Below are 54,177 nucleotides of genomic sequence, written 5' to 3' on the forward strand. Positions count from 1 at the left end.
TGCCGGGCGACAACGTGTCGGTTGACGTCGAGCTGATCGTGCCGATCGCCATGGAAGAAGGCCTGCGCTTCGCTATCCGCGAAGGTGGCCGCACCGTCGGTGCAGGCGTCGTCGCTTCCATCATCGAGTAATTGACGGCAAGGCCTGTCGCTTCTTTTGAAACGCCGGCAGGCCCGCCTGTCTTATCGGGAAACCAAAAATGAACGGTCAGAATATCCGGATCCGCCTCAAGGCATTTGACCACCGTATTCTCGACGCCTCCACCAAGGAGATCGTCAATACGGCAAAGCGGACCGGTGCGCAGGTGCGGGGACCCGTGCCGCTGCCGACGCGGATCGAGAAGTACACAGTGCTTCGCGGCCCGCACATCGATAAGAAAAGCCGCGATCAGTTCGAGATGCGCACGCATAAGCGCCTGCTCGACATCGTTGATCCGACGCCCCAGACGGTTGACGCTCTTATGAAGCTCGATCTGGCCGCTGGTGTCGACGTCGAGATCAAGCTCTGAGGCGGATCGAAGGGGACACGTCAATGCGTTCTGGAGTGATCGCTCAGAAAGTGGGCATGACCCGTATCTACAACGATGCGGGAGAACATGTGCCGGTGACAGTACTTAAACTGGACGGCTGCCAGGTGGTTGCCCACCGGACTGAAGAAAAGAACGGCTATACCGCGCTGCAGGTCGGTGCAGGTATCGCCAAGGTAAAGAACACGCCGAAGGCGATGCGTGGCCACTTTGCGGTTGCAAAGGTCGAGCCGAAGCGCACGCTCGTCGAGTTCCGGGTGTCGTCTGACAACCTCATCGACGTTGGCGCGGAAATCACCGCCGACCATTACGTCGAAGGCCAGTTCGTCGACGTGACCGGCACCTCGATCGGTAAGGGTTTTGCCGGTGTGATGAAGCGCCACAACTTCGGTGGTGGACGCGCATCCCACGGTAACTCGATCTCGCACCGTTCCCACGGTTCGACCGGTCAGTGTCAGGACCCGGGTCGCGTGTTCAAGGGCAAGAAGATGGCCGGTCACATGGGCGATGTTCGTGTGACCACGCAGAACCTGAAGGTTGTGCGTACTGATGTTGAACGCGGCCTGATCATGGTCGAGGGCTCTGTTCCGGGCGCCAAGGGCGGCTGGATCCTGGTTCGCGATGCGATCAAGAAGGCGCTGCCTGATGGGGTTCCGATGCCGGGTGCATTCCGGGCTCCCGAGGCTGCTGTCGCCGCCGGGAAGGAGAGTGAGTGATGGAACTCCAGGTCAAGACCCTCGAAGGCGGGGCGGCCGGTTCGATCACGGTGTCTGACGAGATCTTCGGTCTCGAGCCGCGCACCGATCTGATCCACCGTGTGGTGCGTTGGCAGCTTGCCAAGCGCCAGGCCGGTACCCACAAGACGCTGGGCCGTTCGGAAGTTTCCGGCACGACGAAGAAGTTCGTCCGTCAGAAAGGCTCCGGCGGCGCCCGTCACGGCAACAAGAAGGCCCCGCAGTTCCGCGGCGGCGGTAGGGCATTCGGCCCGGTCGTTCGCGACCATGGCCATGACCTGCCTAAGAAGGTGCGCGCCCTCGGGCTGAAGCACGTTCTGTCCGCCAAGGCAAAGGCCGACAGCCTGATCGTCGTCGAAGACGCAAAGGCAGCCGAAGCCAAGACCAAGGCGCTCAAGGCCCAGTTCTCCAAGCTGGGTCTGTCGAACGCCCTGATCGTGGACGGTGCCGAGCTCGACCGGAACTTTGCTCTCGCATCGCGCAACATTCCGCATGTGGATGTGCTGCCGGTTCAGGGCATCAACGTTTACGACATCATGCGCGCCGGCACCCTGGTGCTGACGAAGGCTGCGGTGTCCGCACTTGAGGAGCGCTTCAAATGAGCAAACTTCCTCACTACGACAAGATCGTCGGCCCGGTGATTACCGAGAAGGCGACCATGGCTTCCGAAGAGAACAAGGTTGTCTTCAAGGTCGCGAATGACGCGACGAAGCCGGAAATCAAGGCAGCGGTGGAAGCACTGTTCGGCGTCAAGGTCGCAGCCGTCAACACCCTCGTCCGCAAGGGCAAGGTGAAGCGGTTCAAGGGTCGTATCGGCCGTCAGTCCGACTTCAAGAAGGCCGTCGTAACGCTTCAGGAAGGTCACGCCATCGACGTGACCACCGGGCTCTAAGGCGGGGACGATAGAAAATGGCACTTAAGACATTCAATCCGACCTCGCCGGGCCGCCGCCAGCTGGTCCAGGTTGATCGGTCCGATCTGTGGAAAGGCAAGCCGGTCAAGACTCTGACCGAAGGTCTGTCCAAGACCGGTGGCCGCAACAACATGGGTCGCCTGACGTCTCGCAACGTCGGTGGCGGTCACAAGCGCTCCTACCGCCTGGTTGACTTCAAGCGTCGCAAGTTCGACGTACCGGCCAAGGTCGAGCGCCTGGAATACGATCCGAACCGGACCGCATTCATCGCGCTGATCCGCTATGAAGACGGTGAGCTGAGCTACATCCTGGCGCCGCAGCGTCTGGCAGTTGGCGACACCGTCGTCTCCGGTCAGTCGGTCGACGTGAAGCCGGGTAACGCAATGCCGCTGGCTTCCATTCCGGTCGGCACGATCGTTCACAACATTGAATTGAAGCCGGGCAAGGGTGCGCAGATCGCTCGCTCCGCCGGTGCTTTCGTTCAGGTCGTTGGCCGTGACCAGGGTTACACCACCCTGCGTCTGATGTCAGGCGAGCAGCGCCGTGTTCTCGGCACCTGCATGGCTTCCATCGGCGCAGTGTCCAACCCGGATCACAGCAACATCAATTACGGCAAGGCCGGCCGTTCCCGCTGGCTGGGCATCCGCCCGCACACCCGCGGTGTTGTCATGAACCCGGTCGACCACCCGCACGGCGGTGGTGAAGGCCGGACTTCCGGTGGCCGTCATCCGGTTACCCCTTGGGGTAAGCCGACCAAAGGTAAGCGCACGCGGCGTAACAAGTCGACGGACAAGTACATTGTCCGTAGCCGTCACGCGCGCAAGAAGTAAAGGACAAGGATCGTGGCACGTTCGATCTGGAAAGGTCCGTTTGTTGACGGGTATCTGCTGAAGAAAGCGGACAAGGTTCGTGAATCCGGCCGCAACGAGGTCATCAAGACCTGGAGCCGCCGCTCGACGATCCTGCCGCAGTTCGTCGGTCTCACCTTCGGTGTCTACAACGGTCAGAAGCACGTTCCGGTGCTGGTGTCTGAAGAGATGATTGGTCACAAGTTCGGCGAGTTCTCGCCGTCGCGGACCTACTACGGACACGGCGCCGACAAGAAGGCGAAGAGGAAGTAACGATGGGCAAGCCGAAGCGTGAGCGGACGCTCGCTGACAACGAGGCCCGGGCAATGACCCGCATGCTGCGCATTTCTCCGCGCAAGCTGAACCTCGTTGCGGCTGCTATCCGCGGCAAGAAGGTCGGAACCGCAATCGCGGACCTGACGTTCTCCCGCAAGCGTATCGCACAGGACGTCAAGAAGACCCTGATGTCCGCGATTGCGAATGCGGAAAACAACCACGATCTGGATATCGACAACCTGGTGGTTGCCGAAGCTCATGTTGGCAAGGCTTTTGTCATCAAGCGTTTCCAGCCCCGTGCACGCGGTCGTGTTGGCCGGATCGAGAAGCCGTTCTCGAACCTGACCATCGTTGTCCGTGAAGTCGAGGAGAGTGCCTGATGGGACACAAAGTCAACCCGATCGGCATGCGCCTCGGGATCAACCGCACCTGGGATTCGCGTTGGTACGCCAACAAGGGTGAATACGGCGATCTTCTGCATGAAGATTTCCGCATCCGCGAGTTTCTGCTCAACGAACTGAAGCAGGCAGCTGTTTCCAAGGTCGTTATCGAGCGCCCGCACCGCAAGTGCCGCGTTACCATCCACTCCGGTCGTCCGGGTGTGGTCATCGGCAAGAAGGGTGCGGACATCGAGCGTCTTCGCAAGAAGATCGCAGAGATCACCAATTCGGAAGTGCACATCAACATCGTTGAAGTGCGCAAGCCGGAAATCGACGCGACGCTGGTCGCCGCTTCGATCGCACAGCAGCTGGAACGCCGTGTTGCCTTCCGCCGCGCCATGAAGCGGGCCGTTCAGTCGGCCATGCGTCTGGGCGCTCAGGGCATCCGGATCAACTGCGGTGGCCGTCTCGGTGGCGCTGAAATCGCGCGTATCGAATGGTACCGCGAAGGCCGCGTGCCGCTGCACACCCTGCGCGCCGACATCGACTACGGTGTCGCATCCGCTCACACTGCTTATGGTGTCTGCGGCGTGAAGGTGTGGATCTTCAAGGGTGAGATCCTCGAGCACGACCCGATGGCGTCTGAACGCCGTGCGACGTCCGGCTCGGATTCAAACCAGGGTGATCGCGGCGGACGCCGGGATCGTGGTCGCGAGCGCGCAGCTTAATTTGAGCTGCACGACGCTCGTCAAACACTAGGAACGAGAGAAGAACGATGCTGCAACCGAAGCGAACGAAGTTCCGCAAGCAGCACAAGGGCCGCATCCATGGTCTGTCGAAGGGAGGCACCGACCTCAACTTCGGCAACTACGGTCTGAAGGCGTTGGAGCCGGAGCGGGTGACCGCTCGTCAGATCGAGGCAGCCCGTCGTGCCATGACCCGTCACATGAAGCGTGCGGGCCGTGTCTGGATCCGCATCTTCCCGGATGTGCCGGTCTCCACCAAGCCGGCTGAAGTCCGCATGGGTAAGGGTAAGGGGTCTCCGGATTACTGGGCCTGCCGTGTCAAGCCCGGCCGGGTGATGTTCGAGATCGATGGTGTGCCGGAAGATGTTGCGCGTGAAGCAATGCGTCTTGCCGCTGCCAAGCTGCCGATCAAGTGCCGGTTCATTCAGCGTATCGGCGAATAAGGCAGTCGAGGAGTTAGTGCCATGAAGGCGACAGACGTAAGGGCAAAGACCCTGGACGAGCTCCGCACGGAACTCGAAGGCCTGAAGAAAGAGCAGTTCAACCTGCGCTTCCAGAAGGCGACCGGTCAGCTCGAAAACACAGGGCGCGTTCGGCAGGTTCGCCGGCAGATCGCGCAGATTCAGACGATCATGCGCGAAAAGCGCGTGACGGCAAGCGCGTAAGGAGACGGATATGCCGAAGCGCATTTTGCAGGGCACCGTTGTCAGCAACGCGAATGACAAGTCGGTGACGGTGAAGGTGGAGCGTCGCTTCACACACCCGCTGCTCAAGAAGACCGTGCGCCGGTCCAAGAAATACCGCGCGCATGACGAAGCAAACAAGTACCAGGTTGGCGACATTGTTCAGATCGAAGAATGCGCGCCGATCTCCAAAAACAAGCGTTGGACCGTGGTCAACTGACCACGCTCTAAAGGTTGAGCATCAGGCGCCCGTGGCAGGTGCGCCGGACAGAGAACAAGGCAGCCAGTCATGATTCAGATGCAAACAAACCTCGACGTGGCCGACAATTCCGGCGCCCGTCGTGTCATGTGCATCAAAGTGCTCGGCGGCTCAAAGCGCAAATATGCCCAGGTTGGCGACATCATCGTCGTCAGCGTCAAAGAGGCTATTCCGCGGGGCCGCGTTAAGAAGGGCGACGTGATGAAGGCTGTCGTCGTGCGCACGGCGAAGGATATTCGCCGCCCCGACGGCAGCGTGATCCGGTTCGACCGCAATGCGGCCGTCCTGGTGAACAACAACAAGGAACCGGTCGGCACCCGTATCTTCGGTCCGGTGCCGCGCGAGCTCCGTGCAAAGAACCATATGAAAATCATCTCGCTCGCGCCGGAGGTGCTCTGATGGCTGCGAAAATTAAATCAGGCGACACGGTAATCGTGCTGACGGGTCGCGACAAGGGCAAGACCGGCGAAGTCATCAAGATCATGCCGGACGACAACAAGGCCCTGGTTCGCGGCGTAAACATGGTGCGTCGTCACCAGCGCCAGACCCAGACGCAGGAAGGCGGGATCATCGCTAAGGAAGCGCCGATCCACCTGTCGAACATCGCGATTGCCGATCCGAAGGACGGCAAGGCAACGCGGGTCGGTTTCAAGGTGCAGGAAGACGGCACCAAGGTCCGTGTGGCCAAGCGTTCGGGAGATCTGATCGATGGCTGAGACCAACACCATGCCGCGTCTGCGTCAGCAGTATGACAGCGTCATCCGGCAGCAGCTGCAGGAAAAGTTCAATTACAAGAACCCCATGCAGGTGCCGGCTCTGGAAAAAATCGTCTTGAACATCGGTGTCGGCGAAGCCGTTGCCGATTCCAAGAAAGCACGTATCGCTGCTGAGGATCTGGCCCTGATCGCAGGTCAGAAGCCGGTCATCACCAAGGCGAAAAAGTCGATCGCGACCTTCAAGGTCCGCGAAGACATGCCGCTGGGTGCGAAGGTGACCCTTCGTCGCCAGCAGATGTACGAATTTCTGGACCGCCTGATCACCATCGCGCTGCCGCGCGTTCGTGACTTCCGCGGTTTGAACCCGAAATCCTTCGACGGCCGCGGCAACTATGCCATGGGCATCAAGGAACATATCGTGTTCCCGGAAATCGAGTACGACAAGGTCGACCAGATCTGGGGTATGGACGTGATTGTCTGCACCACGGCTCCCAATGATGACGAAGCGCGCGAGCTTCTGCGCGCGTTCAACTTCCCGTTCAGCAAGTAAGCGGCGCGGGAAAGGAACGAGGAACGACGATGGCGAAGAAGAGCGCGGTCGAAAAGAACAAGCGTCGCGAGAAGCTTGTCGAGAAATACGCTGAGAAGCGCGCTGCCCTCAAGGCGATGGCCAAGGATGAAAGCCTGTCCCTTGAAGAGCGGTTCAATGCACGTCTCAAGCTGGCGAAACTGCCGCGGAATTCCGCGCCGAACCGGGTTCGCAACCGTTGCGAAGTCTCGGGCCGGCCGCGCGGCTACTATCGCAAGCTGAAGATGTCGCGTATCGCGCTTCGTGAACTGGGTTCCCTGGGCAAGATCCCGGGCCTGGTCAAGTCCAGCTGGTAAGGAGAAACTCCGATGGCAATTTCCGATCCGTTGGGGGATATGCTGACCCGGATCCGCAACGCGCAGATGCGTCGCAAGGGCAAGGTCAGCTCACCAAGTTCCAAATTGCGCGCACATGTGCTTGATGTGCTCGCAAAGGAAGGCTACATCCGTGGCTACACGACGGTTGAATACGAGGGCGGCAAGTCCGAGTTGGAAATCGAACTGAAGTATTTCGATGGCGAACCGGTCATCCGCACGATTGAGCGGGTCTCCAAGCCGGGCCGCCGGGTTTATTCTTCGGTAAAGAACATCCCGCATGTCTCCAATGGCCTGGGCGTGTCGATCCTTTCGACTCCGCGCGGCGTCATGAGCGACCATCAGGCGCGGGACGAAAACGTAGGCGGCGAGGTTCTGTGCCGCGTCTTCTGACGCGGTGCACTCGCCTTAACTGAAACGACAAGGTTGGTCAGATGTCTCGAATTGGCAAAAAGCCAGTCCCCGTGCCGAGCGGGGTAACGGCAACGATCAACGGCCAGACGGTTGCAGTCAAAGGGCCGAAGGGGGAACTCTCCTTCATGCTCAATGACAACGTGCTGGCCGAAATGACGGACGGCGGGATCAAGGTTGATCCGCGCGGTAACTCCAAGACGGCTCGCTCCATGTGGGGCATGAGCCGGACCATGGTGCAGAATATTGTCACGGGCGTGAGCGACGGCTTCGAGCGGAAGCTGGAAATCACCGGTGTCGGTTATCGTGCACAGGTCCAGGGTTCGAACCTTCAGCTGGCGTTGGGTTTCTCGCACGATGTCCTCTATCCGATTCCGGAAGGGATCGACATCAAGTGCCCGAAGCCGACGGAGATCGTGATCTCCGGCATCGATAAGCAGACAGTAGGCCAGGTTGCGGCCGAAATCCGCAAATTCCGCCCGCCGGAGCCCTACAAGGGCAAGGGCGTACGCTTTGCTGGCGAGTTCATCGTCCGCAAAGAAGGCAAGAAGAAGTAACGGACCCAGATCATGGCGAACAGCAAAATTGCTTTCGAACGCCGCCGCGATCGCGTGCGCCGTTCTATCAAGAAGGTGGCGAACGGACGTCCGCGGCTTTCTATCTTCCGCTCGTCGAAGCAGATCTACGCTCAGATCATCGACGACGGCAAGGGACAGACCATTGCCTCTGCCTCGACGATCGAAAAGGATCTGAAGGGCAACCTGAAGACGGGCGCCGATACCGCTGCTGCCGCAGCCGTCGGCAAGCTTGTCGCCGAGCGCGCTCTGGCTGCCGGTGTCAAGCAGGTCGTGTTCGACCGGGGCGGATACATGTATCACGGGCGCATCAAGGCGCTTGCCGATGCAGCCCGCGAAGGCGGACTGGAATTCTGACCAGCGCCCGTTGGCGCTCCTAAGAACGGAAGACGTAAAAAATGGCGAGACAGGATAATCGCGATCGCGAAGAGCGAGACAGCGAATTCGTCGACAAGCTGGTCCACATCAACCGCGTCGCCAAGGTGGTCAAGGGTGGCCGCCGTTTCGGCTTCGCAGCGCTGGTCGTCGTCGGCGATCAGAAGGGCCGTGTCGGCTTCGGTCATGGCAAGGCACGTGAAGTGCCGGAAGCCATCCGCAAGGCAACGGAAGCTGCCAAGCGCACCATGATCCGCGTTCCCCTTCGGGAAGGCCGGACCCTCCATCACGATGTGGAAGGCCGTCACGGTGCCGGCAAGGTTCTGCTGCGTGCGGCTCCGGCCGGTACCGGTATCATTGCCGGTGGTCCGATGCGTGCGGTTTTCGAAACGCTCGGCGTGCAGGACGTGGTGGCGAAGTCCCTGGGGACCTCCAACCCCTACAACATGGTCCGCGCTACCTTTGCAGCGCTGACCAAGGAAGACAGCCCGCGTTCGGTGGCGGCACGTCGTGGCCTCAAGGTCTCGGTGTTGCAATCGCGCCGTCGTGATAAAGATGATGCGGCTCCGGCAGCTGCCGAGGCTTGACCTCGGCCGCTCCGGTACCCAGCTGAATAAGGGTTAGTTCCATGGCGAACACCGAAAACACTGTCACGGTCGAACAGATCGGCAGCCCGCTGCGCCGTCCCAAGGACCAGCGCGCGACGCTCATCGGTCTGGGCCTGAACAAGATGCACCGCCGTTCCACACTGAAGGACACTCCGGAAGTGCGCGGCATGATCAATAAGGTCCAGCATCTCGTTCGCGTCGTCGAAGACGCGTAACCGGGATCGGGAGATAATAAGATGAAGCTCAACGAACTCAGGGACAATCCCGGTTCTAATTCGAGCCGCACCCGCGTCGGACGCGGTATCGGTTCGGGCAAGGGCAAGACCGGTGGCCGCGGCGTCAAGGGGCAGAAGTCCCGTTCGGGCGTTGCGATCAAGGGCTTTGAAGGCGGTCAGATGCCGCTTCACCGCCGTCTGCCGAAGCGCGGCTTTACGAACATTTTCGCCAAGGAATTCAACGTTGTTTCCCTTGGTCGTGTTCAGCAGGCGATCGACGCCGGCAAGCTCGATGCTTCTGCGGCCGTTACGGTCGAGGCACTCAAGGCCGCCGGTATCGTCAAGCGCGTCAAGGACGGTGTCCGTCTTGTAAGCGATGGCGAACTGAAGGCTGCTGTCACCTTTGAAATCGCCGGCGCCTCCAAGGCTGCCGCTGAAGCGGTTGAAAAGGCTGGCGGCAAGGTTGTCGTTTTGGGAGCTCAGGCCTAACAGGCCTGGGCTTTTCCCGTTTGTCGGCACAAAACTGACCGGAGTAGGGCATGGCATCCGCCGCCGAACAACTGGCGTCAAATCTCAATTTCTCAGCTTTCGCCAAGGCTGAAGAACTCAAGAAGCGCATCTGGTTCACGCTGGGGGCGCTTTTGGTTTATCGACTGGGGACTTACATCCCGCTTCCGGGTATCAATCCGGAAGCCTTCGCGAACGCCTTCAACCAGGCGCAGTCCGGCATCATCGGCATGTTCAACATGTTCTCCGGTGGCGCCGTGCAGCGTATGGCGATCTTCGCGCTCGGCATCATGCCGTATATCTCCGCCTCCATCATCATGCAGCTGATGACGACCGTCGTGCCGTCGCTGGAGCAGATGAAGAAGGAAGGGGAGCAGGGACGTAAGGTCATCAACCAGTATACCCGCTACGGCACGGTGATCCTGGCCGCATTCCAGGCCTACGGCATCGCGGTCGGGCTTGAGGGTGCTGCCAATGTTGTTTCCGATCCCGGCTGGTTCTTCCGTGCTTCCACGGTGATTACGCTCGTCGGCGGCACCATGTTCCTGATGTGGCTGGGTGAGCAGATCACCTCGCGCGGCATCGGTAACGGCATTTCGCTGATCATCTTCGCCGGTATCGTTGCCGGTCTGCCGTCTGCGGTCGTTTCGACCCTGGAGCTCGGCCGACAGGGCGCGCTGGCAACCTGGATCATCCTGATGGTGATTGTGGTGGCCATTGCGGTGATCGGCGTAATCGTTTTCATGGAACGGGCGCAGCGGCGCCTTCTGATCCAGTATCCGAAGCGCCAGATGGGCAACCGGATGTTCGAGGGCAATACGTCGTTCCTGCCGTTGAAACTAAACACCGCCGGTGTGATTCCGCCGATCTTCGCGTCTTCGCTGCTGCTCGTACCGGCAACCATCTCCGGGTTCGCAGGCCAGGGCGGGACGAACGAATGGGTGACCACCATCACGGCTCTGCTGGGCCACGGACAGCCGCTCTACATGGTCTTCTATGCGACCATGATCATATTCTTCTGTTTCTTCTACACGGCGATCGTGTTCAATCCGAGCGATACGGCCGATAACCTGAAGAAGCACGGGGGCTTCATTCCGGGCATTCGTCCCGGCGAGCGGACGGCGCAGTACATCGATTACGTGCTGACTCGTATCACCGTGGTGGGTGCAATCTACATCACCCTCGTTTGTCTATTACCCGAATTCCTCATATCGGCGACCGGCGTTCCGTTCTATTTCGGGGGAACCTCGCTGTTGATTGTGGTCAGCGTGACCATGGATACTGTATCCCAGATCCAGGGCCATCTGCTCGCTCATCAGTACGAGGGCCTTGTAAAGAAAGCGAAACTTAGGGGGAGACGCCGATGAGGCTCATACTGGTCGGACCGCCGGGGGCGGGGAAGGGAACACAGGCAGCGCGCCTGGTCGCCAAATATGGCATTCCCCAACTCTCGACGGGCGACATGCTTCGGGCAGCCGTTGCCGCGAAGACGCCGATCGGCCTGAAGGCCAAGGAAGTCATGGATGCCGGTGGCCTGGTGTCCGACGAGATCGTCGTCGGAATCATCCGGGACAGGATCGGCGAAGAGGATGCGCAAAAAGGGTTCATCCTCGACGGCTTTCCGCGCACGCTCGCGCAGGCAGAAGCCCTGGACGAGATGCTGAACGAGAAGGGCATCAAGCTCGACTGCGTTCTGGAACTGCGGGTCGATCAGGAAAAACTCGTCGGACGAATCATCAACCGTGCCGAGGAAGCCAAGGCGCGGGGCGAAGCGGTCCGCAAGGACGACGATCCGGAAGTCTTCAAGCAGAGGCTTGAAGCCTATAACCGGGACACCGCGGTGGTCGTGCCTTTTTACGACAAGAACGGCCTATTGACCGTTGTTGACGGCATGCAGTCGATCGACGAGGTGACGGCGGCGATCGAAGCCGTGCTGTCCGGCCTTGACGAAAACGTTTAGAGCCGTTAAAGGACGCGCTCAATCTGAAATGAGTGGTGTCGCTCCCGTCTTGTGCGGGACCGGCACATTCTGTGCTTGGTGAACCTGATTCCGTCGGGAGACCCTGCAAAAACAAGCGCTCCGCAAGGGCCGGCCTCCACCGGACGCGGGGAATAATAGTGGACGCGGCCGTTTTAGTGGCTGCCAGAAATGGAGACGAACGTGGCACGTATTGCTGGCGTTAACATCCCGACGAACAAGCGCGTCGTTATCGCGCTTCAGTACATTCACGGCATTGGCCCGAAGCTGGCGCAGGAAATCACCGAAAAGGTGAGCATTGCTCCGGAACGCCGCGTGAATGAGCTTTCCGACTCAGAGGTTCTGCAGATCCGCGAAACCATCGACCGCGATTACATGGTCGAGGGCGATCTGCGCCGTGATACCGCAATGAACATCAAGCGTCTGATGGACCTCGGCTGCTATCGCGGCCTGCGCCATCGTCGCGGCCTTCCGGTCCGCGGCCAGCGGACGCATACGAACGCCCGTACCCGCAAGGGTCCGGCTAAGCCGATCGCAGGCAAGAAGAAGTAAACCACCAGCGATTGGCGGTGGAGCTGCCGGGATTACGGCAGTGTAGAGATCGAAGTAAGGAACAAGAATGGCTAAAGACACCACACGCGTGCGTCGCCGCGAACGCAAGAACATTTCGTCCGGCGTCGCGCATGTGAACTCCACATTCAACAATACCATGATCACGATCACGGATGCCCAGGGCAACACCATTTCCTGGTCTTCCGCCGGTGCACTCGGCTTCAAGGGGTCGCGCAAGTCTACCCCTTACGCTGCTCAGGTTGCTGCTGAAGACGCTGCCAAGAAGGCATCCGAACACGGCATGCGTACGCTGGAAGTGGAAGTTCGTGGTCCGGGCTCGGGCCGTGAATCGGCTCTTCGCGCCCTCCAGGCTGCCGGATTCCTGATCACGTCCATTCGCGACGTGACGCCGATTCCGCACAACGGCTGCCGTCCGCGCAAGCGTCGCCGCGTCTAAGGCCTTACCGCCTGACGTAAATGTTTCTCCAATGGCAAAGAATAGTCCGGCCGCAAACAGGCCGGACGGGATAGCCGAAGGGGCAAGAACGTGACCATTCAAAAGAACTGGCAAGAACTGATCAAGCCGACCAAGCTCGAAGTCAAGCCGGGTGAAGACCCCCGGTTTTTGGCGACGGTTGTCGCCGAGCCGCTCGAGCGCGGATATGGCCTGACGCTGGGCAACGCCCTGCGCCGCATCCTTCTGTCCTCGCTACAGGGGGCAGCCGTGACCGCGGTGCAAATCGATGGCGTCCTGCACGAGTTCTCGTCGATCCCCGGCGTCCGCGAAGACGTCACCGATATCGTTCTCAACATCAAGGAAATCGCCATCCGCATGGAAGGCGAAGGTCCCAAGCGCATGGTTGTGCGCAAGCAGGGCCCGGGTGTCGTGACCGCCGGTGATATCCAGACTGTCGGCGATGTGGAAGTGCTCAACCCGGACCTCGTCCTGTGCACGCTGGACGAAGGTGCGGAAATCCGCATGGAATTCACCGTCAACACCGGCAAGGGCTACGTGTCTTCCGACCGTAACCGCCCGGAAGACGCTCCGATCGGTCTGATTCCGGTCGACAGCCTCTATTCCCCGGTGAAGAAGGTTTCCTACAAGGTCGAGAACACCCGTGAGGGACAGGTTCTCGACTATGACAAGCTTACCCTGACCGTCGAGACCGATGGTTCGGTGAAGCCGGATGACGCTGTGGCATTCGCAGCGCGCATCCTCCAGGACCAACTGTCCATCTTCGTCAATTTCGAAGAGCCCAAGCGCGAAGCAGCCGAGGAATCCGTTCCGGAGCTCGCCTTCAACCCGGCGCTTCTGAAGAAGGTCGACGAGCTGGAACTGTCGGTCCGTTCGGCCAACTGTCTGAAGAACGACAATATCGTGTATATTGGCGATCTCATTCAGAAGACCGAAGCGGAAATGCTGCGCACGCCGAACTTCGGCCGCAAGTCGCTCAACGAGATCAAGGAAGTTCTCGCGCAGATGGGCCTGCATCTGGGCATGGAAGTGGCCAACTGGCCGCCTGAGAACATCGAAGATCTCGCCAAGCGTTACGAAGACCATCAGTATTAAGGGACGCAAGCGTCCCTGAAGGATCAACCGGGTAGGGCATCAGACGGGCCGCCCGACAGAAAAAGGAGAGGGCCATGCGCCACGGTAAAACCGGCCGCAAGCTCAATCGGACCTCTAGCCACCGCAAGGCTATGTTCGCAAATATGGCGGCGTCGCTGATCAAGCACGAGCAGATCGTCACGACCCTGCCGAAGGCCAAGGAAATGAAGCCGATCATCGACAAGCTGATCACGCTCGGCAAGCGCGGCGATCTGCATGCACGCCGTCAGGCGATTTCGCAGATCCGCGATGTCGCCATGGTGCGTAAGCTGTTCGACACCCTCGGCGAACGCTACAAGGATCGCCAGGGTGGCTACAGCCGGGTTCTGAAGGCCGGCTTCCGCCATGGCGACAGCGCGCCGATGGCCGTGATCGAACTGGTCGATCGGGACCTGGAAGCCCGCGGTTCTGAAGACCGGGCTCGCTCGGAAGCTGTGGAAATGGCGGAAACCGCTGCGTAAACAAAGCTTCAAGTTAATAGAATGTAAAAGGCGGGTGTTAACCCGCCTTTTATTTTGTCTTGAATTGTGATTTTTGAATATCCCATTTGTTTTCAATAAGTTGAGTTTTGGATACTCTGTATTTCTCCCAATTATCCTTATCTTAACCGGCTTAGACGAAAGTCTGCACCAATCCTAGTATTATCGCTGGTGGGAGGATGGAATGGACGCGGAACAGCAATCATCCGCTGAGAATTACAAGAAGAACCGGTTTTTCAGGCTTAAGGTTATCGTGCCGGTTCTTATGGTGGGTGTCACTTTCGCCTCTTGCGTAGCGGTCGGCATCGGTGGCTACCTGAACGCGCGTTCGGGCTTGCAACAGGCGGCCCAGGGCGAACTGACCATGGTCGCCAAGGCGCGACAGGCCCTGGTCGGGATGCGGCTGGAAGGGCTTGCGGGTTCGCTGTCGAACGTTTCTTCCGGAGCAGGTGCGTCGTTGGCGCTCAATGACATGAATTCCGCCCTGGTGAACCTGGAGAATGACCGGGCATCGCTGCAGGATTATTTCCAGGCGGAAGGATCCACGCCTGAGGAACGGGCGGAGAAATCCGGCAAGGACAACAAGACCATGTATGCCTGGCGTCACACGGACGTCCACGGCAGTTTCTATTCCGAATGGAAGAACGGCAACTACGCAGATATCTACGTCCTCAACAAGGAAGGCCGGGTGATCTACACGGTTACCAAGTCGGCAGATTTCCTGGAAAAGGTCGACGGCGATGTGCTGAAGGATACCGCGCTCGCGTCGATCTATCAGCAGGCGATGGCCGGGGAAAAGGGGCAGCAGTTCTTTTCCAAATTCGAGAAATACGGTCCTGCCGGCGGCGAAGCCTCCATGTTCATCGGCTCGCCGGCCTTCCTGACGTCCTTCACCGGCGAAGAGCTGGGCGGTGTTGTGGTTATCCGGATCAACTCCGGATATCTCGAAGCCGTGACCAACGACCGCAAGGGCCTGGGTGAAACGGGTCAGGTCTATATGGTCGATCAGGATGGTACCCTGATTACCAACCAGCCGCTGTCGGCGGATCCGACAGCGCTGACCAAGACCATGAGTTCCGATCTGGTCATCAAGGCGGCCAATGGTGCTGAAACCAAGGGCGTGATGACCGGCCAGGACGGCGTCGACCGTATGATGGTCGCGGAGCCGGTGTCCTTCGGAGACGAAAGCTGGGCAATGGTTGCGGAACGCTCCGTTGCGGAGGCCATGTCGAGCGTCGATGAGATGCGCAATTCCATGATCCTGTCGACGCTGATCACGGTCGGCATCGCAGCGGTCATTGCGCTTTTCTTCTCCCGCTCGATCACCAATCCGCTTGGAACGCTGGTGACCGCGCTGGAAGATATCGCGCGCGGCAATCACAGTGCCGATATCTCCGCCGCCCGCCGCGGCGATGAAATCGGCGACATCGGGCGCGCGGTCGTCAAAATCCGCGAGAATGCGGCCGAAGAGCAGGAACAGCGGGCGCAACTGGAAGCCCAGAATGCGCGAACCCAGGCCGAACAGCGCAAGGAAATGCTGTCGGGGCTTGCTGCCGAGTTCGAGGCAAGCGTCGGCAAGGTGGTCGAGCATGTGACCCACTCTGCAATGACCTTGCGCGAAGCCGCTGACGAAATGCGCCAGATGACCGAAGAATCCGGCGACACTTCGACCCGGGCCGCCCAGATTTCCGCCGACGCCATGAACGAGGTGCAGTCGATCGCGACCGCATCGGATCAGCTGTCGAGCTCCATTCAGGAAATCTCGTCGCTGATCGAACGGTCTTCGGCCGTTGCCCAGACGGCGACGGTGCGCGCGGAATCCACCAACAGCACCGTGCGCTCGCTGGCGGAAGCCGCAAACCGCATCGGCGAGGTGGTGACCCTGATCAGCGACATCGCCGACCAGACCAACCTGCTAGCGCTTAACGCCACGATCGAGGCGGCACGTGCCGGCGAGGCGGGCAAGGGCTTTGCAGTCGTTGCCTCCGAGGTGAAGGAACTCGCTTCCCAGACCGGAAAGGCCACCGGCGAGATCCAGCAGCAGATCGATGCGATCCGTCAGGCGACCGACGAAGCGGTGTCCGCGATCGGCGATATCCAGGAGACGATCGGCGAGATCACCCAGTCGGTGACCGACGTGTCCGCCGCTGTAACGGAGCAGAGCTTCGCCACCCGCGGCATTGCGGAAAACACCCAGCGGGCGGCCGAAGGCACATCGCGGGTCTCCGAAGACATTTCCAATGTCAGTGAAATGTCCCAGAAGACCAATGAATCCGCCAATGTCTTTACCGAAAAGGTTGCGGAACTTTCCCAACAGGCAAGCCATCTGGACGAGGAAGTCCGCGGGTTCCTGTCGCAGGTCCGCTCCGCCTGATCCATAGCGCGGAATCAATCAACGCAAACGGCCGCCGGTCCTTCCGGCGGCCGTTTTTCTTTGCGCTTTGCCATTGCCTCTTTTTGTCCCCATCTGGCATGTATCAGGGCCAGCGACCGGTGCGGATTCGCTCATATTTGGAGAAAGTTTCATGGCAAGGGCAATGTTCAGTGGTGCCTATCGTGTTTCAATCGTTGTCTTGCTCGGGCTGATATTCGGTTTTGCAGGTGCCGCCCAGGCACAGCAGGACAACCGGCAGGTGCCGGCGTCGGCAGCAGAGGTCAAGCTCTCGTTCGCGCCGATCGTCAAGCAGGTCGCACCCGCCGTCGTGAACGTCTATGCCACCCGGAAGGTGGTGGAGCGGCGTTCGGTTTCGCCGTTTTTCAACGATCCCTTTTTTCGCAGGTTCTTCGGCGATAACGGCTCCGGCTTCGGTCAGCCCCAGGAACGGGTGCAGCGCGCCCTCGGGTCGGGCGTGATCATTTCGTCCGACGGAATCGTCATAACCAACCACCATGTGATCAAGGATGCCGATGAGGTCCGGGTGGCCCTGAACGACCGCCGCGAGTTCGACGCGGATATCATCCTCAAGGACGAACGCACCGATCTGGCCGTGTTGAAGATCAAGGGAGACGGTCCGTTCGATTCCGTTCCCTTTGCCGATTCCGACAGTCTCGAGGTAGGGGATATCGTACTCGCCATCGGCAACCCGTTCGGCGTCGGCCAGACCGTGACCCAGGGTATCGTGTCCGCGCTGGCGCGCACCCAGGTCGGCGTCACCGACTATCAGTTCTTCATTCAGACGGACGCAGCGATCAATCCGGGCAATTCCGGCGGCGCGCTGGTGGACATGCACGGCAGGCTGGTCGGCATCAACTCGGCGATCTTCACCCGCTCGGGCGGTTCAAACGGTATCGGGTTCGCCATTCCGGCCCATATGGTTCAGTTCGTTGCCTCCCAGGCGGGGCAGGGCGACAAGATCAAGCGGCCCTGGCTTGGGGCAACGGTGCAGCTGGTGAACGCGGAGATTGCGGATGCCATGGCGCTCGACCGGCCGCGTGGTGTCCTGGTTACCAATGTCTATGAGGGATCTCCGGCGGAGGAGGCGCATTTGCAGGTCGGTGATCTGGTCCTTGCTATCGACGGCAAGGAAGTCTCCGATCCGGATTCCTTCGGCTATCGCTTTGCCACCAAGACGCTGGGCGGGACGGCGACGTTCACCATCGAGCGTGATCAGAAACAGATGGATGTGGATGTCGTGCTGAGACCGGCTCCGGAAACCGTGCCGCGGGATACGCGTGATCTGACGGAATATTCGCCCTTTGAAGGCGCGACGGTCATGAACCTGTCGCCGGCGGTTGCCGATGAGCTGCGTCTCGACGGCGATCCGCAAGGGGTGGTTATTGCCGCGGTGGCACCGAACAGCCCGGCGGCGCGCGTCGGGCTGCGGGTCGGCGATATCGTGCGGGCGGTCAACGAGCAGGAAGTGCAGAGCACCCGGATGCTGGAAGCGATCACCCGGTCGTCGCCACGCCTGTGGCAACTGGCGATCGAGCGCAACGGCAAGGTCAATCGCATCGTCTTGCGCGGATAGGGCATAGGATGGCGCGGCAGTGAGCGATCTTTTCGAAGCTTCGGGTCTTGGTGCGGACGTGGCCCGGCCTCTGGCCGACCGGCTGCGGCCGCAGAAGCTTGCCGATGTGGTGGGGCAGGATCATCTGCTCGGGCCCGAAGGCACGCTGTCGCGCATGCTCAAGAGCCGGACGCTCGGGTCGCTGATCTTCTGGGGGCCTCCGGGGACGGGCAAGACCACCGTTGCCAGGCTGCTGGCAGCGGAAACCGATCTCGCCTTTGAACAGATTTCGGCGATCTTCTCCGGTGTTGCCGATTTGAAGAAGGTTTTCGAGGCCGCCCGGGCGCGCCGGATGGGCGGGCGGTCGACCCTGCTCTTCGTGGACGAGATCCATCGATTCAACCGGGCCCAGCAGGACAGTTTCCTCCCCGTGATGGAAGACGGCACGATCACGCTGGTGGGGGCCACGACGGAAAATCCGTCCTTCGAACTCAATGCCGCGTTGCTTTCCCGCTCCCACGTGATGACGTTCCATTCCCTCAATATCGAGGCGCTTGGGCGGCTGCTGGACCGCGCGGAGGAAGTGGAAGGCAAGCCGCTGCCGCTCGACCAGGAGGCCCGCGCGGTGCTGGTGCGCATGGCGGACGGCGACGGCCGGTCGGCGCTGACATTGGCGGAGGACGTCTGGCGGGCGGCGGATGAAGGTGAGGTGTTCGACGCGGAGCGGCTGCAGGAGATCGTCCAGCGCCGGGCGCCGATCTACGACAAGAGCGCGGATGGCCACTACAATCTGATTTCCGCGCTCCACAAGTCCGTGCGCGGCTCCGATCCGGATGCGGCCCTGTACTGGTTCTGCCGCATGCTCGACGGCGGCGAGGATCCGCTTTATCTGGCCCGCCGGTTGATCCGCATGGCCGTGGAGGATATCGGCCTTGCCGACCCTCATGCGCTGGTGCAGGCCAATGCGGCGCGCGATGCCTACCAGATGCTGGGCTCGCCGGAAGGCGAGCTGGCGCTCGCCCAGACGGTGGTCTATCTGGCGACCGCACCGAAATCCAACGGCGTCTATGTGGCCTACAAGGCGGCCACCCGCAGCGCCAAGACCAGCGGCTCCCTGCTGCCGCCCAAGCATATCCTCAATGCGCCGACGAAGCTGATGAAAGAGGAAGGCTACGGGTCCGGCTATCAGTACGATCACGATGCGCCGGACGGCTTCTCGGGACAGGACTATTTTCCGGAGGATCTCGGGCGTCAGACCTATTACGACCCGCCGGAACGCGGTTTCGAGCGCGAGCTGCGCAAGCGGCTGGAATACTGGAGCAAATTGCGCCGGGAGCGTGGCGGGTCCTGATCCCGTGAACAATCACGCCGGAACATTCGTATGCAACATATCGTGATGCGCAGGCGCGTTGCGGCTCATGTCCAAGCACCCCATCATCCGGTTCTGACGTCAAGCCGCTCTTAAGGAGGCCTGGTGTAAACTGCCACATACTCTGCGGGTGTAGGCGCTAAAGGGATGAAGGAACTCGAGCTTCGGCTGGCTTTTGTGTTTTATGGCGGCGTGTCGCTCGCCATCTACATGCATGGCGTCAGCCGGGAGGTGCTCAATCTGGTCCGCGCCTCCGCTTCGCGGGCCGCCGGTAACGGACGCATCTACGTGACGCCGTCGATGGACAGGCCTGCCTCTCCCTGTGAAAAGGTCTACCGGGACCTTCTCGACCGGATCGCGGGAACGATCGATATCCGCGTCGTTGCCGATGCGATCGCGGGCGCGTCTGCCGGCGGGGTCAACGGCATCATGCTTGCCCGCGCGCTGGCGCATGATCTCCCGCTCGACAGCCACCGGGATCTTTGGCTCAAGAATGCCGACGTGACCGAACTGGCACGGCCCCAGAACGGGTTCTCCCGCTATCTCAAGTCAGGTGTGAGCCCCGTGCTCGACCGGCTGATCTCGCGCCAGTTGAAGGCCCGGATCAAGGATCCCGAGACACGGGAAAAGCTGCGCACCTTCATGCTGTCGCGCTGGTTCAAGCCGCCGTTTTCCGGCTCACGCTACATCGGCTGGATGCTGGATGCCTGTGCGCGGATGGATAGCCACATGGAAGACGGAAAAACCCTGATCCCGCGCGGCCAGACGCTGGACCTGTTCGTGACCCTGACGGACTATTATGGCCAGCGCCGGCGCATCCGCATCGACGACCCCAATTTCATCGAGGAGCTGGATCATCGCCGCATCCTGAATTTCCATGCCATGCACAGGATGCCGGGCGATCTGCAGAGCCAGTTCGGTTCGGACTGTATTCCCGAACTGGTGTTCGCCGCCCGGTCAACCTCCTCCTTTCCGGGCGCCTTTGCCCCGGCGACGGTTTCGGAAATGGATCACGTCCTGAAGAAGGCCCGTCTCCCCTGGCCGAACCGGACGGCCTTTCTGGCCAAGGGACTGGAAATCGATCCCGAGCAGCCCGGCAATCGGTGTTTCGTCGACGGCAGCGTGGTCATGAACAAGCCGTTCGGACCTGTGATCGACGTCATCAAGCAGCGTCCGGCCTCCCGTGAGGTGGCGCGAAGGCTGGTTTATGTGGACCCGTCGCCGGGCGGTGTCGAGGCGGTCGAGGACAACGGGCAGCAAATGCCGAGTTTCTTCCGGACCATCCTGGCTTCACTTGCTCACATCCCGCGCAACGAACCCATCGGCGACGAGCTGAGGGATATCGAAGCCCGCAACCGCCGGGGCCGCTGGCTGGCGGAAACGATTGCCGCGGCCGATCCGGTGGTGGACAAGGCCGTACGCAAGATCCTGCGCGGACGAACCCGGATCAAGGCCGAGGCGCTGACGAAATACCGGGCGCTGGCCAATGCGGATGCTCATACCCAGGCCGGCTATGCCTTCCTGAACTATCAATCGCTCAAGCTGCATGCGGTCTGCGAACGGCTTTCGGAGCTGATCGCAGCCATGGCGGGGCCGACAGGTCGGGCAGAGCGAAAGGATGCGTTGCTTTGGTTGATCGGCGATCATTTTACCAATCTTACCAAGGAAAGCGGGGAGGGGCCGCCTGAACCGGACACGGAGGTCGTTGCCCTTCTGCGCGGCCTCGATGTGGATTATCGCGTCCGGCGTCTGCGCTTTGCCATCCGCAAGCTCAACGGCCTTTACCCACGTGTCCGGGAAGCCGATGCCGGCGGTGAGGCGATCGCCGGTCTGGACCACCTCAAGAGCCGGCTCTACCAGCAGATCGACAATCTCCGCTGGCGCTGGCGCGAAGACTTCTACGGCGCGGACAGCGGGCAACTGGCCAAGGACCTGTGCCAGGCTCTGGCGCAACCAGCTGAAGCGGTTCCGAACAGGGATGTCCTCCTGAAGGCGCTTTTGGAGCATGTCGCCCAGCTCATGGGATTGCAGGATCTCGACCGGATGCAGGATGAGGTGTTTGCGGAACTGACCCAGGACCCGCTGCTCGCGGAGACCGTCGGTCGTGAGCTGACGGAGCGCTATGTCGGCTTTGCCTTCTATGACCTGGTGACCTTTCCGCTGCTGCAGAGCAACGACTTTTCCGAGGTCAGCGAGATCCTGGTCGACCGGATCAGTCCGCGCGATGCCGGCAGTTTCGGCGCGGACGGTTTCGAGCTCAAGGGCGAAAACCTCAATACGTTCGGCGCATTCTTCAACCGGCGCTGGCGCGAGCATGATTACCTGTGGGGGCGCCTGAACGCCGCGGACCGGCTGATCAGCATCGTGCTGTCCGCCGCGGGAGCACAGGTTCTTTCGCCGGAGGAAGAGCAGGCCTTTCGCCACGCGATCTTCACCGCCATTCTGGACGAGGAAGAACCGGTGTTGCGGGCCGATGCAGATCTTATTCCGCAGATCCGGAAGCAAATTGCCGCATTGGCCTGGGAAACGGCCGATTTCTGTATCTAAGCATTCACCACGGTTTGCATTGCAACGCCGGGTGTTTTTATAAAGAGACCATTCAGTTTCTCGAAGCCGGATGGCCGTGCGGGTCAGTCCGGCCGTTCTTCATTCCCACGCGAGGCGTGTTTATGGCATTGGTGGAAAATCCGTTCCTGAACGGCATTCTGGAATTCCTTCTGCTTTTTGCCGCGCTTTATCTGGCAAGCCTCGTCATCCTGTTTTCCGTCGGCCTGACCATGACCGCGCTCAATGCCCGCCATCCGGAGCGGCGCATTCAGAAGCGCACTCCGACCCACACGGCGCTCCAGGATATCAAGTCCTCCACGAGGCAGCTTTCCATCACCAGCACCTGCCTGGCGATCGGGCTCTACGCCCAGTTCAACGGCTGGACCCTGGTGGCGCCGGTGCCGCTCACGTGGTGGTCGGCACCGCTGTTCTTCGTGCTGTCTCTGTTCCTGCATGACACCTGGTTCTACTGGGGCCACCGGATCCTGCACACCAAGGCGTTCTACCGGTTTCACAAGCCGCATCACATGACAATCACGCCAACGGTCTGGTCGAATGATGCCGGCTCTTCGGTGGATACGCTGTTTGCCCATTCCTATTACGCGCTGGTGCTGTTCGTCGTTCCCATGCCGGCGGCGGTCTTTCTCGCTCACCGGGTCTTCGACCAGGTCTCGGCCGCCATCGGTCATTGCGGTTTTGAGCATTTCGCCAGCCCGAGCGCGCGCCGGCCCTGGCCGTTGCTGTGTACGCTCTATCACGATCAGCACCACCAGTATTTCGTCTACAATTACGCCAATTACTTCTCCTTCTGGGACCGGCTGTGCGGCACGGTCCATCCGACCTACGACAAGCGGGTTGCGGAGTTCGAGGGGATCTACGCAGGACGGCGGGACTGACGCGACATGCAGTTATTGCTGGACTATCTGACAGTCTTCGCCGCGATCTATGCGGCCATGCTGGTGGTCTATTTCGCGACCGGTCTGGTCGTGACCGCGATCAACAGGCGCCATCCGGACAGGCGCATCCAGAAGCACCGCGACGGCATGAAGCGGGTCAGGAAGGAGATCCGCGCGTCCCTGTCTGCGCTGGCTACCTCCTCGGTGCTCCTGTCGGCGGGCTATTTTGCCCAGACGCAGGGCTGGACGCTGGTCGCCCCGCTGCCGCTGTCCTGGTGGTCGTTCCCGCTGATGTTCGTCATCTGCATGGTCCTGTTCGACGGCTGGTTCTACTGGGGGCACCGGATCCTGCATTGGCCGTCGCTTTACAAGTGGCACCTGCCGCATCACCGCTCGGTCGCTCCCACGGTGTGGAGCAACGACAGCTCGGCGATCGTCGACACGCTGATCGAGCACGGGTTCTATCTGGTGGTCTGGTTCGTGCTGCCGGTTCCGGCGCTATCGGTGTTCGCCCTGCGTCTGTTCGACCAGATCACGGGTATGGTCGGCCACTCCGGCTTTGAATATTTCGCCTCGAAATCGTCGCGCTGGCCGTCGCCGATGATCTGCACCACCTTTCATGATCTGCATCATTCCCAGTTCCACTATAACTATGGCAACTTCTTCTCCATCTGGGACCGGATGATGGGAACGGTTCACCCTGGCTATGACGCCATGGTCAAGCAGATGGAGACGACAGGCGAGATCCCTGATACGGCTCTTGAAAAGGTGCGCTGATTTGCGCGGATCCTGCCACGGCCTTTCGAGGTACGTTGGCACAAAGCGGAATGGAACATGCTGAAACAGGCCCTCGACATCTTTCTGGATTTCCTGCCCTTCTGGGCGGTGGCCTACGGGGTCAACGTGTTCCTGTATTTCGCCACCGGCTGGGTGCTGGTCAAGATCCAGAACCGGCATCCGGAACGGCGCATCCAGGCCCACAGGCGCGGCGAAAAGCGCAGAGGCAAGGAAATCCGCCAGAGTGTCTGGTCGCTGACGGCGACCTCCGGTTGCCTGGCGGGCGGGGTCTTCCTTTCGGTGCGCGGCTATACGTTCGTGGATCCGCTGCCGCTGACCTGGTGGTCCGTGCCGCTGATGTTCGTCATCTCGGTCATAGCTTTCGACGCCTGGTTCTACTGGGGCCATCGGCTGATGCACACCAAGTGGCTCTACCGCTTCCACGCCGAGCATCACCGCTCTGTAGCGCCGACGGTCTGGAGCACCTATTCCGACGACCTGATCGATGCCTTCGTCATGCAGAGCTATTATCTTTGGGCGGTGCTGTTCCTGCCAATCCCGGCCGCGGTGCTCGTTGCTCACCGGCTGTGGGATCATTTCAACGGCACCATCGGTCACTCGGGTTTCGAGTTCTATGCCTCGCCGATGTCGCGCATGCCGTCGCCCATGGTCTGCGTGACCTTCCACGACCAGCACCATTCGCGCTTCAAGTACAATTTCGCCAATTTCTTTTCTGTCTGGGACCGGCTGTGCGGCACCATCGACCCGAAATACGATGAGCAGGTGAAGAAGTTCGAGGCGATGGGCAAGGACGGCGAAAAGCAGGTCGCCGCCGAATAGGCCGGCCGCGATGTCTCATATCCCTCACCTTTACCCCGTTGCTGCCAATGCTTGAATTTCTCGACAAGATCCCTTTGACCGGACTGCTGCTGTTCGCGATCGTGCTCGGCCTCGCCCCCTTCTTCCCCGAGCCGCATCTGGTGGAAAAGCTGCGCATGCTGGCTCAGGGGCAACTGAAAAAGCCCATCGATATCTTCGATCTTTTCTGGCACACATGGCCGATCGTGCTTGTTATCCTGAAGCTGATCCGAATGCGGCAGACGGGCGCACTCTGAGCAAGAGGGGCTCATGAACCATTTCCTCCTTGTCGCGCTGGGCGGCGGAATCGGCGCGGGCCTGCGCCACCTTGTCGGGCTGTGGACCATCAGAACCTTCGGTCCCGGCTTTCCTTACGGCACGATCACGGTCAATATCGTCGGCTCGCTGATCATGGGGCTGTTCATCGGCTGGCTGGTTCGCCACGGTGTCGGCGGCTCGCAATCGCTGCGCTATTTCGTGGCAACGGGCGTGCTTGGCGGTTTCACGACCTTTTCGGCCTTTTCGCTCGATGTGGCGCTGATGTGGGAGCGCGGCGCCACCCAGGCGGCGGTCGCCTATGTGCTCCTGTCCGTGGCGCTTTCCATTGCCGCCGTTTTCGCCGGCCTGTTCGTGATGCGCCAGTTGGCCGCCTGAGAGGACTGTCTTCAAAGCTCGTTCCGAGGCAGGGCTTTCAAAATTCCCTGAAACCGCCTATACGCAGGGCCAACGACACGCCGGCCTGAGGCCGGCCTATCCGCGCCCGGCCTAAACAGCCTCGCGTGCAAAGAGAACGAAATGTCCGCTATCGACCAGAAAACTGTGACCGCAGACGAAGCGGGCATGCGCCTCGACCGCTGGTTCAAGGTGCATTATCCGGGACTTGGCTTCGGCCGGCTGCAGAAGCTGCTGCGCACCGGACAGGTGCGCGTCGACGGCAAGCGGGTGGAAAGCTCGACCCGGATCGCCAAGGGCCAGATCGTGCGTATTCCGCCGCTCGGCGTGGAACTGACCGCGGACGACACCAAGAACAAAAGACCCAAATCGACCAAGCTGATTGCCGACGACCGCAATGCGGTTGAGGACATGATGCTGTTCGAGGACGACCATGTGATGGTTCTCAACAAGCCGGCGGGACTTGCTGTGCAGGGCGGGTCCGGGCTGAAGCGCCATCTGGACGGCATGCTGGACGCCTTTACCGACCGCAAGGGCAACAAACCGAAGCTGGTGCATCGGCTCGACCGCGAAACCTCGGGCATCATCCTGGTCGCCAAGACGCGCAAGGCGGCCCAGGAGCTTACCAAGGCGTTCCGCCACCGCAACACCCGCAAGATCTACTGGGCGATGCTGGCGGGCGTGCCCAAGCCGAAGCAGGGACGTATCTCCACTTTCCTCGCGCGGTCTGAGGAGATGGAGCGCATGCGCGTGGCGCGACAGGGCGAGGACGACGCCCAGCACGCGGTCTCGCTTTATTCGGTGGTGGAGCAGTCGGCGCAGAAGCTGTCCTGGGTCTCCATGCGCCCCGTGACCGGCCGGACCCACCAGCTCCGAGCCCATGCCGCCCATATTGGCCATCCGATCATCGGCGACGACAAGTATTTCAACATCGAGAACTGGGAGCTGCCCGGCGGCATCCAGAACCGGCTGCACCTGCTTGCCCGCCGGATCGTCATTCCCCATCCTTCGGGCCACGGCGTCATCGACGTCTCCGCCCCTCTGCCGCCCCACATGCAGCAGACCTGGAACCTTCTCGGCTTCGACGCCTCCGACTACGATCCGGACGTTAATGATCCGGATGAGTGAGGAGAGGTCGGCGTAGCCGGCAAAAAGCAAACGATTTTGCTTTTTGAACGACGAACGCCCGGAGGCCCTGGCGGAGGGCATGCGCGTTCCCCGCAGCCGGTCATCTTAGGTATAGAGACGTGACGCGCCACGCCCTCAAACCGTCACCCCGGACTTGATCCGGGGCCTACTCGCCGTGCCGTGTGCCGGAGCTTTGATCAAGAGATTTACGGCTCTGGAATTGAGTGGGTCCCGGGTCTCACTGCGTTCGCCCGGGATGACGCCGAAGAAAGCGCCGACCTCTTTTTCGAGGACGGTGAGTCGCATCCGCCTTTATTGGTAGAGCGCAATCACACCGATGGAGATCACGATCACCATCAACCCGCCAAGCGCCAGCTTCCACGCATCCGACCGCTTCTTCAGCCCCGGCCAGCCGAGCGGCTTGATGATCTGGACCAGGGCCAGGGCAAGCATGAACAGGGCTATGATTTTGGTCAACGGAAGCTCCGGGACGGGGCGGCTGGTCTAGGGAGGATCAATAGAGGGGATAGGCGGGGGTGTCGAGGGGGGTAGAAAGCTCGAAGGCTATTCCCGCCTTTGGCGGCATGCGTAGAACCGGATAACTGCTCTCCAAGCACCTGTCAGGACCGTGGCAGGTGTTCCCTAGTTGGCCAGATAAATTTCTTCACCCGGTTCAATGGGTAAGTCACCTTGGTTACGCTGTTGTTGACGTTACCGACAATCATGGTGACTTCATTTTGGTCGAACGCTGAGACGAACCCGACCAATCCCGTCCGTGCCTCCTCTATTCCTTTTCGGTCAAGTAAACCAAGGGCGCCGACCTCTGGCCCAGGCGAGCTAGTGCCGAAATTGTCAAAACTTGAACACAAAGGAAAGTTTGCGGGGGGCTCGATATTGGACTGAGTAAGCACCCAGCCTACGAAGACGCATCCCCACGGAACGGTTTCGTTTTTCAGGTTTTCTGAAAAGCCTGTCGACGCGAAATATTTGTCGATCTGCGGGTTCGATTCGAGGCCGAGAAATTCCGCTGTTCCGATTTCGGCTTCTGCGATGGCAAGCCAAGGATAATCGCCTGCATTGGCCGTTTTTACTTGCGGCATTATTTGGAACTGATAGCGCGAACAGCCGTCGTTCATGACGATTTCATCGGAATAGGGGTAGTCCTTGACGATGACAAGTTTGGTACAGACCAATTTGTTTGTTTGTCCAACGGTGGTTGCCTGGACATAGAAAGCCCGGTGGGAGATTTCCTTGAAAGTAGCTCGGCCGAAGCCATCGGCATTCCTGGAGACCGGGGCGGTGTGTTCTTCAAGTGGAATGATCTCCACGATAGCACCGTTTACCGGCCTATGCCCCGGATCAGCAAAGACAACAATCTGGACACTGCGGCTACCGGTCCACCGGCTCCAGAGGTCGCCGATCCAAACAAGCGCCTGTTTCCCCGTTTCTTCGAAAAAGGCCGTGCCTGCGATGGAGACAAACGCGATGAATACGCCGGCAACCCAGCGCTTCCATCTGTCCCCCATATTTCGTGGTTGTTCGCGCATGCCGAATACGCCTTCCACTACCTGAAATTGAGGAAAGCTTACTAATATTTGTTTCGCGCAGCTATAGATTGATTAGCTGAGATAACCCGAACGCGTCTGCCACCCTATATCTCATACCGCTGATGCAGCTTCGGCATTTCCACGCGGGTGTGTTTGAGGGCCTTGGCGAAGCTTTCCTTTTCCTCCTGTTCGCCGTGAACGAGGAAGGTGATTTCCGGCTTGCCGGCCTGGCGGTGCCAGGCGAGCAGTTCGGAGCGGCCGGCGTGGGCGGAGAAGCCGTTGATGGTGTGGATCCTGGCCTTGACCGGGATCTCCTTGCCCCACAGGCGGACCGAGCGGGCGCCGTCGACGATGATGCGGGCCAGCGTGCCTTTCGCGGCAAAGCCGACGAAGATGACGCTGCAGTCGGAATGGGCGAGGTTGTGGCGCAGGTGGTGGCGGACGCGGCCGCCGGTGCACATGCCGGAACCGGCCATGAGGATCGCGCCGGAGCGGATCCGGTTCAGCGCCATCGATTCATGGCTTTCGCGGGTGAAGCGCAGGTTGGGAAGCTGGAACGGATCCTGGCCGCTGTTCAGCATCCGTTCGACGTCGGCGCGCATGGCTTCCGGATGGCGGCGGAAGATTTGGGTTGCGGAAATCGCCATGGGCGAATCCAGGAACACGTGCAGGGTGTCCGGGATTTCCTTCCGTTCCATGCCCTCACGCAGGTAGAACAGCAGTTCCTGGGCGCGTTCCAGGGCGAAGGTCGGGATGATGATGTTGCCGCCCCGTTCCTGGGCATCGCGGATGGCATCGTAAAATTCATCGACGGAGGCATTAAGCGGTCTGTGGTCGCGGTCGCCATAGGTGGTCTCTATAACCACGATATCGATGTCTGACGGAGCCTGGTTGTCGCTGAGGAGAGGTCTCTCGTCCGGGCCGAGATCGCCGGAGAAGAGAACGCGCCGTTTGTGGCCTTCTTCCTCGAGCTCCAGCAGGATGCTGGCCGAGCCGAGGATATGGCCGGCATCGACGAAGGTCGCGGAGATGTGGCGGCCCAGGTGGATCGGCTTGTCGTAATCGGCGTTGCGTCCGAACCGGTCCATGGCGTCGAAGGCGTCCATGGTGTCGTAGAGCGGTTCGCTGCCCTTGCCGTGGCGCCGGCGCCGTTTAGCCTCTTCCTCGTGCAGGTGAGCCGAATCGAGCATGACCAGGCGCGCCAGGTCGCGGGTGGCGGCGGTGCAGATGATTTCGCCGCGGAACCCCTGTTTCACCAGCAGCGGAATACGGCCGCAGTGATCGAGGTGGGCGTGGGTCAGGAGCAGGACATCGATCTGGCGCGGGTCGAAACCGAAGGGTTCGGCATTGTCCTCGTTCAGCTCATGGCCGCCCTGGAACATGCCGCAATCGATCAGGATCTTCTTGCCGGCGCAGGTGATCATGTGACAGGAGCCGGTCACCCCTTCCGCCGCTCCGTGAAACGAAATCTCCATGCCTGCCATCTCCCTGATTTGTCGATTGTTTGGGTGTTGAGACGCTATTCCGTGAGCGGCTTCCCGGCAAGTTCATACCAGCGCAGGATGTCGTCCCAGATTTCCTCGGCCGTTTCTGCGTACCAGAACAGGTCCCGGTCTTCCGGGTCGATCACGCCCTCGTCCACCAGGAAATCCGGATCGAACACTTTGCGCCAGTAGTCTTCGCCGACGAGGATCACGGGCACAGGGTCGATCTTGCGGGTCTGGATCAGCGTCAGGGTCTCGAACAGCTCGTCGAGTGTGCCGTAGCCGCCGGGGAAGACCACGAGGGCGCGGGCACGCATGACGAAGTGGAGCTTGCGCAGGCCGAAGTAGTGGAAGCGGTAGCACAGGTCCGGTGTGACGTACGGGTTGGGATATTGTTCGTGGGGCAGGGTGATGTTGAGCCCGACCGTGCGTGCGCCCACATCCGCCGCACCGCGATTGGCCGCCTCCATCATGCCCGGACCGCCGCCGGTGACGACCGCCAGATGATCGCCGACCTTGTGTTCGGCTTCTCCGACGAGCCGGCCGAATTCGCGCGCAATGTCATAGAAGCGGCTCTTGTCGAGCACCCGCCGGGCAATCGCGAGGCGCTGGGCAAGGTCGGCATTTTCCGGATCCCGCTCCAATGCAGTCTGCAGGTCGGCGACCCTGGCCCGCGCGACCGCCGGTTCGGGAACGCGCGTGCTGCCGAAAACGACGATGGAATGGGCGATGCCGTGCTCCCGAAAAAGGGTTTCGGCCTTGGTGTAGTCGAGCTGCAGGCGGATACCGCGGATCTCGTCCCGGTTCAGGAAGTCGACGTCCTCATCGGCCTGCCGGTAGTTCGGGCTGCGCAGGATGGCGGCGATGAGCTCGGGAGCCCTCGGATCCTCGTGGCTGGACTTGGGGGACTCCCAGGGCAGGTCGGTCTGGCGGCACTTCGGCTGGGCGGGGGAAGGTTTGCAGATCGGCGGTACAGGATTTTTGGTCATGTTTCTGGTTTCTCTAACTGAATTCCGCTTCCGGTCCGGGTGCCCACGGGGCAGCCCGGTTCCTGAGTGATCCTATACCAATCCATATACCCAATGACCGGTATTGCTCCGAATGGCGGTGGAACAAGGACGAAAGCCCCAATGGGTTTTGTCGGAGCGGGTATTTCATCGTTTCGGCGAATGGCTTGCCATTTCTCGCTTCGGTTGAGGATCGGATCCGCTCAAACAAACCTTCTTGTTTCCTCCGGTAAAGTTCCTGCCTTGTGATAATTGCGTATAAAATATGCGCAGAAACCGTATTTTAACCCGTAATAATCAGGGTGGTTTTGTTCGCGTGTTTCTAAATCTTTTAATGAATACATTATCTTGCGGAGTTTTCGGAGATGAGAATACTGCTTCTGGTGCCTGAGAGCAGAAATTGTCCGGTTCTCTTTCGTCAATTGGCCCAGTTTTTCGATACAGTACTTATCGGATACGCAGGCGAAGCTCCGATTGTGGCGAAACCGGTGGATTTTATCCTGGCGGATGTCCGAACCTCGAACGCGGTGGCGGTCGCGAACCTGCGTGCCATACTCGATAAGGCAGGCGACAGTCCGAGGATCGGGCTTATCAATTTGGAAAAGCGACAGGAACAGGTTCAGGCCAAGGCACTTGGTTTCGCTGAGCTCTGGAATGAGGATATTTCCCTCCAGGACGCGCTGGAGCAGATGCGGTCGCAGATCGGAGACTATTCCGTGCCGGATCTTCCGGCAGATACGCCGGTGGCGACCCGTATCTCCGTCGAACGGCTTTGCGCGACCCTGGACCAGATCGCCCTGTCGGTCATGTTGGACACTCAACTGCCGGTTACCCGGATGGCCGAGACGGTTCAACTGACGTTGAGCGCGCTGCAGTCGGACGGGCTTGGCGCATGGATGTCTGCGGTGCAGGGGCATCACAGCCATACCTTCCGCCATTCGATGATGGTAACCGGATATGCCATCGCCTTTGCCAAACATCTCGGTGCGTCGGCTGAAGATCTCGCATTACTTGGCGTCGGTGCCATCGTTCACGATGTGGGCAAGGTGCGTATTCCGCTTTCTATTCTGGACAAGCCGGGGAAACTGACGCGTGAGGAGTTCGTCCAGGTGAAAAAACACCCGGTTTATTCCCGCATGATTTTGAAAGGCCGGCCTGAAATCTGTCCCGATGTTCTCGATCTTGCGGTTCACCACCATGAATATCTGGACGGGAGCGGCTATCCGGACGGCTTGTCCGCAAACGAGATCGACCGGCGGGTCCGTATGCTCACCATTTGCGATATCTATTCGGCTCTGACGGAAGAACGGGCGTACAAGAAGGCATTCAGTTCCCGCCTGGCTTTTGCGACGCTTCTGGAGATGGGCAGCAAGATCGACCAGGACCTGTTGCAGAAATTCCGACCCATCGCCTTTCGAACGGATCTTGGCGAAGTCCGGCGGAGTGCCGCTCCGACCGCGAAGACAGGTTGAGACACGGCGTCTCCGGAACATATCATGGCTGTTTTTGCATCCGGACCTGCGGTTCATCAGCGTCTTCCGGAACCGCTGCGGGCCGGGTGGTGTTGCGGGCCGTCAGGCGGGTGCGCCAGGCCAGGGCGGCGATGAAGAGCGCCGTCAGGATCAGGACGATGGTCGGGGCAGGCGCGCTGTCGATCCAGAAACTGACATAAATGCCGGATACCCCTGCAAATAGCGCCATGGCCACTGCGGCCAGGAGCATCGCTGCGAAACGGCGGGTCAGCAGGAAGGCGATGGCGCCGGGAGCAATCAGGAAAGCGACCGACAGGATGATCCCCACGGAGGAGAGCATGGCCACGATGGTTGCCGACAGGATCATCAAAAGCCCGTAGTGAATGGCATTGGCGGGCAGCCCCACCATGCGCGCCTGTATCGGGTCGAAGGCATGGGCCAGCACATCGGGCCATTTCACCCAGAGGATCAGGGCAACCGGCACAGCAATCAGTCCGGCCGTCCACAGATCCCCGGCGCCAACGCCCAGCATGTTGCCGAACAGGATGTGGTCGAGATGTATTTCGCTTTCTATGCTGGTGTAGATCACGATGCCGAGCCCGAACATGCCGGAAAAGACCACGCCCATGACCGTGTCCTGCTTGACCCGCGAGTGGTCCTTGATGAAGCCGGTGGCGATAGCCGTAAAGAGCCCGGCGAGAAAGGCCCCGAACACTAGAGGCACGCCGGCGATATAGGCCAGGACCACGCCCGGCAGGACAGCGTGACTGACCGCGTCGCCCATGAGCGACCAGCCCTTGAGGACGAGAAAGCACGACAGCATCGCCGCTGCCGGAGCAATCAGCACCGTTATCAGAAAAGCCTTCTGCATGAAGGGGAATTGCAGCGGCAGCAGCGCCAGATCCATCACGCCGTCGCCCATCAGACCGTCTCCTTCAAGGCGGCGCGGACGCGACGGCGGGCGGCCAGGGTGCCGTGCTTGGGCGCGAAGACGAAGGCGAGCACAAACAGCAAAGTCTGCAGACAGACGATGACGCCGCCTGTGGCCCCGTCGAGAAAGTAGCTGAGATAGGCCCCGACCGCGCAGGTGACGGCGCCGATGGCGACGGAAAGTGCGATCAGGCGGGGAAACCGGTCGGTCAGCAGGTAGGCCGTGGCGCCGGGCGTGACCACCAGGGCGATCACGAGAAAGGCGCCGACGGTCTGCATTGCGGCAACGGTGGAGGCGGCGAGCAGGGTGAAAAAGACAATCCGGAGAGCTTCCGGATTCAGCCCGATCGAACGGGCGTGGCCTTCGTCGAAAAAGACGGCCAACAGATCGCGCCACTTGGCAAGAAGAACCACCAGCGACACGCCGCCGATCAGGACCAGTTGGAGCGTATCGGACGGGGTGATGGCCAGGATGTTGCCCATGGTGATGGTCTGGATCGAAACGGCCATGGGCTTGAGCGAGACCATGAACAGTCCAAGTCCGAAAAAGGAGGTGAAGATCAGTCCGATCACCGCATCCTCCTTGAGCCCGGAGCGGGAGCGCAGGAACAGCATCGCCAGGGCCGCGAGCCCGCCGGACAGGAAGGCGCCGATGGAAAAAGGCAGCCCGAGCATGTAGGCGCCGGCGACACCGGGTACGATGGAATGGGACAATGCATCGCCGATCAGCGACCAGCCCTTGAGCATCAGATAGGCTGACAGGAAGGCGCAGACCGCGCCGACCAGGGCCGACACCCAGATGGCATTGGTCATGTAGCCGTAGGAAAAGGGCTCAAGCAACAGGTCGATCACGGAACCTTTTCCTCTGTGGTCTGATGCCGGTCGTCGTAAAAAACCGCGGCGCGCTCGTCATCGGTGAAGACCTCGACCCGGCGGGCGTCCGCGTCCTCATGCAGGGTCTCGCCGCCGAGAACGAAGTGGCGTAATACGCCGCCGAAGGCTATGCGCAGGTTTTCCGGGGTGAAGATTTCTTCGGTCGGTCCATGGGCCAGGATTGTCCCCTTGACCAGAACCACCCGGTCGCAGAATTCCGGAACCGAGCCGAGGTTGTGGGTCGCAACCAGCATCACCCGGCCTTCCGCGCGCAGCGTTCGCAGCAGAGCGATGATCTGCTCCTCCGTCTTGACGTCGACGCCGGTGAACGGTTCGTCGAGAAGAATGACCTTTGCATCCTGCGCCAGGGCTCTTGCCAGAAACACGCGCTTTTTCTGTCCGCCCGACAATTCGCCGATCTGGCGGTGGCGGAAGTCGGTCATGTTGACCCGTGCCAGAGCGGCTTTGACCGCCTCATGATCTGCCGCGCGCGGGCGGCGCAAAAAGCCCATGTGGCCAAAGCGGCCCATCATGACCACGTCCTCGACCAGAACCGGAAAGGACCAGTCGACCTCTTCGGCCTGGGGGACATAGGCGATCGTTTGGGCTTTCAGAGCTTGCCTGACCGGCTGGCCAAGGATTTCGACCTGTCCTTTGGAGACGGGTACGAAATTCATCAGCGCCTTGAACAGGGTCGACTTGCCGGCGCCGTTGACCCCGACCAGTGCGGTAATCGTGCCGGTGGGAATGGAAAAGGAGGCGTCGGTCAGGGCGGTGTGACCGTTGCGATAGGTGACGGTCAGACCTTCCGCCCGGATGCCATCACTCATGGGTCAGACCTTTCACGATGGTCTCGGAAGTGACGCGCAGCAGATCCAGATAGGTCGGGACCGGCCCATCCGGTTCGCTGAGGCTGTCCACATAAAGCACGCCGCCGTATCGGGCGCCGGTTTCCCGGGCGATCTGCCTGGCGGGTTTGTCGGACACCGTGGATTCGGAGAAGACGACGCCGATGTCGTGGTCGCGCACCTGGTCAATGACCTTGCGGACCTGTTGGGGGGTGCCTTGAGCGTCGGCATTGATCGGCCAAAGATACAGTTCCCTGAGTCCGAAATCGCGGGCGAGGTAGGAAAATGCTCCTTCGGAGGTCACCAGCCAGCGCTTGTCCTCAGGCAGCGCCCGGGCCGCTTCCCGCAGTGGGCCGACGGTGTCACCGATCTGTTTCTTGTAGCGTTCCGCATTGGCCTGGTAGACGGCCGCATTGGCCGGATCGGCGCTCACCAGCGCATTGCGGATGTTATCCACGTAGACAAGGGCGGTATCGAGGGCCATCCAGGCATGGGGGTTGGGTTTGCCTTCGTAGGTGCCCCCTGAAATCGCCATCGGCTCGACACCGTCGGAGACCACGGCGTCCGGCACGTCGCTCAGGTTGGAGAAGAACTGCTCGAACCAGCGCTCCAGGTTCATCCCGTTCCACAGGATCAGATCGGCACCCTGGGCACGCAGCAGGTCGCGCGGGGTCGGCTGATAGCCGTGGATCTCCGCTCCAGGCTTGGTAATCGAGACGACGTCGGCGGCGTCGCCCGCAACGTTCTGCGCCATGTCGGCAATGACGGTGAATGTCGTGACCACCTTGAGCTTGTCCGCGGCCCGGGAAGGGGCAACCCCAAGGACAAACAATACGGTCATGAAGCCTATCAGGGCGCGTGTGGCGAACATCATCCTCTCCTGCAGTGTCCACTATATGCATCTGGGAATGATTTGCATTTGTCAATGCCAGTTGCGAATGATTTGCAAAAAGTCTTGCGTGGTCCGATCCGCTATGCAAAAAAAACGCATGACGAAAACGCAGGAAAGAGCCGAACGGCTGACCCGGGCCCTTCGGGATGCAGGAGTTCGGATCACGCGCCAGCGGACGGCGCTCTTGAACGTTCTGGCGGAAGCGGATGACCACCCGGATGCGGTGGAACTGCATCGGCGCAGCGAAGAACAGGTGCCGGGGATCTCCCTTTCGACCGTTTATCGCACGCTCAGCGCTCTGGAAGATCAGGGGGTGATCCAGCGCCATCAGTTCGAAGGCGATGCGGCCCGGTTCGAACATGCGGAAACGGAGCACCACGACCACATGATCGATGTGGATACGGGCAAGGTCATTGAGTTCTGCTCCGACCGGATCGAACGCCTTCAGGCCGAAATCGCCGCCGAAATGGGCTATGAGATCGTCCATCACCGCATGGAGCTTTATGTTCGCAAGAAGGGGCGCGACGGCAGCGTATCCGCGGACGGCTGTCGCGAGGATGGGGCGCAGGACTGACAAAACGCGGCGGAGCGGACCTCGGCTCTTGACCCGGTTCTGAAAACCCGCCACATGCGGGGCTTGAGACACGAGCCCTTAAGAGCATTGTAATTCCATGTATCTCGTCATCTTCGATTGCGACGGCACGCTGGTGGACAGCCAGGAGACCATCCTGCACGGGCTGGAGGTCGGGTTTGCTGCGGCCGGGTTGCCGATGCCGGAACGGCGCATGGCGCTTTCCATCGTCGGCCTGTCGCTGGAACGGGCGTTTCTGACGCTGGTGGGACCGGAGAACAGCCATCACGTGACGACGATGGCCGATGCCTACCGGACGTCGAAGGTGGAGCGGCGGGGGCAGGGGCTGGATCTCGATCCGCTTTACCCCGGGACCATGGACGTACTCGACCGGCTGGCGGCGCGCGATGACGTGCTGCTGGGCGTCGCCACCGGCAAGGCGCGGCGCGGTGTCGACCACATGGTCGAGGTACACGGGCTGCACGACCGGTTCGTTACCATCCAGACGGCGGATACATCGCCCTCCAAGCCTCATCCGGATATGATCCTGCAGGCGCTTGCGGAAACCGGGACGGAGGCCGCCAACACGGTCATGATCGGCGATACATCCTTCGATATGGAAATGGCGGTTGCCGCAAACGTGCGCGGCATCGGGGTCACCTGGGGCTATCACGACAGGCCGCGGCTGGAAGGGGCGGGGGCTGCCCGTGTGATCGATCATTTCGACGAACTCGATGGCGCACTGGAACAGCTTTTCGGTTTTGACAGGGAAACGGCGTGATGCGCGATTTGCGTGAAACACTTGCGGATGATGTAGCGAAGGATCCGGAACAGCGGGCGCGGGAATTGTCCCGGCCCCAGTTGCCAAAACGATTCTACGAACGTGCGGAACATGCTGAAACCGAAGGCGGTTTTGCAATTCACCTGGACGGCCGGCCGGTAAAGACGCCGGGCAAGGCTGTGCTCGTCCTGCCGAGCGAGGCGCTGGCGCGGGCGGTGGCGGCGGAATGGGCGGCGCAGGAAAAGGAAATCAATCCGGCCAACATGCCGCTGACGCGGATTACGAATTCCGCAATCGATGCGGTCGCGGTGAAATTTGGCGAAGTCGCCGATGAGATTGCCCGGTTCTGCGGCACCGATGCGCTCTGCTACCGCGCCGACGATCCGGAAACGCTCGTCCAGCGCCAGATGGAGCTATGGGATCCGGTGCTTGCCCGGGCGGAAGATGTGCTCGGCAGCCGGTTCGTCCTGATCGGCGGCATCATTCATCAGGATCAGCCGGAAGACCTTCTGAAAGCCTTCCGTGCGCGGCTCGACAATCTTTCCCCGCTACAGCTTGCGGCCCTCCACACCGCGACCACGCTCTCCGGCTCTGCCGTTCTTGCGCTCGCGGTCTTCGAGGGATGGCTCAGTGCCGATGACGCCTGGCAGGCCGCCCACGTGGAAGAGGACTTCAACATCGAACGCTGGGGCAAGGACGCCGAAGCTGCCGCCATCCGCGCCTACAAGCGCAGGGAGTTCGACGCGGCGGTGCTGATCCTGAAGGGGTGAGGAGGCGGGCGAGATTGCCAAACTTGTTCGCCGTCATTCCAGACAAACGCAGTGAAGCTGCGTGCCGATCTGGAATCCTGTGTGTTTGAACTGTGCTTAGGTGTGTCCTATTCTTGATTGAAATCGGTGCTCGCCGACGCTCGCGCTGTCAGCTGGATTGCGGATCTCGCGACACGCTTGCAGCGTGCGCGGTCCGGAATGACGTGAAAAGAACAAACTTCTGCCCGCCCGGCCCTTCGCTAGGGCTCAGGGCGTTCGGCGCTCAAAAAGCAAAATCGTTTGCTTTTTGCCGGCTGGGCCGGACGCGCCTCACCCCAGATAAAACGTCGTTGCCATCAGGAAGAACACCAGAACGCCGAGGACGTCGTTGGTAGAGGTGATGAAGACGCCGGTGGCCATGGCCGGGTCGATGCCGAACTTGTCGAGCACGATGGGAATGGTGGCGCCGACCATGGCGGCGAGTGTGGTGACGCAGAGCAGGGAGAGCGACGTGGCAAGCGCCAGGTGCACCGGGTCGGCGATGGGGATCACCGTCGAGGCGATCAGCACCAGCATGGCGAGGATGCAGCCGGCGATGGCGCCGTTTGCAAGCGCGGCGATCAATTCCTTTAAGAGCCGGAAGGCGATGTCGCCGGACCACAGCGCGCCGGTCGCAATCCCCTGGACAGCGACGGCGGAAGCCTGAAGCCCCGCGTTGCCGGCCATGGACATGGTGACCGGAATAAAGGCGGCGAGAATGGCGGCGGTGGAAAGCTGGTGCTCGAAGGAGCCGACCACACTGGCGGCAATGCTCGAGCCGATCAGGCCGGCAAGCAGCCAGGGCAGGCGGCCGCGCATGATCTTCAACACCGTGTCGTCGGCCTTGGCCTCCGACGACACACCGCTCATCAGAAGCATGTCTTCGTTGGCCTCTTCGGAGGCGATGCGGGCCATCTGCTTCGGCGTGATCCGGCCGATCAGCTGGCCGTCCGCATTGAGGACGGGCACGGTGTGCATGTCCCGCTTGCGCGCCAGGCGGAGCACTTCCTCCTGGTCGGTTTCGGCGGAGACGGCCAGAAAGTCGCGGTTCATGATTTCCGCCAGGGTCGCTTTCGGCGGCGACAAGAGCAGCTTTCCGACTGCGATGGTGCCGGTCAGACCGCCTTCGTCGTTCAGCACGTAGACAGTGTAAATCTTTCGAATTCGATCTGCTTCGGCCCGGATCAGCGCGGCGGCGTCCTCCACCGTGCAGGTTTCCGGCAGGGCGACGAACTTGCGGGCCATGATGCGGCCGGCGCTGTCGTCCGCGTAGGATTCGAAGCCGGCGACCGCTTCCACATCGGGCAGGCGCTCTGCCAGCGTCTCGGCGACTTCGTCCGGGAAGTCGTTGAGCATTTCCGCAGCGTCGTCCGGGTCGAGGCCGGCGAGAATGTCGCGGAACTGCTCGAGGGTGGATTCCTCCATCAGGATGGAGCGGAATTCCGGCCTCAGTTCGGCAATCACCTTGATGGACGGATTGGAGGGCAGCCATCTGAACAGCTTGCGCGCCTGCTTCAGCCGCAGGCGAACCAGCAACTGCATGACGTCGATCGGATCCCAGCGCTTCATCAGATCGACGAGGGCGATACGCTCGCCGGCCTTGATCATCTGCCGGATCCTGGTCAGCGTCTCGTCATTGGCCTCGAGCGGCTCCTGTGCCGGCTCGCGATGCCAGACGAGGGATTCGAGCTCATCGGTGACCGTCATCGCACGCTCCAGGGCTGTTTCTTGCCGGCTTTTATCGATTGGTCATGACAGATCGCTGAAGGCCATGCCGAATGCCTGACGGCGTTCCGCCAGATCAGACTTCCAGCTCCTCGATTTCGGTGAAGGCGTCGCGGAGCGCGTCGGACCAGGCCTTTGACAGCTTGCGGAAATAAGGATCGTCCTTCTCGATCCGCAACTGGCGCTCAGCGGAAAAGCTGTCCTTGTTGTAGAGCAGCAGGTCGATCGGCAGGCCGACGGAAAGATTGGAGCGCAAGGTGGAATCGAAGGACAGCAGGATCATCTTCGCGCCTTCGCCCAGGCGCATGTCGGCATAGGTCACCCGGTCCAGGATCGGCTTGCCGTACTTGTGCTCGCCGATCTGCAGGTAGGGCGTGTCGTCGCTCACCTCGATGAAGTTGCCGGCGGAATAGACCTGGAACAGGCGTGGATCCTCGCCCTTGATCTGGCCGCCCAGGATGAAGGTAACGGAGAAGTTTTCAGCGCTCGCCTCCAGAGCCTCTCCGTCGATCGCGCGCACCTCGCGCACTGCGCTGCCGACGAGCCGGGCGGCCTGGAACATGGTGTCCACGTTCATCAGGGTGGCGCGGTTGCCGTCGAGGCCGCCGGCGATATGTTCGGTCAGGATGGACACCACCGCCTGGGTCACGGCGAGGTTGCCGGCCGATAACAGGGTGATCACCCGGTCTCCCGGCTTTTCCCAGACATGCAGCTTTTTGAAGGTCGAAACGTTATCGACGCCGGCATTGGTGCGCGTATCGGCGGCGAACACAAGGCCACGGTCGAGTTTCAGTCCAACGCAATAGGTCATCTTCGTTTCTCACAGACCTTGTCAGGCCGCCCGCGGGCAACCCCGGTTGCCCTATTGCTGTTGCTGGCTCGTGGCCTGTTCCACGTCCACTTCGACACCCATGTTTTCTTCCTGGCCGCCAAACCGGATGCCGCGTATGGGAGCAGCGGAACGCGAATCCAAGCCAACGGTCAAGCGAATATAGCGATCCGTGGGGCAGATACCATTGGATATGTCGAAGCCGACCCAGCCGAGATCGGCTACGAAGGCTTCCGCCCAGGCATGATGGGCCTCCGACGACTGCTCGTCCTCCAGGAGGAGATAGCCGGACACATAGCGCGCCGGCACCTCGATCGAGCGGCAGGCGGCGATGAAGAGATGCGCATGGTCCTGACACACGCCGACGCCGTTCGCCAGCGCGGAGGCGGCGGTTGCGTGGGTCTCGGTGACGCCGACCTTGTAGTCGACCTTGTCGCGGATCGCATGCATCAGTTCGTGCAGACCGGCGATCAGGTCGTCTTTTTCGGCGTGGGCGGCAAGGCGGCGGATTGCCTGGTTGGCTTTTGTTTGCGGCGTGAACCGTGTGAAGATCCGGGCCGGCGCGGAGGTGCCGTTTTCGAGGCCGATCACGCCGTTGACGTCAAAGGTGTCAACCGTCCCGGAGGCAGTGATTTCGACCTCTTCCGACATGCCATCGGCGGAGATCATATGCACAAGATTGCCGAAGGCGTCCTCGTAGGACGTTGCCCGGTCAATGCCGGGTGCCTCGATTTTCCAGTCGACAACAGTCTGGCCCGGGCCGGTCTTCGGCGTCAGGCGGATTTGCTGCATCGCATTGGCAAGCGGGGTGTCGTACCGGTAATGGGTCTTGTGCCGAACGGTCAGTCGCATATCGAATATCGGCTCCCGTTTCCTCAGGCGAAGTTGTAGTCGATCGACAACTGGTGGGCAAAGGCGTTGTTGCGTCCGATGAAGTCGGTCAGGAACTCGTGCAGCCCGTTGTTGTAGATCGCGTCCATGTCCGTCGATTTCAGATCTTTCCAGATCCGGGAGCCCATTTCCAGGCTCGGCTGGTTCGCGCCGTAAAACTCGCCGAGGTCTTCAACCGTGTCGTCGATCCAGTTGTAACAATGGGCGAGCGAACGCGGCATTTCCTCCCTCAGGATCAGGAAGGTTGCGATATTGCCCGCCTTCAGCTTTGCATCCTGATAGGCAAACCGGTAGCTCCGGAGACCCGAAAGCGCCCTGAGGATCAGGATCCACTGGTAACGCTCGCCCGACGCGCCGCCGGCGACGTCATTGTCCGGCAGGAGTACCCAGTACTGGGTGTCGAGAATGCGCGCCGTATTTTCCGCCCGCTCCACGAAATTGCCGAGCTGGCTGAAGTAGTAGCCGTCGTCGCGCAGGATCGTGTTCAGAAGCGCGCCGCGGAACAGATGGGACCGCTGGCTGATCCAGGCGAGGAAATCCGGCAGCCTTTCCTGGGTGATCGACTGGGGATTGACGTCGGCGAATTCGATCCAGGTCGTGTTGATCGCTTCCCAGAGTTCGGCGGTGATGCCGGTCCTGACGGCGCGGGCATTGTTGCGTGCCGTTTCCAGGCAGACGCGGACACTGGACGGATTGGTCTTGTCGAAGACCATGTAGGAGATGACGCCCCTGGGGGTCAGCTCTCCCACCTTTTCCGTAAAGCCGAATTCGCTGCCGGAACTTGCGAGGGCAAAGCGCCAGTTTTCGCCGTTTGCCTGACCGGTATGGGTCACCATCGCCGTGCGGTAGGCGGCCTGCAGCAGCTTGGCAGTGTTCTGGGCGCGCTCCTGATAGCGCGACATCCAGAACAGTGAGGAGGCGGTACGTCCCAACATTCAGACTAGTCCTCCAGTACCCAGGTGTCTTTTGTTCCGCCGCCCTGGCTGGAGTTGACGACAAGAGAGCCTTTTTTAAGGGCGACGCGGGTCAACCCGCCGGGAGTGATGCGCACCTGGTCGCCGATCAGAACGAAGGGGCGCAGATCCACGTGGCGGGGGGCTACGCCCGAAGCGACATGGGTCGGACAGGCCGACAGCGCCAGCGTCGGCTGGGCGATATAGTTGGAAGGGTTGGAAATCAGGATCTTGCGGAAATCGGCGATCTGGCGCTTGGAGGCCGTCGGACCGATCAGCATGCCGTAGCCGCCGGACCCGTGGACTTCCTTGACGACGATCTCTTCCAGATGGTCGAGAACATAGGCCAGATCGTCCTCGCGCGAACAGTTCCAGGTTGGCACGTTGTTCAGGATCGGCTTCTGTCCGGTATAGAACTCGATGATGTCGGGCACATAGGCATAGATCGCCTTGTCGTCGGCAATGCCGGTACCCGGTGCGTTGCAGATGGTGACGTTGCCGGCGCGGTAGGCGTCGAACAGGCCCGGCACACCCAACATGCTGTCCGGATTGAAGGTGAGGGGATCGAGGAAGGCGTCGTCGATCCGCCTGTAGATCACATCCACCTGCTGCGGTTCGCGGGTGGTGCGCATGAACACCTTGCCTTCGTCCACGAAAAGATCGCGACCCTCGACCAGTTCCACACCCATGGAATCGGCCAGGAAGGCATGCTCGAAATAGGCGGAATTATAGATGCCGGGGGTCAGCACGCAGACGGTCTGTTCCGACTTCGACAGGTCCGGGGCGACGCTTTCCAGCGTCTGGCGCAGGTTTTCCGGGTAGTGTTCCACCGGCGCGATGTGATGCATCTCGAACAGGTCCGGGAACATGCGCATCATGGTTTCCCGGTTTTCCATCATGTAGGAGACACCCGACGGTGTGCGGGTGTTGTCCTCCAGCACATAGAATTCGTTCTCCGAAACGCGCACAAGGTCCGTGCCGATAATGTGGGCGTAGACCTTTTGTGCGGGCGTGAAGCCGACCATTTCCGGCAGAAAGGCTTCATTCTGGAGGATAAGGCTTTCCGGAATGCGTCCGGCGCGAAGGATCTCCTGACGGTGATAGATGTCGTGGAGGAAGGCGTTCAGGGCCCGGACCCGCTGGTCGATGCCGGCGGACAGTTTGCGCCACTCGGCGGCCGAGATAATACGGGGGATCGGGTCGAAGGGGATCAGCCGTTCCGTGGCCTCGTCGGCGCCGTAGACGGCAAAGGTGATGCCGAGCCTGCGAAAGATCGTTTCCGCTTCGCGGGTCTTGCGCGACAGATAGTTGGGTGGCTTGGCATCCAGCCATTCGGACAGCCTTGCATAGGCGGCCCGCGGGTTGCCCGCGCTGTCCAGCATCTCGTTAAAATAGGAACGCTCTTCGGCCATTACCTCCCCGTTCATCGCTGCTGCGTTGTTAGGCAATCATGTCAAATCACGCCACGGTGTCAAAGTGTATTCTTAAGGCGTCTGTGATTACGGATTGTGCAGCGGGGTCATAATCGCCGGTCTCACCGGGTCTGGCAACTCCGCCCATGTGCTGACTATGCGTGCGCCGGAGCACATGCTAGGACCACATAAATTTACGTGTTTCGGAGACAGCCATGAAGGAAATCCTTGCCGAACTGGAAGAGCGCCGCGGTACCGCGCGCCTTGGGGGTGGTGAACGGCGGATCGAGGCCCAGCACAAGAAGGGCAAGCTGACCGCCCGGGAACGCATCGAACTCCTGCTGGACGAAGGGTCCTTCGAGGAATTCGATATGTTCAAGACCCACCGCTGCACCGATTTCGGCATGGATGAACAACACATCCCGGGCGACGGCGTGGTCACCGGATGGGGCACCGTCAACGGCCGCACGGTCTATGTGTTTTCCAAGGACTTCACCGTCTTCGGCGGATCGCTGTCTGAGACCCATGCCCAAAAGATCATCAAGATCCAGGACATGGCCCTGCAGAACCGGGCTCCGATCATCGGCCTGTTCGACGCGGGCGGCGCGCGTATCCAGGAAGGGGTTGCGGCCCTTGGCGGCTATGGCGAGGTGTTCCAGCGCAACGTGCTGGCTTCAGGCGTGATCCCGCAGATCTCGCTGATCATGGGGCCATGTGCGGGCGGCGACGTCTATTCCCCGGCCATGACGGATTTCATCTTCATGGTGCGCGATACCTCCTACATGTTCGTCACCGGACCGGATGTGGTGAAGACCGTGACCAACGAGACGGTGACAGCGGAAGAACTGGGCGGTGCTTCGATCCACACGACGAAGTCCTCCATCGCGGACGGTTCCTTCGACAACGATGTCGAGGCGCTGTCCGAAATGCGCCGGTTGATCGATTTCCTGCCCATGAACAACCAGGCGGAGCTGCCGGAACTGACCTGCCATGACGATCCGGAACGGATCGACGACAGCCTGGATACCCTGATCCCGAACAACCCGAACAAGCCCTACGACATGAAGGAGCTTATTCTGAAGACGGTGGACGAGGGCGATTTCTACGAAATCCAGGAAAGGTTCGCCCGCAACATCATTACCGGCTTCGGACGTATGGAAGGTCGCACCGTCGGTATCGTCGCCAACCAGCCGATGGTGCTGGCCGGCGTTCTCGATTCCGACGCCAGCCGGAAGGCGGCTCGGTTCGTGCGTTTCTGCGACTGCTTCAACATTCCGCTGGTGACCTTCGTCGACGTGCCGGGCTTCCTGCCGGGTACGGCCCAGGAATACGGTGGGCTGATCAAGCACGGCGCCAAGTTGCTGTTCGCCTATGCGGAAGCCACGGTGCCGAAGGTGACCGTGATTACCCGCAAGGCCTATGGCGGCGCCTATGATGTGATGAGCTCCAAGCACATCCGCGGCGACGTCAACTACGCCTGGCCGACCGCGGAAATCGCGGTCATGGGCGCCAAGGGTGCGGTCGAGATCCTGTACCGGTCCGAACTGGGCGACCGGGACAAGATCGCCAAGCGGACAAAGGATTATGAGGAACGTTTCGCCAATCCGTTCGTGGCTGCAGAACGCGGTTACATCGACGAGGTGATCCTGCCCCATTCCACCCGCCGTCGCGTGGCGCGGGCGCTGGCCTTGCTGCGGTCGAAGAACCTGCAGAACCCCTGGAAGAAGCACGACAACATCCCGCTTTGACGGCAGGTTCTCCGGATGGTGGTCGGTTCCGGGGACAGGCAGCCTTCGGGAAATGGGAAGAACCGCGGATCCGGGTTACAGGTCCGCGGCGGAATGGCGGTCAAAAGGCGACATTGACCGCCAGGATGATCAAAAGGACGCCAAAGGCCCTTTTCAGCTTGTCGCCGTCGATTTCGCTGGCGAGCTTCGCACCTAAAGGGGCGCCCAGCATGCTGCCCAGGCCGAGCCCCAGAAGCGCGGGGAAATAGATCTTTCCGAGCATGTGCGGCAAGCCTGCCGGCGGGGAGACGAAGGCGTAGAAGAGCGTTCCCACGACCGTAACCGGAAATCCGACCGCCGTGGACGTGGCGACCGCGCGGCGCATCTGGAAGCCCGATCGTGCCAGGTAGGGAACGAGAAAGACACCGCCCCCGGCTCCGATCACACTACCGCACAGGCCGATCGTACCGGCCACCAGCCGTTGGCGAATGCTGGTGGCGGGGGGTGGCTCCGTGAAGCACGCCACCGGCGCCCCCGCCCACGATATAGGCGAGGAAAATCGTCAGAAATTCCATTACTTGTACTTTCAGGAGGGTTCAGAGGAGGACGGTCGCAAGGGAGGGGAGGAGGATGAGAAGCACGACCATCAGGAGCATCATGAGGACGAAGGGGAAGGCGCCCAGAAAGATGTCGGACAGTTTGACGCCCAGATCAGACAGGACCTCTCTCACCGTGTAGGCGGACATGCCGAAGGGGGGCGTGAGAAGTCCGATTTCGACCGAAACCACCAGCAAAACGCCGAACCAGACCGGATCCGCTCCGAACTGCCGGACCATGGGCAGGATGATCGGCGTCATCACGAGGATGATCGAGACGGAATCGAGGACGGCACCCAAGGCGAGAACCACCAGAACGAAGATCGCCATCAGCGTGTAGTAGTCAGGGCTTGTTGCGACGAGCCACTGGTTGAGCGCCATCGGCAACTGGGCAAAGGCTACGAGACGGGTATAGGACCCGGCAGCAGCCATCAGCAGCAACATCGCAGCCGAAATCAGACCGGCCTCGAACGCGGTCCGGAAAAAAAGTTTTATCCCCATGCTGCCGCGTGCAAAGGCAATGACAACGGAGAGGATGAGCCCGACGCCGGCCGCTTCGGTCGGCGTGAACCATCCTGTGTAGATCCCGCCCAGAATTGTCGCCACCAGAAGGGCTATGGGGCCGATTTTTGCCAGGATTTCTGAAGTTCCCAGGGTCGCGTAACCCTCGTCAGACGTTGATGCGTATTCCCGATCTGACTGCTTCGGGGCAAGCAGGTAGGCAAGAACCGCAAAGAGACCGGCCAGGATCAAGCCAGGGATGATTGCGGCAACGAAAAGCTGGCCGATGCTTTGTTCGGCAATCAGTCCATAGACGATGAGCAGCAGCGAAGGAGGGATGAGCATCCCCAGGACCGAAGATCCTGCGACTGTGCCAAGCGCGCGGCGCAGCGAGAAGCCGTGATCCATCATAGGGTTGACCGCCACGCGGGAAAACACCGCCGCGGATGCGATGGAGCTGCCGACGACGGAGGCAAAGACCGCATTGGCGAGGACGGTCGCAATGGCCAATCCTCCGCGCGCCCGGCGCAGGAAATGGGCCGCCACATGGAAGGCGTCTTCGCCGAGCTTCGATCTGTCGAGGACCAGGCCCATGGTCACGAACAGCGGAATGACCGCATATTCGAAGGTCCCGATGGACTTGGTCATGGCGATGCCCATCGTGACTTCCGTGATCCGGAAATTCTCCCGGATCAGGTTAATCCCGATTGCGGACAGTCCGAGAAGAATGGTCGCGATCGGGAAGCCGAGCGCCAGCAGGACAAACAGCCAGCCGATGAAGACGCTGCCGATGAGCAGGGGATTGTAGGGGAGCAGGGCCACCGTCAGGGCAAACAGCGCAAGACCGCCGACGAAAAGGAGGGGGCGAGGTGCGAGCAGGATCGTGTGAAGATCGCGGCGGCCCGCCCACAGCAACCTTCCATCGCGCAAGATCATCGCAACACACGTTATTGCGACCGCGAAGAGGCCTGCGACAACGGTCCAGCGGAAGGGCCACGTCGGGATTTCATATGCGCCGGCGACACCGGAATAGTCATTCGTCACCCAGGCCTTGACCGCCTCCGAGTAGGCCCACTGGCCAACGATTGCCACGATCGCCAGAAACGCGAATGAATGAAACAGGCCATAGAAGGCGTGACGCGGATTTTCGGAATTCCAGGGGCCAGTGAAGAGTTCGACGCGAAACAGCTTTCCGGTGAAGACCACGGCGGGCAGGGTCAGGAACATGATCGGAACGATGCACAGGCTGACGAATTCGGTCATGCCGGTGATCGGCTGGTTGAAAACGCCGCGCATCAGGATTTCGGCGCATATCAGCAACGAGATGCCGAGGGTGAGCAGTGTGCCCGCCGAAGCCATCAAGCCTGTCAAAGTCCCCAGCCCCCGAAAGAGGCGTGCGGCTTCAAGAAAACCGGCAGGGCTTTTTGTTGGCGTCGACATTTTCGTGAGTTTCCTGGGTTGCGACAATTCAGCCGGTCATCGGATCATATTGCCCGTTAAGCGAATGGCGACGCAGGTTTTCCGTTCTGGGAGGCGCAGGTCTCCCATCCCGCCGGATGCACCTCGTGAGTGGGCGCATCCGGCAGCCGGTCAGCCCCACCCCATCACCATGGATGACGGGTGTGGCGGTGGCGGATCAATCGACCGTCCAGTCACGCAAGGGGGTGATCCCCTTTTCGTGCAGTTTGGTCATGAAAGCCGTGATGGCCTCGTTTGCGGGCACTCCGCGGGCTTCCTGCGCGCTCGCCCAGGTGCCGGCGATATCCGGCAGGGCCGCGACCCACTCGGCCCGTTCTTCTTCTGTCGGATAGATCAGGGTCACGCCGGCGGCTTCCATGTCTGCGAGCGCTTTCTCGCGGCGGGCGGCGACGTCAGCGGCCAGAGCTTTGTTATAGTTCTGACCGAGTTCCTTGAAGACCTTCTGCACATCTTGCGGCAGGCTGTCCCATTTGTCCTTGTTCATGGCAGGGCCGCCACCGGGCGCGGGCCCCATGTCCAGAACCGTGACATAGGGGGCGACTTCGTGGAGCTTGATGGCAGCGGCGCCGGAGGTGATCAGGAAGACAGCATCGCCGACGCCGGTTTCCAGCTGGTTGTACATGACGGGAATGCCGGCGCTGACGAAGCTTGCACCGTAGCCTTCGACCCATGGTCCGACACTGGCGCTCGACAGGACCTTCATCCCCTTGAGATCGGCAGGTGTCCGTATGGGGGTTTTCGAATAGATCTGGTAGCCGTCGGTCGCCATTGTGCCGAGATAAACCAGATTGTTGTCGGTCCACTCCTTTTTGAAGATCCCGTCCTGGCTGCTCAACTCATCCATGATGTCGAGGGCAACCAAAGGCTCCGGCGTCGAGAACGGCAGCGCATAGGGAACGTTTTGAAGCGGCATTTTGGCCGGCTCGAAAAGGGCGCCTACCCATCCCATGTCGGCAACGCCGTCCGACACGGCCTCCAGGGTGTCCTTGAAACCGTAGAGGACCCCGCCATAGGCTTCGGTCCATTCGATCCGGCTGTCGCTGCCGATTTCCTCCAGCCGGGCGTTCACCTTGTCGACGATTTCCGATTTCATCTGCCCCACCCATGCGACTGCGGTGGGATGACTGGACGCGGCCGTCATGCGGATGGTTTCCGCTTCTGCCATCGAGGCGGAGCCGAAAGCAACGCATGTCGCCAGAGCATATAATAGCTTTTGCATACTGTTGGTCCTCTTGTTCGCTGTTCTGTTTGGAAGGTTTGTTTTATGTTTTGTTTTTGTTTTGTTTGGCCGTTCAGGCCCTGGGGAACACTGCAATCATGTCGAGTTCCACACGCGCCCCCGGTGTGGAGAGAGAATTCACGCAGATCATTGTGCTGGCCGGTTTCCAGTCGCCGAAATACCCGTTCAGCACGGCGTTCAGCCCGTCCTGGTCCCGCATGTCCGTCAGGTACTTCGTGACCTTGACGATATCGGTCCATGAGAGCCCCTCGTGGTCGAGGATCGACTTGATGGAGGCCATGGCGTTGTGGATCTGGGTTTCGATGTCGTTGGCGTGATTGTGTTCATGCCATTCGTGCGGATGGGCATGATAGAGCGGGGAAGCGGTCGCTCCTGAAATGAAAAGAAGGTCTCCGGGGCTTTCGATACGGATCGCCGGCGCATACGGCATATCGTGATGCCGTTCGGGGATCGTCTGGATTTCCTTGATGTCCGGATTGCTCGGCGACGACCTGAATGCGGGGCCCCGGGTGACTTGTGACATTCATTTCTCTCCATCTTCTTCGGCCGGCCGGAACACTGCCGGCGTAGCTCTTTTCGGTTGCCGCACCGAAGTAGAAGTAATTGATGGAGACTGATCAATGCCGGGCGAGGCTTTTGGCAACCGGGCACCAACGCTTGGCAAGGAATCATAAATTTTCTACGATTTGGCGGATTTTTTTTGATGAGCTACACTCGCCGAGCCTAAGTGAGAAGGACTTCAGGCCGATCTCGCAAACCCGTTCCGAGGGAACTGGCATGACCGAACTGATCCCTGTGGCGAATGCTCTGCATCAGGATGTGTGGCTGAAGAACGATCCGGATCTGGACAGCGGACCGGTTTCGAGCCTTGTCTACGAAGCCATGGAGGTCGAGGAGGTTCCGCCGCACATGCACGAGCGAGCCCAGCTCAGCCATGTGGTCAGGGGCGTCGGGGTGTTCACTATCGGGGAAACCTCCTGGACGCTCCCGCCGCTCAGGGCCATATGGATCCCGCCGGGCATGTACCATGCGGTGCGCTATCCCCGGTCCGCCCAGATGCGAAGCCTGTTTTTCGACAGCGACAGTCTTGGCTCCGATGCCTTGGGTGATGTTCAGGTCTTTCAACTCGATGATCTGACACAGGCACTTCTGCGAGAGGCGGCGGATATGACCTGGGGCGCCGAGCCCGGAAAAATCGAGAAGATGACCCTGGATCTTCTCTTCGCCCGATTGAAGGTGCAGTCGGATTCAGGGGTATTCCTGCCCGGTGGGCGGGATCCGCGTTTGCGCCGGGTTATGCGCTTCATGCGCGAAAACCCGAAAAGCGACGCCACGCTCGATGAACTGGCTGCGGTCGGGCTGTGCAGCAAGAGGACGTTGTCGCGGCTTTTCGTCGAGGAAACGGCCTTGTCGCCGGCCCTTTGGCGACGGCAATTGAGGATGGGGCTGGCGCTCGAAATGCTTGCCGCCGGTGTGCCTGCATCCACAGTGGCCTGGCAGCTCGGCTACTCCACGCCGGGTAATTTCACTGTGGCGTTCAAGGATGCGTTCGGGGTTACCCCGAGCAAATACTTCAAATAGGCATCCGAGTATGCCGGAAGGCGGCGCGAAGCGCCCGCGCAGGTTCGTTTGAGGCTATGCCGGCTGCCGGTTTGCGGCCGGCTGGTCCGCTTCCTTGCGGATGGTATGAAGCGCGGTGAGCAGGGTTTCGATGTCGCGTTTCGGCATCGGGCGGCCGTAGAGGAAGCCCTGGACCTGCTCGCAGCCTTCGGCCAGCAGGATATTGGCCTGTTCCAACGTCTCGACGCCTTCGGCGATGACGTTCATCTTCAGGGCATGGCCCATGCTGATGATGGCGCGCACGATGGCGTCCGCATCCGCTTCATTGCCAATGTCGTTGATGAACGAGCGGTCGATCTTGATCTTGTCGAAGGGAAACTGGCGCAGATAGCCCAGGCTGGAAAAGCCGGTCCCGAAATCGTCCATGGCAATCTGGACGCCCATCTCCTTGAGTTCCCGCAGGATCGTGAGCGTCCGCTCGGTGTCTCCGATCAGATTGTCTTCCGTGATTTCCAGTTCCAGGCGCTCAGGCGGGAGGCCCGATTCCTCCAGCGCAGTCGATACAATTCGTGTCAGACCGGTCTGTTGGAACAGGCTGGGAGCCAGATTGACAGCGATTTTCAGATCGCCCCAATTGGCCGCATCATTGCAGGCCTTGTGCAGGATCCATTCGGTCAGAGGGCGCATCATGCCGCTGGATTCGGCGATCGGAATGAACTGGAACGGCGGAATTTCCCCCATATCCGGGTGACGCCAACGTGCCAGGGCCTCGAAGCCGGTGATCTTCTGGGTCGAGAGTTCGACCTGAGGCTGGTACTCCAGCCTCAAATCCTCGTTGGTCAGCGCCTTGCGCAGACCTGCCTCCAGCGACTTGCGGCGGCGCAATTCGGTATTCATCTCCTCTTCGAAGAAATGATAGGTGTTCCTGCCGTTCTGTTTGGATTTGTACAGGGCAAGATCCGCGCTGTTGAGCAGGAGCGAGGGGCGGAGCTGGCAGTCTTTCGTGCAGACTGCGATGCCGATGCTGACCCCGACGAAAGCTTCGGTTCCCGCCAGGTCGAAAGGCTTCTTGAAGGCGGCTATCAAGCGTTCGGCCGTTGCCGCCGCCTGTTGCGGATCGGCGACGCCGATCTGGCAGGCGGCAAATTCGTCACCGCCCAGACGGGCCAGCACGTCTCCCTCGCGCAGGCACTCCTTCATCCGGCACGCGGCCTGGTGAAGAAGGCGGTCGCCGGCTGCATGGCCCAGCGTATCGTTGATGTCCTTGAAGAAATCCAGATCGAACGCGTAAACGGTCACCGGGTTTGACGGTCTGAGCCCCTTTTGAAGCACTTTGCCGAGCCGGTCGATGAACAGTGTCCGGTTCGGCAGGTCCGTCAGCGCATCGTGGGTCGCCAAATAGGTGATGCGTTCCCAGGCACGGGTGAGCATGCGCATCGGCACCATGCGGAAGGCCCAGTAGACGAAAATGCTCGAGAACAGCGAGAATGCTGCGACGATCACACTCTGCTTGTACAGCGGTTCGAGTGTGTGAACGATCTCCAGTTTCCCGACCGGGTTGCCGTAGTCGGTCAGTTCCCGCTCGACATGCACCTTCGGCCACAGGTATTCGGGCTGGATCGCGGGGTGCTGGACGACAACCGTACCGTCGTTGAGAACCACGCGATGAAAGTCGTCGGTCGTATGGTCTTCGCCATCTTCGATCATGACTCCTATGCGGATCGACTCAAACTGCCAGTAATCCGGATTGGTGTTGATCAGACGGGTGATCTGCCGGGCCTTGAACTTGGCCTCGCCTGTCATTTCGCCGTATATTCTCAGATAACCGAAATGCAGGTAAAGCGCGGGCGGCCCTACGGCGATCATTACGGCCGTGAAGATCGCGATCCATCGGATCAGTCGGATGAAGGGGCCATCGCCCTGGGTCATTCTGTGGGTTCCCATCCGAAATTACCGATCCGGGTCAGCGACTATATGGCCGGTTGCCGAAAGGATGTTCCGGCCCGTCGTGGAGAAGATAAAGGCTCTAAAGGCTTCTGCCGGTTCGGACGGGGCGTTCCCGACCACCAGGTATAGGCTTTTGAAGTGGGGATACTTGCCGGTTTGCACGGCCTCCAGAGAGGGAAGCTGGCCGTTGAAGATGAGCGGCTTGAGATTCCGGCTTTCGCTCAGGATCTGGGCCAGCGTCGTCATCCCAAAAGATCCGGGTACCGTTTCCAAAACGGCCGCGTTGTCCTGGTCGTTCAAGGCGATAAACAGGTCTTTTCTGCTGTGGGCTTCCGTGACGGCCGCATCCATTTCCGGCGAGAGGCCGCGCAGGAGCCTGGTATCGCTGTCATGTTCGGGACGGAGGATCAGGCGTAAAGGCGTGCCGTCTGGCCATGAAGACGTGGCGCCTGAATAAATGGCCAGCAGGTCTTCGAGTTCGAGACGGTCAAAGGTCGTTTTCTTGTGGACCGCAAAGACGACGGGGGTCCGGGCGTAGGGGATGGCGGAAAGACCTTTCGCGCGCTCTTCCTGCTTCAGCGGTCGAGCGCTGAAGGCCAATGCGACCTTTCCGGCGTCGAGCGCCTTTATGCCGCCGCCCGAGCCGAGGCTCGGTAGAACGACCGTTTTGATGTCGGGATGATCTTCAGAAAATGCCTTGGCCAGCAATTGCATGCCGCCAAGCGCGGTTCCGGTGCCGCCGATGACCAGCTCGGCCTTTTCTTCACCTGCATGTGCTAAAGAGGAAAGGGCTACAATAATTGTTGCGAATAGAACTGACGAAAATGTTCCGGCGGAACGTCCATGAAGTGAGCCGTATAAATTTTTCATCTGCCCAAGCTCAATTGATCGATTCTGGGCTCATTTATATCTTATTGACGTATAGGAAGAGTAAACTTGGGTTCTTGGTGAAAATCTTTTAAATTTTATCGTCATTTATATAGTAAATAAAAACTTACATTTTTAAATTTTGAGCCGGAGGATAAATTTATCAGATAATATACTGCTTCAAACACGGTAAAGGCGTGCAGTCCTGACTGACGGGCTTTGGTTGACAGCCTGAAGCCCCGATCTGATTGCGTCAGTTGCTGAACAGCGGCTGACGGCATTCCAACCCGACAAGGCATTTCGGATTGTCCCGGGTCGGGCCGAGTTGGGGGAAGGTGGCCTGTTCCCTGTCGCAGTAGCGTCGGTCCGAGACATAGCGTGAGAAGGTGTAAGGCCCGGTCGTGAAGACGACTGAACCGTTTCGCTTCACCATCTGCTGTGCCTCATGGCAGGTCATGCGTCGCAGATCCGGTCGGGCAAGAGCGAACTGGCCAGATGCAAGGACAATGCAGAAAGCGATCGAAGCGATCTTCGTCGTGGACTTCATGAGAGCCTCCCAAAAACACGAAAACGGTCAGGTGCGCAAAAATCTATTCAGGCTGTCGATGAAAGCCGGGCGGCAGGGTCCCAAGGGAAGACAGCAATGCCCGCGCCTGCTTCGATCGGCACGAATGTATCCCGCGCGTCCTCAGCGATCCCAGGGCGAAAACAGAGGCTCCCGGCATTCATAGCCGACAAGGCATCTGGGGTTGTCGCGGGTCGGGCCGAGT

General features: G+C 60.5%; 64 protein-coding genes and 1 pseudogene (1 of these 65 only partly in view). 44 read left to right on the forward strand and 21 right to left on the reverse strand.

Going from position 1 to position 54,177, the window contains the following annotated elements:
* The 38 genes and pseudogenes from tuf to ACN0SO_RS25345 form a co-directional block, all read left to right on the forward strand.
* Positions 1 to 131 (forward strand): annotated as a pseudogene (tuf, locus tag ACN0SO_RS25160) (elongation factor Tu); the annotation flags it as partial.
* Between the two features lie 68 nt (positions 132 to 199).
* A complete protein-coding gene (gene rpsJ / locus ACN0SO_RS25165) occupies positions 200 to 508 on the forward strand; it encodes a 30S ribosomal protein S10 (RefSeq protein ID WP_006936455.1) in 309 nt (102 codons plus the stop codon).
* 23 nt (positions 509 to 531) lie between these two features.
* A complete protein-coding gene (gene rplC, locus ACN0SO_RS25170; RefSeq protein WP_417682331.1) occupies positions 532 to 1,242 on the forward strand; it encodes a 50S ribosomal protein L3 in 711 nt (236 codons plus the stop codon).
* Entirely contained in the window at positions 1,242 to 1,862 is a 621-nt protein-coding gene (gene rplD / locus ACN0SO_RS25175) for a 50S ribosomal protein L4 (protein WP_417682333.1), read from the forward strand. The genes rplC and rplD overlap by 1 nt, the downstream gene beginning before the upstream one ends.
* Complete coding sequence (locus ACN0SO_RS25180; RefSeq protein ID WP_417682335.1) at positions 1,859 to 2,152, forward strand: 50S ribosomal protein L23; 294 nt, start codon at positions 1,859 to 1,861, stop codon at positions 2,150 to 2,152. Before rplD ends, ACN0SO_RS25180 begins: the two co-directional genes overlap by 4 nt.
* A gap of 17 nt (positions 2,153 to 2,169) precedes the next feature.
* Positions 2,170 to 3,003: a 50S ribosomal protein L2 gene (rplB, locus tag ACN0SO_RS25185; RefSeq protein WP_417682337.1), complete on the forward strand. Its 834-nt coding sequence runs from the start codon at positions 2,170 to 2,172 to the stop codon at positions 3,001 to 3,003.
* 12 nt (positions 3,004 to 3,015) lie between these two features.
* Complete coding sequence (gene rpsS / locus ACN0SO_RS25190; protein WP_022998243.1) at positions 3,016 to 3,294, forward strand: 30S ribosomal protein S19; 279 nt, start codon at positions 3,016 to 3,018, stop codon at positions 3,292 to 3,294.
* Positions 3,295 to 3,296: 2 nt separating this feature from the next.
* Entirely contained in the window at positions 3,297 to 3,677 is a 381-nt protein-coding gene (gene rplV / locus ACN0SO_RS25195) for a 50S ribosomal protein L22 (RefSeq protein ID WP_190290496.1), read from the forward strand.
* Complete coding sequence (rpsC, locus tag ACN0SO_RS25200) at positions 3,677 to 4,405, forward strand: 30S ribosomal protein S3 (protein ID WP_190290497.1); 729 nt, start codon at positions 3,677 to 3,679, stop codon at positions 4,403 to 4,405. The genes rplV and rpsC overlap by 1 nt, the downstream gene beginning before the upstream one ends.
* Positions 4,406 to 4,452: 47 nt before the next feature.
* A complete protein-coding gene (gene rplP / locus ACN0SO_RS25205; protein WP_346895022.1) occupies positions 4,453 to 4,866 on the forward strand; it encodes a 50S ribosomal protein L16 in 414 nt (137 codons plus the stop codon).
* A 21-nt stretch (positions 4,867 to 4,887) separates the two neighbouring features.
* Positions 4,888 to 5,088, forward strand: a complete 201-nt coding sequence (rpmC, locus tag ACN0SO_RS25210; protein ID WP_346895024.1) for a 50S ribosomal protein L29 — start codon at positions 4,888 to 4,890, stop codon at positions 5,086 to 5,088.
* A 10-nt stretch (positions 5,089 to 5,098) separates the two neighbouring features.
* Entirely contained in the window at positions 5,099 to 5,326 is a 228-nt protein-coding gene (gene rpsQ, locus ACN0SO_RS25215; protein ID WP_346895026.1) for a 30S ribosomal protein S17, read from the forward strand.
* A 69-nt stretch (positions 5,327 to 5,395) separates the two neighbouring features.
* Positions 5,396 to 5,764 (forward strand): 50S ribosomal protein L14, encoded by a 369-nt coding sequence (gene rplN, locus ACN0SO_RS25220; protein ID WP_008191626.1) that lies wholly within the window; start codon positions 5,396 to 5,398, stop codon positions 5,762 to 5,764.
* Positions 5,764 to 6,081, forward strand: coding sequence for a 50S ribosomal protein L24 (rplX, locus tag ACN0SO_RS25225; RefSeq protein WP_417682342.1), 318 nt, complete (start codon positions 5,764 to 5,766; stop codon positions 6,079 to 6,081). Before rplN ends, rplX begins: the two co-directional genes overlap by 1 nt.
* The gene (gene rplE / locus ACN0SO_RS25230; protein ID WP_417682344.1) at positions 6,074 to 6,631 is read left to right on the forward strand and encodes a 50S ribosomal protein L5; all 558 of its coding nucleotides are present in this window, start codon (positions 6,074 to 6,076) and stop codon (positions 6,629 to 6,631) included. The genes rplX and rplE overlap by 8 nt, the downstream gene beginning before the upstream one ends.
* A 29-nt stretch (positions 6,632 to 6,660) precedes the next feature.
* A complete protein-coding gene (gene rpsN, locus ACN0SO_RS25235) occupies positions 6,661 to 6,966 on the forward strand; it encodes a 30S ribosomal protein S14 (RefSeq protein ID WP_190290503.1) in 306 nt (101 codons plus the stop codon).
* 12 nt (positions 6,967 to 6,978) lie between these two features.
* The gene (gene rpsH, locus ACN0SO_RS25240; protein WP_346895034.1) at positions 6,979 to 7,377 is read left to right on the forward strand and encodes a 30S ribosomal protein S8; all 399 of its coding nucleotides are present in this window, start codon (positions 6,979 to 6,981) and stop codon (positions 7,375 to 7,377) included.
* A 41-nt stretch (positions 7,378 to 7,418) separates the two neighbouring features.
* A complete protein-coding gene (rplF, locus tag ACN0SO_RS25245; protein ID WP_417682346.1) occupies positions 7,419 to 7,952 on the forward strand; it encodes a 50S ribosomal protein L6 in 534 nt (177 codons plus the stop codon).
* 12 nt (positions 7,953 to 7,964) lie between these two features.
* On the forward strand, positions 7,965 to 8,327 hold the full coding sequence (rplR, locus tag ACN0SO_RS25250) for a 50S ribosomal protein L18 (protein WP_190290506.1): 363 nt from the start codon (positions 7,965 to 7,967) through the stop codon (positions 8,325 to 8,327).
* Positions 8,328 to 8,368: 41 nt separating this feature from the next.
* On the forward strand, positions 8,369 to 8,932 hold the full coding sequence (gene rpsE, locus ACN0SO_RS25255) for a 30S ribosomal protein S5 (RefSeq protein WP_190290507.1): 564 nt from the start codon (positions 8,369 to 8,371) through the stop codon (positions 8,930 to 8,932).
* A gap of 41 nt (positions 8,933 to 8,973) precedes the next feature.
* The gene (gene rpmD / locus ACN0SO_RS25260; RefSeq protein WP_190290508.1) at positions 8,974 to 9,168 is read left to right on the forward strand and encodes a 50S ribosomal protein L30; all 195 of its coding nucleotides are present in this window, start codon (positions 8,974 to 8,976) and stop codon (positions 9,166 to 9,168) included.
* A 21-nt stretch (positions 9,169 to 9,189) separates the two neighbouring features.
* Entirely contained in the window at positions 9,190 to 9,657 is a 468-nt protein-coding gene (gene rplO, locus ACN0SO_RS25265) for a 50S ribosomal protein L15 (RefSeq protein WP_417682348.1), read from the forward strand.
* A 50-nt stretch (positions 9,658 to 9,707) separates the two neighbouring features.
* Positions 9,708 to 11,042 (forward strand): preprotein translocase subunit SecY, encoded by a 1,335-nt coding sequence (gene secY / locus ACN0SO_RS25270; RefSeq protein ID WP_417682350.1) that lies wholly within the window; start codon positions 9,708 to 9,710, stop codon positions 11,040 to 11,042.
* Entirely contained in the window at positions 11,039 to 11,635 is a 597-nt protein-coding gene (locus tag ACN0SO_RS25275) for an adenylate kinase (protein WP_417682352.1), read from the forward strand. Before secY ends, ACN0SO_RS25275 begins: the two co-directional genes overlap by 4 nt.
* Positions 11,636 to 11,836: 201 nt before the next feature.
* Positions 11,837 to 12,205 carry a 30S ribosomal protein S13 gene (rpsM, locus tag ACN0SO_RS25280; RefSeq protein WP_417682354.1) on the forward strand — a complete coding sequence of 123 codons (369 nt, stop codon included), beginning with the start codon at positions 11,837 to 11,839 and terminating at the stop codon, positions 12,203 to 12,205.
* Between the two features lie 67 nt (positions 12,206 to 12,272).
* Positions 12,273 to 12,662, forward strand: a complete 390-nt coding sequence (gene rpsK, locus ACN0SO_RS25285) for a 30S ribosomal protein S11 (RefSeq protein ID WP_055678260.1) — start codon at positions 12,273 to 12,275, stop codon at positions 12,660 to 12,662.
* 90 nt (positions 12,663 to 12,752) lie between these two features.
* Positions 12,753 to 13,775: a DNA-directed RNA polymerase subunit alpha gene (locus ACN0SO_RS25290; protein ID WP_417682356.1), complete on the forward strand. Its 1,023-nt coding sequence runs from the start codon at positions 12,753 to 12,755 to the stop codon at positions 13,773 to 13,775.
* 74 nt (positions 13,776 to 13,849) lie between these two features.
* A complete protein-coding gene (gene rplQ / locus ACN0SO_RS25295) occupies positions 13,850 to 14,275 on the forward strand; it encodes a 50S ribosomal protein L17 (protein WP_417682358.1) in 426 nt (141 codons plus the stop codon).
* A gap of 202 nt (positions 14,276 to 14,477) precedes the next feature.
* Complete coding sequence (locus ACN0SO_RS25300; protein WP_417682360.1) at positions 14,478 to 16,667, forward strand: methyl-accepting chemotaxis protein; 2,190 nt, start codon at positions 14,478 to 14,480, stop codon at positions 16,665 to 16,667.
* Between the two features lie 151 nt (positions 16,668 to 16,818).
* Positions 16,819 to 18,261, forward strand: coding sequence for a DegQ family serine endoprotease (locus tag ACN0SO_RS25305; protein WP_417682362.1), 1,443 nt, complete (start codon positions 16,819 to 16,821; stop codon positions 18,259 to 18,261).
* A 19-nt stretch (positions 18,262 to 18,280) separates the two neighbouring features.
* A complete protein-coding gene (locus ACN0SO_RS25310; protein WP_417682364.1) occupies positions 18,281 to 19,591 on the forward strand; it encodes a replication-associated recombination protein A in 1,311 nt (436 codons plus the stop codon).
* 165 nt (positions 19,592 to 19,756) lie between these two features.
* On the forward strand, positions 19,757 to 22,156 hold the full coding sequence (locus ACN0SO_RS25315) for a patatin-like protein (RefSeq protein WP_417682366.1): 2,400 nt from the start codon (positions 19,757 to 19,759) through the stop codon (positions 22,154 to 22,156).
* 122 nt (positions 22,157 to 22,278) lie between these two features.
* Positions 22,279 to 23,052: a sterol desaturase family protein gene (locus ACN0SO_RS25320; protein ID WP_417682368.1), complete on the forward strand. Its 774-nt coding sequence runs from the start codon at positions 22,279 to 22,281 to the stop codon at positions 23,050 to 23,052.
* A gap of 6 nt (positions 23,053 to 23,058) precedes the next feature.
* Positions 23,059 to 23,829 (forward strand): sterol desaturase family protein, encoded by a 771-nt coding sequence (locus tag ACN0SO_RS25325; RefSeq protein ID WP_417682370.1) that lies wholly within the window; start codon positions 23,059 to 23,061, stop codon positions 23,827 to 23,829.
* Between the two features lie 57 nt (positions 23,830 to 23,886).
* Entirely contained in the window at positions 23,887 to 24,669 is a 783-nt protein-coding gene (locus ACN0SO_RS25330; protein WP_417682372.1) for a sterol desaturase family protein, read from the forward strand.
* A gap of 47 nt (positions 24,670 to 24,716) precedes the next feature.
* A complete protein-coding gene (locus ACN0SO_RS25335) occupies positions 24,717 to 24,944 on the forward strand; it encodes a hypothetical protein (RefSeq protein ID WP_417682374.1) in 228 nt (75 codons plus the stop codon).
* Positions 24,945 to 24,957: 13 nt separating this feature from the next.
* The gene (gene crcB / locus ACN0SO_RS25340; protein WP_417682376.1) at positions 24,958 to 25,341 is read left to right on the forward strand and encodes a fluoride efflux transporter CrcB; all 384 of its coding nucleotides are present in this window, start codon (positions 24,958 to 24,960) and stop codon (positions 25,339 to 25,341) included.
* Between the two features lie 141 nt (positions 25,342 to 25,482).
* On the forward strand, positions 25,483 to 26,487 hold the full coding sequence (locus ACN0SO_RS25345) for an RluA family pseudouridine synthase (RefSeq protein ID WP_417682378.1): 1,005 nt from the start codon (positions 25,483 to 25,485) through the stop codon (positions 26,485 to 26,487).
* 312 nt (positions 26,488 to 26,799) lie between these two features.
* On the opposite strand, the gene ACN0SO_RS25350 is transcribed toward ACN0SO_RS25345, so the two are convergent.
* The 4 genes from ACN0SO_RS25350 to ACN0SO_RS25365 all read right to left on the reverse strand — a co-directional run bounded on the left by ACN0SO_RS25350 (position 26,800) and on the right by ACN0SO_RS25365 (position 30,507).
* Positions 26,800 to 26,964: a hypothetical protein gene (locus ACN0SO_RS25350; RefSeq protein ID WP_417682380.1), complete on the reverse strand. Its 165-nt coding sequence runs from the start codon at positions 26,962 to 26,964 to the stop codon at positions 26,800 to 26,802.
* Between the two features lie 143 nt (positions 26,965 to 27,107).
* Entirely contained in the window at positions 27,108 to 28,034 is a 927-nt protein-coding gene (locus ACN0SO_RS25355; protein WP_417682382.1) for a hypothetical protein, read from the reverse strand.
* A gap of 104 nt (positions 28,035 to 28,138) precedes the next feature.
* Positions 28,139 to 29,509, reverse strand: coding sequence for an MBL fold metallo-hydrolase RNA specificity domain-containing protein (locus tag ACN0SO_RS25360; protein WP_417682384.1), 1,371 nt, complete (start codon positions 29,507 to 29,509; stop codon positions 28,139 to 28,141).
* 44 nt (positions 29,510 to 29,553) lie between these two features.
* Positions 29,554 to 30,507 carry an LOG family protein gene (locus tag ACN0SO_RS25365; RefSeq protein ID WP_417682386.1) on the reverse strand — a complete coding sequence of 318 codons (954 nt, stop codon included), beginning with the start codon at positions 30,505 to 30,507 and terminating at the stop codon, positions 29,554 to 29,556.
* 494 nt (positions 30,508 to 31,001) lie between these two features.
* Here ACN0SO_RS25365 and ACN0SO_RS25370 point away from each other — a divergent pair, with 494 nt between their 5' ends.
* Positions 31,002 to 31,997 (forward strand): HD-GYP domain-containing protein, encoded by a 996-nt coding sequence (locus ACN0SO_RS25370; protein WP_417682388.1) that lies wholly within the window; start codon positions 31,002 to 31,004, stop codon positions 31,995 to 31,997.
* A 22-nt stretch (positions 31,998 to 32,019) separates the two neighbouring features.
* Here ACN0SO_RS25370 and ACN0SO_RS25375 read toward each other — a convergent pair whose 3' ends face one another.
* Genes ACN0SO_RS25375 through ACN0SO_RS25390 form a run of 4 tightly spaced genes read right to left on the reverse strand, consistent with a single transcriptional unit; the run spans position 32,020 to position 35,489 of the window.
* Positions 32,020 to 32,919 (reverse strand): metal ABC transporter permease, encoded by a 900-nt coding sequence (locus ACN0SO_RS25375; RefSeq protein WP_417682390.1) that lies wholly within the window; start codon positions 32,917 to 32,919, stop codon positions 32,020 to 32,022.
* Positions 32,919 to 33,779: a metal ABC transporter permease gene (locus ACN0SO_RS25380; protein ID WP_417682392.1), complete on the reverse strand. Its 861-nt coding sequence runs from the start codon at positions 33,777 to 33,779 to the stop codon at positions 32,919 to 32,921. The genes ACN0SO_RS25375 and ACN0SO_RS25380 overlap by 1 nt, the downstream gene beginning before the upstream one ends.
* Positions 33,776 to 34,630, reverse strand: a complete 855-nt coding sequence (locus ACN0SO_RS25385; RefSeq protein WP_417682394.1) for a manganese/iron ABC transporter ATP-binding protein — start codon at positions 34,628 to 34,630, stop codon at positions 33,776 to 33,778. The genes ACN0SO_RS25380 and ACN0SO_RS25385 overlap by 4 nt, the downstream gene beginning before the upstream one ends.
* Positions 34,623 to 35,489, reverse strand: coding sequence for a metal ABC transporter substrate-binding protein (locus ACN0SO_RS25390; RefSeq protein WP_417682557.1), 867 nt, complete (start codon positions 35,487 to 35,489; stop codon positions 34,623 to 34,625). Before ACN0SO_RS25390 ends, ACN0SO_RS25385 begins: the two co-directional genes overlap by 8 nt.
* A gap of 148 nt (positions 35,490 to 35,637) precedes the next feature.
* Between ACN0SO_RS25390 and ACN0SO_RS25395 the strand changes: the two genes are divergently transcribed.
* The 3 genes from ACN0SO_RS25395 (at position 35,638) to ACN0SO_RS25405 (ending at position 37,662) form a co-directional block, all read left to right on the forward strand.
* Entirely contained in the window at positions 35,638 to 36,114 is a 477-nt protein-coding gene (locus tag ACN0SO_RS25395; protein WP_417682396.1) for a Fur family transcriptional regulator, read from the forward strand.
* A 97-nt stretch (positions 36,115 to 36,211) separates the two neighbouring features.
* Positions 36,212 to 36,892: an HAD-IA family hydrolase gene (locus ACN0SO_RS25400; RefSeq protein ID WP_417682398.1), complete on the forward strand. Its 681-nt coding sequence runs from the start codon at positions 36,212 to 36,214 to the stop codon at positions 36,890 to 36,892.
* Positions 36,892 to 37,662, forward strand: coding sequence for an ATP12 family chaperone protein (locus tag ACN0SO_RS25405; RefSeq protein WP_417682400.1), 771 nt, complete (start codon positions 36,892 to 36,894; stop codon positions 37,660 to 37,662). Before ACN0SO_RS25400 ends, ACN0SO_RS25405 begins: the two co-directional genes overlap by 1 nt.
* 309 nt (positions 37,663 to 37,971) lie before the next feature.
* Here the strand turns inward: ACN0SO_RS25405 and mgtE are convergent, their stop codons facing one another.
* From mgtE to ACN0SO_RS25430, 5 genes are all read right to left on the reverse strand, one after another.
* Complete coding sequence (gene mgtE, locus ACN0SO_RS25410) at positions 37,972 to 39,387, reverse strand: magnesium transporter (protein WP_417682402.1); 1,416 nt, start codon at positions 39,385 to 39,387, stop codon at positions 37,972 to 37,974.
* 94 nt (positions 39,388 to 39,481) lie between these two features.
* Positions 39,482 to 40,216, reverse strand: coding sequence for a peptidase (locus tag ACN0SO_RS25415; RefSeq protein ID WP_417682404.1), 735 nt, complete (start codon positions 40,214 to 40,216; stop codon positions 39,482 to 39,484).
* 51 nt (positions 40,217 to 40,267) lie between these two features.
* Positions 40,268 to 41,086 (reverse strand): transglutaminase family protein, encoded by an 819-nt coding sequence (locus tag ACN0SO_RS25420; RefSeq protein WP_417682406.1) that lies wholly within the window; start codon positions 41,084 to 41,086, stop codon positions 40,268 to 40,270.
* A gap of 23 nt (positions 41,087 to 41,109) precedes the next feature.
* Entirely contained in the window at positions 41,110 to 42,060 is a 951-nt protein-coding gene (locus ACN0SO_RS25425) for an alpha-E domain-containing protein (protein WP_417682408.1), read from the reverse strand.
* Positions 42,061 to 42,065: 5 nt separating this feature from the next.
* Positions 42,066 to 43,490, reverse strand: coding sequence for a circularly permuted type 2 ATP-grasp protein (locus tag ACN0SO_RS25430; RefSeq protein WP_417682410.1), 1,425 nt, complete (start codon positions 43,488 to 43,490; stop codon positions 42,066 to 42,068).
* A 215-nt stretch (positions 43,491 to 43,705) separates the two neighbouring features.
* Here ACN0SO_RS25430 and ACN0SO_RS25435 point away from each other — a divergent pair, with 215 nt between their 5' ends.
* On the forward strand, positions 43,706 to 45,238 hold the full coding sequence (locus tag ACN0SO_RS25435) for an acyl-CoA carboxylase subunit beta (protein WP_417682412.1): 1,533 nt from the start codon (positions 43,706 to 43,708) through the stop codon (positions 45,236 to 45,238).
* Positions 45,239 to 45,338: 100 nt separating this feature from the next.
* Here the strand turns inward: ACN0SO_RS25435 and ACN0SO_RS25440 are convergent, their stop codons facing one another.
* The 4 genes from ACN0SO_RS25440 to ACN0SO_RS25455 all read right to left on the reverse strand — a co-directional run bounded on the left by ACN0SO_RS25440 (position 45,339) and on the right by ACN0SO_RS25455 (position 49,556).
* Complete coding sequence (locus ACN0SO_RS25440; protein WP_417682414.1) at positions 45,339 to 45,743, reverse strand: sulfite exporter TauE/SafE family protein; 405 nt, start codon at positions 45,741 to 45,743, stop codon at positions 45,339 to 45,341.
* Between the two features lie 70 nt (positions 45,744 to 45,813).
* The gene (locus ACN0SO_RS25445) at positions 45,814 to 47,685 is read right to left on the reverse strand and encodes a TRAP transporter large permease subunit (RefSeq protein WP_417682416.1); all 1,872 of its coding nucleotides are present in this window, start codon (positions 47,683 to 47,685) and stop codon (positions 45,814 to 45,816) included.
* Positions 47,686 to 47,950: 265 nt separating this feature from the next.
* The gene (locus ACN0SO_RS25450) at positions 47,951 to 49,012 is read right to left on the reverse strand and encodes a C4-dicarboxylate TRAP transporter substrate-binding protein (protein WP_417682418.1); all 1,062 of its coding nucleotides are present in this window, start codon (positions 49,010 to 49,012) and stop codon (positions 47,951 to 47,953) included.
* A 73-nt stretch (positions 49,013 to 49,085) separates the two neighbouring features.
* Positions 49,086 to 49,556 (reverse strand): RidA family protein, encoded by a 471-nt coding sequence (locus ACN0SO_RS25455; protein WP_417682420.1) that lies wholly within the window; start codon positions 49,554 to 49,556, stop codon positions 49,086 to 49,088.
* Between the two features lie 254 nt (positions 49,557 to 49,810).
* Here ACN0SO_RS25455 and ACN0SO_RS25460 point away from each other — a divergent pair, with 254 nt between their 5' ends.
* Entirely contained in the window at positions 49,811 to 50,614 is an 804-nt protein-coding gene (locus ACN0SO_RS25460) for a helix-turn-helix domain-containing protein (protein WP_417682422.1), read from the forward strand.
* 54 nt (positions 50,615 to 50,668) lie between these two features.
* On the opposite strand, the gene ACN0SO_RS25465 is transcribed toward ACN0SO_RS25460, so the two are convergent.
* The 4 genes from ACN0SO_RS25465 to ACN0SO_RS25480 all read right to left on the reverse strand — a co-directional run.
* Positions 50,669 to 52,522, reverse strand: coding sequence for a putative bifunctional diguanylate cyclase/phosphodiesterase (locus tag ACN0SO_RS25465; protein WP_417682424.1), 1,854 nt, complete (start codon positions 52,520 to 52,522; stop codon positions 50,669 to 50,671).
* A gap of 21 nt (positions 52,523 to 52,543) precedes the next feature.
* On the reverse strand, positions 52,544 to 53,410 hold the full coding sequence (locus ACN0SO_RS25470) for a substrate-binding domain-containing protein (RefSeq protein WP_417682426.1): 867 nt from the start codon (positions 53,408 to 53,410) through the stop codon (positions 52,544 to 52,546).
* A gap of 250 nt (positions 53,411 to 53,660) precedes the next feature.
* Complete coding sequence (locus tag ACN0SO_RS25475) at positions 53,661 to 53,954, reverse strand: hypothetical protein (RefSeq protein WP_417682427.1); 294 nt, start codon at positions 53,952 to 53,954, stop codon at positions 53,661 to 53,663.
* A gap of 141 nt (positions 53,955 to 54,095) precedes the next feature.
* Positions 54,096 to 54,177, reverse strand: the final stretch of a protein-coding gene (locus ACN0SO_RS25480) for a hypothetical protein (RefSeq protein ID WP_417682428.1). 221 nt of this gene lie beyond the right edge of the window; 82 of the gene's 303 nt are visible here — the last part of the coding sequence; its start codon lies beyond the right edge, outside the window; the stop codon is at positions 54,096 to 54,098.

Origin of the sequence: Roseibium sp. (assembly GCF_048260565.1) — a bacterium.
Taxonomy (GTDB): Bacteria; Pseudomonadota; Alphaproteobacteria; order Rhizobiales; family Stappiaceae; genus Roseibium.

What these genes read in the sequence shown, in the direction of transcription:
- rpsJ (WP_006936455.1), top strand. Translation starts at nt 200, where the DNA reads ATGAACGGTCAGAATATCCGGATCCGCCTCAAGGCATTTGACCACCGT.
- rplC (WP_417682331.1), top strand. Translation starts at nt 532, where the DNA reads ATGCGTTCTGGAGTGATCGCTCAGAAAGTGGGCATGACCCGTATCTAC.
- rplD (WP_417682333.1), top strand. Translation starts at nt 1,242, where the DNA reads ATGGAACTCCAGGTCAAGACCCTCGAAGGCGGGGCGGCCGGTTCGATC.
- ACN0SO_RS25180 (WP_417682335.1), top strand. Translation starts at nt 1,859, where the DNA reads ATGAGCAAACTTCCTCACTACGACAAGATCGTCGGCCCGGTGATTACC.
- rplB (WP_417682337.1), top strand. Translation starts at nt 2,170, where the DNA reads ATGGCACTTAAGACATTCAATCCGACCTCGCCGGGCCGCCGCCAGCTG.
- rplV (WP_190290496.1), top strand. Translation starts at nt 3,297, where the DNA reads ATGGGCAAGCCGAAGCGTGAGCGGACGCTCGCTGACAACGAGGCCCGG.
- rpsC (WP_190290497.1), top strand. Translation starts at nt 3,677, where the DNA reads ATGGGACACAAAGTCAACCCGATCGGCATGCGCCTCGGGATCAACCGC.
- rplP (WP_346895022.1), top strand. Translation starts at nt 4,453, where the DNA reads ATGCTGCAACCGAAGCGAACGAAGTTCCGCAAGCAGCACAAGGGCCGC.
- rpmC (WP_346895024.1), top strand. Translation starts at nt 4,888, where the DNA reads ATGAAGGCGACAGACGTAAGGGCAAAGACCCTGGACGAGCTCCGCACG.
- rpsQ (WP_346895026.1), top strand. Translation starts at nt 5,099, where the DNA reads ATGCCGAAGCGCATTTTGCAGGGCACCGTTGTCAGCAACGCGAATGAC.
- rplN (WP_008191626.1), top strand. Translation starts at nt 5,396, where the DNA reads ATGATTCAGATGCAAACAAACCTCGACGTGGCCGACAATTCCGGCGCC.
- rplX (WP_417682342.1), top strand. Translation starts at nt 5,764, where the DNA reads ATGGCTGCGAAAATTAAATCAGGCGACACGGTAATCGTGCTGACGGGT.
- rplE (WP_417682344.1), top strand. Translation starts at nt 6,074, where the DNA reads ATGGCTGAGACCAACACCATGCCGCGTCTGCGTCAGCAGTATGACAGC.
- rpsN (WP_190290503.1), top strand. Translation starts at nt 6,661, where the DNA reads ATGGCGAAGAAGAGCGCGGTCGAAAAGAACAAGCGTCGCGAGAAGCTT.
- rpsH (WP_346895034.1), top strand. Translation starts at nt 6,979, where the DNA reads ATGGCAATTTCCGATCCGTTGGGGGATATGCTGACCCGGATCCGCAAC.
- rplF (WP_417682346.1), top strand. Translation starts at nt 7,419, where the DNA reads ATGTCTCGAATTGGCAAAAAGCCAGTCCCCGTGCCGAGCGGGGTAACG.
- rplR (WP_190290506.1), top strand. Translation starts at nt 7,965, where the DNA reads ATGGCGAACAGCAAAATTGCTTTCGAACGCCGCCGCGATCGCGTGCGC.
- rpsE (WP_190290507.1), top strand. Translation starts at nt 8,369, where the DNA reads ATGGCGAGACAGGATAATCGCGATCGCGAAGAGCGAGACAGCGAATTC.
- rpmD (WP_190290508.1), top strand. Translation starts at nt 8,974, where the DNA reads ATGGCGAACACCGAAAACACTGTCACGGTCGAACAGATCGGCAGCCCG.
- rplO (WP_417682348.1), top strand. Translation starts at nt 9,190, where the DNA reads ATGAAGCTCAACGAACTCAGGGACAATCCCGGTTCTAATTCGAGCCGC.
- secY (WP_417682350.1), top strand. Translation starts at nt 9,708, where the DNA reads ATGGCATCCGCCGCCGAACAACTGGCGTCAAATCTCAATTTCTCAGCT.
- ACN0SO_RS25275 (WP_417682352.1), top strand. Translation starts at nt 11,039, where the DNA reads ATGAGGCTCATACTGGTCGGACCGCCGGGGGCGGGGAAGGGAACACAG.
- rpsK (WP_055678260.1), top strand. Translation starts at nt 12,273, where the DNA reads ATGGCTAAAGACACCACACGCGTGCGTCGCCGCGAACGCAAGAACATT.
- rplQ (WP_417682358.1), top strand. Translation starts at nt 13,850, where the DNA reads ATGCGCCACGGTAAAACCGGCCGCAAGCTCAATCGGACCTCTAGCCAC.
- ACN0SO_RS25300 (WP_417682360.1), top strand. Translation starts at nt 14,478, where the DNA reads ATGGACGCGGAACAGCAATCATCCGCTGAGAATTACAAGAAGAACCGG.
- ACN0SO_RS25305 (WP_417682362.1), top strand. Translation starts at nt 16,819, where the DNA reads ATGGCAAGGGCAATGTTCAGTGGTGCCTATCGTGTTTCAATCGTTGTC.
- ACN0SO_RS25315 (WP_417682366.1), top strand. Translation starts at nt 19,757, where the DNA reads ATGAAGGAACTCGAGCTTCGGCTGGCTTTTGTGTTTTATGGCGGCGTG.
- ACN0SO_RS25320 (WP_417682368.1), top strand. Translation starts at nt 22,279, where the DNA reads ATGGCATTGGTGGAAAATCCGTTCCTGAACGGCATTCTGGAATTCCTT.
- ACN0SO_RS25325 (WP_417682370.1), top strand. Translation starts at nt 23,059, where the DNA reads ATGCAGTTATTGCTGGACTATCTGACAGTCTTCGCCGCGATCTATGCG.
- ACN0SO_RS25330 (WP_417682372.1), top strand. Translation starts at nt 23,887, where the DNA reads ATGCTGAAACAGGCCCTCGACATCTTTCTGGATTTCCTGCCCTTCTGG.
- ACN0SO_RS25335 (WP_417682374.1), top strand. Translation starts at nt 24,717, where the DNA reads ATGCTTGAATTTCTCGACAAGATCCCTTTGACCGGACTGCTGCTGTTC.
- crcB (WP_417682376.1), top strand. Translation starts at nt 24,958, where the DNA reads ATGAACCATTTCCTCCTTGTCGCGCTGGGCGGCGGAATCGGCGCGGGC.
- ACN0SO_RS25345 (WP_417682378.1), top strand. Translation starts at nt 25,483, where the DNA reads ATGTCCGCTATCGACCAGAAAACTGTGACCGCAGACGAAGCGGGCATG.
- ACN0SO_RS25355 (WP_417682382.1), bottom strand. Translation starts at nt 28,034, where the DNA reads ATGCGCGAACAACCACGAAATATGGGGGACAGATGGAAGCGCTGGGTT.
- ACN0SO_RS25360 (WP_417682384.1), bottom strand. Translation starts at nt 29,509, where the DNA reads ATGGAGATTTCGTTTCACGGAGCGGCGGAAGGGGTGACCGGCTCCTGT.
- ACN0SO_RS25365 (WP_417682386.1), bottom strand. Translation starts at nt 30,507, where the DNA reads ATGACCAAAAATCCTGTACCGCCGATCTGCAAACCTTCCCCCGCCCAG.
- ACN0SO_RS25375 (WP_417682390.1), bottom strand. Translation starts at nt 32,919, where the DNA reads ATGGGCGACGGCGTGATGGATCTGGCGCTGCTGCCGCTGCAATTCCCC.
- ACN0SO_RS25385 (WP_417682394.1), bottom strand. Translation starts at nt 34,630, where the DNA reads ATGAGTGATGGCATCCGGGCGGAAGGTCTGACCGTCACCTATCGCAAC.
- ACN0SO_RS25390 (WP_417682557.1), bottom strand. Translation starts at nt 35,489, where the DNA reads ATGACCGTATTGTTTGTCCTTGGGGTTGCCCCTTCCCGGGCCGCGGAC.
- ACN0SO_RS25395 (WP_417682396.1), top strand. Translation starts at nt 35,638, where the DNA reads ATGACGAAAACGCAGGAAAGAGCCGAACGGCTGACCCGGGCCCTTCGG.
- ACN0SO_RS25400 (WP_417682398.1), top strand. Translation starts at nt 36,212, where the DNA reads ATGTATCTCGTCATCTTCGATTGCGACGGCACGCTGGTGGACAGCCAG.
- ACN0SO_RS25405 (WP_417682400.1), top strand. Translation starts at nt 36,892, where the DNA reads ATGCGCGATTTGCGTGAAACACTTGCGGATGATGTAGCGAAGGATCCG.
- mgtE (WP_417682402.1), bottom strand. Translation starts at nt 39,387, where the DNA reads ATGACGGTCACCGATGAGCTCGAATCCCTCGTCTGGCATCGCGAGCCG.
- ACN0SO_RS25415 (WP_417682404.1), bottom strand. Translation starts at nt 40,216, where the DNA reads ATGACCTATTGCGTTGGACTGAAACTCGACCGTGGCCTTGTGTTCGCC.
- ACN0SO_RS25420 (WP_417682406.1), bottom strand. Translation starts at nt 41,086, where the DNA reads ATGCGACTGACCGTTCGGCACAAGACCCATTACCGGTACGACACCCCG.
- ACN0SO_RS25425 (WP_417682408.1), bottom strand. Translation starts at nt 42,060, where the DNA reads ATGTTGGGACGTACCGCCTCCTCACTGTTCTGGATGTCGCGCTATCAG.
- ACN0SO_RS25430 (WP_417682410.1), bottom strand. Translation starts at nt 43,490, where the DNA reads ATGGCCGAAGAGCGTTCCTATTTTAACGAGATGCTGGACAGCGCGGGC.
- ACN0SO_RS25435 (WP_417682412.1), top strand. Translation starts at nt 43,706, where the DNA reads ATGAAGGAAATCCTTGCCGAACTGGAAGAGCGCCGCGGTACCGCGCGC.
- ACN0SO_RS25450 (WP_417682418.1), bottom strand. Translation starts at nt 49,012, where the DNA reads ATGCAAAAGCTATTATATGCTCTGGCGACATGCGTTGCTTTCGGCTCC.
- ACN0SO_RS25455 (WP_417682420.1), bottom strand. Translation starts at nt 49,556, where the DNA reads ATGTCACAAGTCACCCGGGGCCCCGCATTCAGGTCGTCGCCGAGCAAT.
- ACN0SO_RS25460 (WP_417682422.1), top strand. Translation starts at nt 49,811, where the DNA reads ATGACCGAACTGATCCCTGTGGCGAATGCTCTGCATCAGGATGTGTGG.
- ACN0SO_RS25465 (WP_417682424.1), bottom strand. Translation starts at nt 52,522, where the DNA reads ATGACCCAGGGCGATGGCCCCTTCATCCGACTGATCCGATGGATCGCG.
- ACN0SO_RS25470 (WP_417682426.1), bottom strand. Translation starts at nt 53,410, where the DNA reads ATGAAAAATTTATACGGCTCACTTCATGGACGTTCCGCCGGAACATTT.
- ACN0SO_RS25475 (WP_417682427.1), bottom strand. Translation starts at nt 53,954, where the DNA reads ATGAAGTCCACGACGAAGATCGCTTCGATCGCTTTCTGCATTGTCCTT.